This window comes from Bradyrhizobium sp. LTSPM299, from assembly GCF_000938235.1.
Taxonomy (GTDB): Bacteria; Pseudomonadota; Alphaproteobacteria; order Rhizobiales; family Xanthobacteraceae; genus Bradyrhizobium.
This window is the reverse complement of sequence record NZ_JYMU01000090.1, coordinates 1-57,671: the sequence shown is the minus strand read 5'-3', so window position 1 is coordinate 57,671 and position 57,671 is coordinate 1. Positions and strand designations below refer to the sequence as shown.

Here is a 57,671-nt window from a genome sequence, read left to right as displayed (position 1 = left end):
GCCGTGCACGACATCGACCTGATCCGCTGGTTCACCGAATCTGACATCATCGAAGTGCAACCGCAGCTCTCGAGTGCGATCGCCGAGCGCGAAGACATCGCGCTGCTGCAGTTCCGCACCGCCTCCGGCGTGCTCGCCCACATCAACACCAACTGGCTGACGCCGTTCAAGGCGCGCAACGTCACGGTGGCGACGCGCGGCAAATATGTGATGGGCGATTTGCTCACGCGCCAGGTCACCGAATGCTTCGGCTTCAAGCCCGACGGCAGCTATTCGATGCGTCATCTGCCGGTCGGCCATGACGAGCCGCTGCGCGCCGAGCTGATCGCCTTCCTCGATGCTGTCAGAACCGGCAACGTGCCGGCGGTGTCCGGCGACGAGGGCGTAGCCAGCCTCGAGATTGCAATCCGTTGCCTGGAATCGCCGATCACGCCTGCCGCCTCGACGGCGCGCAAGGGACCGCGCCGCGTTGTCGGCTGATATCATCTCCAAATCACGCGCGAAGAGCTCATGAACCAGCATATGCGTCCAGAACCCGTTCCCTTCATCGATATCGCTGCGCAGCGTCAACGGCTCGGCAAGTCGATCGATGACGCGGTCGCCCGCGTGCTCAATCATTGCCAGTTCATCAATGGCCCGGAAGTGACCGCGCTGGAGACGGCGCTGGCGCAGTATTCCGGCGCCAAGCACGTGGTGACCTGCGCCAGTGGCACCGACGCGCTGCTGATGGTGCTGATGGCGAAGAATGTCGGGCCTGGCGATGCGGTGCTGTGCCCGTCCTTCACCTTCTGCGCGACCGGCGAGGCGGTCGCGCTGGCTGGTGCGACGCCCGTCTTTGTCGACGTCGACGAAGCGACCTTCAACATCGACGCCGGCTCGCTCAAGCGCGGCATCGCGACCGCGCGGGCGCGTGGTTTGAAGCCGGTCGGAGTCATTCCGGTCGATCTGTTCGGCCAGAGTGCCGATCATGACGCGGTGGCCGCGGTCGCCGAGGCGGAGGGCCTGTTCGTGCTCGACGACGCTGCGCAAGGCTTTGGCGCCAGCTACAAGGGCCGCAAGCTCGGCACCTTCGGGCTTGCGACCGCGACGAGCTTCTTCCCCGCAAAACCGCTCGGCTGCTTCGGCGACGGCGGTGCGATCTTCACCGATGACGACGAACTCGCGAACACGCTGCGCAGCATCCGCGTGCACGGCCAGGGCTCGGACAAATACGACAATGTCCGCCTCGGCCTCACCGGCCGGCTCGACACCATGCAGGCCGCGATCCTGATCGAAAAGCTGAAGATCTTTGACGACGAGATCGCCGCGCGCAATGTGGTCGCCGACCGCTATGCCCGCGGGCTCGGCAACCTCGTGACCGTGCCGCACCTCGCCTCCGGCTGCACTTCGGTGTGGGCGCAGTACACCATCCGGCTGCCCAAGGGGACCGATCGCGACGCCTTCGCCGCAGCCTTGAAGGCGCAGGGCGTCCCGACCGCGATCTACTACACCAAGTCGATGCACCAGCAGACCGCGTATCGCAACTTCCCGGTCGCCGATGGCGGCCTGCCGGTCAGCGAGAGCCTGTCGGACGACGTCATCAGCCTGCCGATGCACGCCTATCTCGACGAGGCGACCCAGGAGCGCGTCATCCAGGCTGTGCGCGCCGCGCTGTCTTAGGGCCAATTTGTTCGTATGGTGATCATGCGCTAGAAGCACCCATGCTTGGGCGCATCTTCACCGTCGGCGGCTACACCCTGCTTTCGCGGCTCACCGGCCTCGCGCGCGACATCATGCTCGCGGCGATCCTCGGTGCGGGACCGATCGCCGATGCCTTCCTGGTCGCCTGGCGGCTGCCCAATAATTTTCGCGCGATCTTCGCCGAGGGCGCATTCAACACAGCGTTCATCCCGGCCTATGCCCATGTCCACGGCAAGGGTGGTGGCACGTCCGCGCGGCTGTTCGCCGACCGGATATTTACGCTTTTGTTCCTGACGCAGCTCGTGCTGCTCGCTCTCGCCTGGGTGTTCATGCCGCAGGCGCTGCGCCTGCTTGCGCCCGGGTTTACCGACGAACCCGAGCAGCGCGGGCTGGCGATCGAGCTGACGCGGATCACCTTTCCCTATCTGCTTCTGATCACGATGGTGACGCTCTATGGCGGCATCCTCAACGTGATGCAGCGCTTTGCGACCGCGTCGGCCGCATCGATCTTTCTCAATCTGTCGATGATGGCGACGCTGGCGCTGGCGGCATTCTTTCCGACCGCCGGTCACGCCGCCGCATGGGGCGTGCTGATCTCTGGCTTTCTGCAGTATTTCCTGCTCGCCGGCGATCTGGCGCGTCACGGCGGCTTGCCGCGGTTTGCGATGCCGCGCCTCGATGAGGACGTCCGCGCGTTCTTTCGTGCGATCGGCCCGGCCACGCTGGGCTCGATGGGCACGCAGGTCGCCGTCTTTGCCGATACGATCATCGCGACGTTCCTGCCGGCGGGCGCCCTGGCGGCCCTCTATTACGCCGAGCGACTCTATCAATTGCCGATCGGCGTGATCGGCATCGCAGTCGGGACCGTGTTGTTGCCGGAGATGGCGCGGCGGCTCGCGGCCGACGACGTCGCAGGCGCTGCGGCCTCGCAGCGGCGCGCCTTCGAGCTGACGCTGCTTGCGACCATCCCTTTCGTCGCGGCCTTTATCGCCGTGCCTGACGTCATCGTCCGCGCGGTTTTCGTGCGGGGCGCCTACACGACGGCCGACGCGGCGGCCGCCGCTGCCACCCTTGCGGCCTATGCGGTCGGCCTGATTCCGTTCGTAATGATCCGCAGCGCGATCGCCACCTTCTACGCCCGCAAGGACACCGCAACGCCGGTGAAGGCCTCGCTGACCGGGCTTGCCGTCAATGTCCTGCTTAAGGTGCTGCAGATGGGCACGCTGGCCCAGGTCGGCCTCGCGCTCGCGACCGCGGTCGGCGCCTGGATCAATCTGCTGCTGGTGCTGTTCTTTGCCGTGCGCCGCGGCTATCTCGATCTCGACCGGGCACTGCTGCGTTCCTTCGGCACGTTCGCGCTATCCGGCGTCGTGCTGGCCATAGCGCTCTGGGCGACCGCGCATTACGCGGCCGTCCTGTTCGCGCCGATGCAGCTGTTTCGCGATCAACTGAGCCTGCTGCTGCTGATCGCGGTCGGCGCGTTCGTCTACGGCTTCTGCATCCTCACGCTGTTTGGCCGTGGCTGGCTGTTCGCGCTCCGGCGGGGTTAGGGCGCGGACTCACAACGCGCGAGTTCGTTGGCGGTCTCGTTCATTTCGATGTTTGCGTTCGGCCCTTCACCGGCATGGCGACTGGCGTTCGCAATGTCGCCTGGGCCTGAAGCAGGCATACAATTTCAGTGAGTATTAACAGTTGCAGCGCACGTTCGTAGCCATGAATGCCTACCTCAGCGAGCATCCTATGGGTTTGCCGATCAATAAAGGGCCGGGCTGGAATACTTCGCAATATACGGCATCGGCCGTTGGATTCTTTGCCGGTGCCGGTGCAGCTCAAATGTTGTTGTACTACGACCTCATTCCACGAAACTTCGCGATAGTCGTGGTGGTGGCAGGCTCAGGCGTCCCGCCGTTTATTGTTGGATGGTGGCAAAAACGCAGATACGGCCCATTTTACAATGAACCGAGATAGCCGGCTCGTCGGGATAAACCGGGAAGTGAGTGACGAACGTTCCGAATGGCGATTTTGACCCGAAACGAGCATAGTAATGCTGTTGTTGGCTTGTGAAGCGTCGAAATCGGCGTGGCGCAGTCAAAGGACTAGCGTTGATGGTCACAACTCGTTTCCTGAAATGCGCGCTTATCCTTGAGCTTCTGCTGCTGCCGACCGGCATTCTAGCCGACCCCTTCCTTGAGAGCGGCGTGCGCTGCACTCATTTTTTTGGGTTGGACCAGATAGTTCAGGCGCGAGAGCCGGTTGCTGCAGCCCTAAACGCAATACAAGACACAAGAAAGATCTATATCGCCCGCTTAGGTAAGCCGACATTTGAAAAACAAGTGCTCGATGGCGTTACACTATCGTGGGTTACTACAGAGGGAAATTCGATCCCGATAGCGCGGAACGTTGTTCTTCAGATTGTCCAGGGCACTCTCCATGTTACGTGTGGGACAGCGTTCTAGGTACCGAATGGAGAAGCGCGCGTAGCGATCGACTTCCGCCTCTCACCCATCGCGACATACTGCGCTGCCCACGAACTTGGTCGCTATAGGAGCAAAGCGGACGTAGTCACCAGTCACATGACTCCGCTAGGCGCGGCGGATACCTCTCCTTAATTTCGGAATAATGGAAATTCCCCCCTGATTTGCCCAACAAGTTGCCTTAATCGAATGCCGGCGCCTGGCTTGCTACTTTGCATGGGTTGTTTTCGATGTTTTGGCAGCGCGCACCGTGGAAGGGGAGTTCTGAATAGCCCCTGAAAGGTGTTTGCGCTTCGGGAACAACCGCGCCAATATGCGACGAACAAACCAAGGCAATTGGAGACGAGATGGCTGCTCCCATCAAATTCGGCGTCGGTCAAAGTGTACGGCGTAAAGAGGATGACGCGCTGATTCGCGGCAAGGGCCGCTATACCGACGACGTCGCACCGTCTCCCGCATTGCACGCACTGGTGCTTCGCTCGCCGCATGCGCATGCGACATTCACGATCGATGCCGGCAAGGCCCGCGCCATGCCCGGGGTGTCGCTGATCCTGACCGGTGCCGATGTCGCCGACCTCGGCGGGTTGCCGTGCCTGTTCAACCTCGAAACCGATCCGTTCACTGCGCCGCCTTATGCGATCCTCGCCAGCGATGTGGTGCGCCATGTCGGCGATGCCGTCGCCTTTGTGGTCGCCGATACGCTCGATCATGCCCGCGATGCGCTCGAGGCTGTCGACGTCAAATGGACGCCGTTGCCTGCCGTGGTCGGCCTCGTCAATGCGGTGAAGAAGGGCGCGCCGCAGGTCTGGCCCGACAAATCGGGCAATGTGCTGTTTGACGTCTCGATCGGCGACAAGAAGGCCGCGGAAGCCGCTTTCGCCAAGGCGCATTCAGTCGCCGAGATCACCATCGTCAATCCGCGCGTCATCACCAATTTCATGGAGACGCGCGCCGCGGTTGCCGAATACGACGCCAAGAAGGATCATCTGACGCTGACGATCGGCAGCCAGGGCAGCCACCGCCTGCGCGAGATCCTCTGCGACATGATCCTGAAGATGCCAAAGGAGAAGATGCGGGTGATCTGCCCCGACGTCGGCGGCGGCTTCGGCACCAAGCTGTTTCCCTATCGCGAATATGCGCTGATCGCGGTGGCCGCGCGCAAGCTGAAGAAGACGATCAAGTGGACCGCCGAGCGCTCCGACCATTTCATGGGCGACGCGCAGGGCCGCGACAACCTCACGACCGCGAAGATGGCGCTCGCCGAGGACGGCAAGTTCCTCGGCATGGATGTCGACCTGATGGGCGACATGGGCGCCTATCTCTCGACCTTCGCGCCCTATATCCCGCATGGCGGCGCCGGCATGCTGCCGGGCCTCTATGACATCCAAGCCTTCCACTGCCGCGTCCGCACTGTGTTCACCAACACCGTGCCGGTCGATGCCTATCGCGGCGCCGGCCGCCCGGAAGCCGCCTATGTGATCGAACGGTTGGTCGACGCTGCCGCGCGAAAACTCGGCATGACGCCCGATGCCGTCAGGCGGAAGAATTTCATTCCGCCGAAATCGCTGCCCTACACGACCGCGACCGGCAAGGTCTACGATTCCGGCGACTTCGTCGCGCATATGAAGCGCGCGATGGAGATCGGCAACTGGAAGGAGTTTGCCAAGCGCGCCAAGGCTGCCAAGAGGGACGGCCTGGTGCGTGGCATCGGCATTGCGAGCTATGTCGAGGTCTGCGGCACCATGGGCGAGGAGACCGCCAATGTGGCGCTCGATCCCAACGGCGACATCTCGATCCTGATCGGCACGCAGTCGAGCGGGCAGGGCCACCAGACGGCATATGCGCAGCTCGTCGCCGAGCAGTTCGGCGTGGCGCCGGAACGCGTCCACGTGCTGCAGGGCGACACCGACAAGATCGCGACCGGGCTCGGCACCGGCGGCTCGGCGTCGATTCCCTCCGGCGGTGTTAGTGTCCAGCGCGCCACGCACGAACTCGGCAATAAGCTGAAGGAGCTTGCGGCGCAGGCGCTGGAAGCCGGCGCCGGGGACCTCGAAATCGCGGACGGCCGCGTCCGCATCGCCGGCACCGACCGTTCCGTCAGCTTTGCCGATCTTGCCAAGCGCCCGGGCGGCGATTCCGCAAAGATGAATGCCAGCGCGACGTTCTCGAGCGCCGATGGCACCTATCCGAACGGCACCCATCTCGCCGAAGTCGAGATCGACCCCGCCACGGGCATCATCAAGATCGTCAGCTATGTCATCGTCGACGATTTCGGTGTCACGCTAAACCCGCTGATGCTGGCGGGCCAGGTCCATGGCGGCGCGATGCAGGGCATCGGCCAGGCGCTGATGGAGCAGGCGGTCTACAGCACGAGCGACGGCCAGCTCGTCACCGGCACGTTCATGGACTATGCGCTGCCGCGCGCTGCCGATGGGCCGTCCTTCGTGTTCGAGACCCACAACGTGCCCTGCACGACCAATCCGCTTGGCGTGAAGGGGGCGGGCGAGGCCGGCGCGATCGGCTCCTGCCCGGCGGTGGTCAATGCCATCGTCGAGGGGCTGCATCGCGAATACGGGATCGACCACATCGACATGCCGGCCACCCCCGAGCGGGTCTGGATCGCGATCCGCGAGGCGCAACGCCGGCATAATCTCTGATAAGTTGTCGCAGGCGGAATGAACTGTCCGCCTGCGGTGTTTGCAAACAGGCCGGCCGCGTACCTGCGGACCCGGACAACCGGAATTGAGGGGATTTGCCGATGAAGCGGATAGTCGTCGTCGCAGCGGTGCTAGCGTTCAGTGCCGGTGCCGTCGTTGCGCAGCAGGATCAGGTCAAGCAGACCCAAGCTGTGATGAAAGGCAATGGCAAGAATGCGGGCGCGCTGGCGGCGATGGTCAAGGGCGAGAAGCCCTACGATCAGTCGACCGTAGATGCCGCGCTGGCCCAGTTCGAGGAAACCGCCAAGAAGCTTCCGATGCTGTTCCCCGAGAGCACCAAGGGCCTCAATCCCGAGGGCGACTACTCTCCCTCGCCAAAGATCTGGGAGGACAAGGCCGGCTTCGAATCCCATATTGCGAGCTTCGCCAAGGCCGTCGTCGATGCAAAGGGCAAGATCAAGGATCTGGATGCGCTGAAGGCGGAGCTGCCGGTGATAGGCAAGCAGTGCGGCGGCTGTCACGAGACATACCGCATCAAAAAAACCTGATCCGGTTTCGCGCAATGAAAAGGGCGGACGTTATGAAGCGTCCGCCCTTTTTGCTGTGTCGGCCTTTTCTTGTTGGAATTTACTTCGTGACCTGGCCGCGGATTTCGCCGCCCGGGTTGGCCGCGGTGTGGACGTTGACATAGTACTTGCCGGCCAGGAGATCGGCGGCCTGCGCGTCGGTCAGCGTCGCGCTGCCTTCGACCGGGCTCGACGTCGCATTCGGGATCGCGACCGCGACGCCGGCATTCTTGCCAGCTTCGACGGGGCCATGGAAATGCGCGGCGGTGGCCGGGCCGCTGAGGCCGGAATAGGTCAGCTTCCAGGTCAGCTTCTTGCTGGCGGCGTCGTAGTCGATGTCGGCGGTGCCGGTGCCCGCGCTGGTGTTCGCCGGCACTTCGGACTTGCCGTCCAGCGTTGCCTTCAGCTTCTCGGCGAAGGCCGGGCCAGCGAACGCGATCGCGGCACCCAGCATCAGCGTGGCAAGCATGGTCTTGTTCGGCATAGGTCTCTCCCTGTTGACGTCACACGATGGTGTCAGTCTCGAAACATCGGTTGTGCGGGTTTATTCCCGGAATGGCGGTTGGTGCGCGAAATTTCATGGAAGCTTCCCCGCCCCGTTGCGGTCATACTGGCTGCACCCTTGGAAGCGCCAATGACGGATCAGTGAATGCTGCGACGAATTTTCCTCCTCGCCGTGGTGGCCGGCATCGCCGGCCTCAGCGTGTTCTGGTGGCTGACGATCCCCGCGACCGTTGCCGCGAGCGCGCTGCCCGCCTACCAGCCCAACCTTGCCAACGGGCTCACAACGTTCAATGCCGGGGGATGTTCCTCCTGCCATGCCGTGCCGAAGCAGGACGATCGTATGAGGCTTGGCGGCGGCCTTGCGATACCGTCGCCATTCGGCACCTTCTACGCGCCGAACATCTCGCCCGACCCGAATGACGGCATCGGCCGCTGGAGCGAGGCCGATTTCGTCACTGCTGTCATGAAAGGCACCTCGCCATCAGGCACGCATTACTTCCCGGCGTTTCCCTATACCTCCTATCAGCACGCAGGGATCAATGACGTCCGGGACCTCTTCGCCTATCTGAAGACACTGCCGCCGGTCGCAGGTCGGGTGCGCGACCATGATTTGCCGTTCCCCTTCAACATCCGTCGCAATGTCGGCATCTGGAAATTGCTGTTCATGGACGGCAAGCCGTTCGTCGCCGACGCAGGCCGTTCCGCGCAGTGGAATCGCGGCGCCTATCTCGTCAACAGTTTTGGCCATTGCGCCGAGTGCCACAGCCCGCGGAATTTCCTCGGCGGCATCATCGGCGCGCAGCGCTTCGCCGGCGGCCCGAATCCGGAAGGCGAGGGCTGGGTGCCGAACATCACGCCGAAGGGACTGTCGGACTGGAGCGCGAAGGATATCGCCTATTTCCTCGAAAGTGGCCAGACGCCGGATGGAGACAGCGCTGGCGGATCGATGGTGCGCGTGATCCGCAACACCTCGCAGCTCTCGGGAGAGGACCGCGATGCGATTGCCGACTACATCAAGTCGCTACCGCCGGTCGAGGGTCCGCCGAAGCCGCCGAAGAAGGCGGACAAGGAATGATCTTTCCTGATTGCGCCTTGTGATCCTCGGCCCGCTATCCGCGCCACGCGCTGGCGGCAACGACCATCAAGCCGCCGGCAATCGCGAGGTCCTTCACGAATAGCGTTCGTTCCGCCTTGTCGGCGAGGTCGAGGTGAAACCCGAACGCGGTGGCAAGGCAAAACAGTGCAAGCGCGCCGGCGGCCAATGACGGCTGCCAGCCGATCAGCAACGCCAGGCCCGCACCAAGCTCCAGCGCGATGACCAGCGGCAGCAGTTGGCCCGGAATATGGTGTGCCGCCATGTGGTCGAGGAAGGGTTTCGGGCCGGCGATCTTGGCTGCGCCAGCAAGGATGAACAGCAACGCGAGCAGGCTTCGTCCGGCAATCGTGATGATCGTGATCGGCATGAGGGAGCCCTCCTGGTTTGTTATTTGCTGTTTTGGGCGTGGGGTCTGGCCTGTGATGAGAACAGGACGGCGGACAGGATGAAGGCAAAGACGAAGAAGATCGTCCGTCCCAGCACCAGCGGCTTGGCCTGCTCCACCGGCGTCACCGAGATCAGGACCCCGAACGGGATGTAACACCACAGTACCACCGCGATGGTCCTGCCGAGCCTGCCGAACTGCAGGAAGCCGAACGAGAACAGCAGGACCGCGAGATAGCTGGCGTGAAACTTGACCTGGGAGGCGATCATCTGAAGCTCGCCGTCGGCCGGCGACAGCGGCAATCGGTTCTGGATCGCATGCACCATGGTCATGATGTGGTGGTTCTCGACGCAATCGAGGACAACCGTGAGCATCATGGAGGCGAGCGCGGCGCCCAGCAGATAGGGGTCCAGCATCGTGCGCAGCCGGGCGGCCAGCACGATGAAGAATGCGCCGTAGAAGATCATGAAGAGATTATCGAGCCCGAGATTGAGCCGCAGACCGAACGGCACCAGGGGGGTCTCCAGATACGCGCCATAGGCATCAGTGGAGCGGGCGGTCTGGAAGAAGTCCTGCGAACCCCTGGTGGTGATGATACCGATCACCATGGCGGCGACGGTCAACGCCGCCAGCGTCGCCAGGATGGCGAGCGTACGGTCCAATGGTCTGGTCTGCATGATATAGCTACTCCCTGCGCGTCCAGCCGACTCGCGATTTACAAATATCAATTGCTATCTGAAATTAGATAGCAGATGATATTTGAAAATCAAATGGTATTTCAGGGATTCAGGAGTCCGATCCGTTGCCCAGGTTAAATCGCGAGGAAAGTCAGGCGCGTACCAGGAATCTCCTGATCGAGGCGGCGCGCGAGGAGATCATCAAGAAGGGATTTGCGCAGGCCTCGGTGCGCGACATCGCCGACGCAGCCGGATTTTCGCAGGGCGCGTTCTATTCGAATTTTCCCGACAAGGAGGCGATCCTGCTGGAACTGGTGCAACGGCACCAATCCGAGGAGCGCGCAAAAATCGAAGGCGTGCTGGGGCAGGCGTCGGGTGAGCCCGCGAAGGTGATGGCGGGCCTTGAAAAATGGGCCGCCACCGCCAATTCGGATCCCGGCTTCGCCGTGCTGGCGATCGAGTTGCAATTGCAGGCGCTGCGCAGTCCGACGTTCGCGCAAGGCTATAACGACCTCAACCGCAAGCACCGCCGTGCACTGGGCGTGCTGGTGACGCGCCTGTTCGAATTGCTCGGCAAGCAGGTGCCCGCCGATGCCATGGAAATCGCCACCGGCTTCATCGCCCTGGGCCGCGGCATGGCACTATTGTCGAGGGGCGGCGAAGTCAGCCGCAGCGGCCGGATCGTCGTCACGTTCCTGAAGGCGCTGATCGACTCGGCGCCGGACGCCTAGCGGCTTGTGGCGCGGGCCTGCCAAATCGGCAGGTGTTCTCAAGGCTTGTATGCCGTAATCCAGAGGAAACGGGCATCCTCGTTGTCTTGCTGAATGACCTCTGCCTTTGTGATCGCAAGGCCTGCATCCGATACAAGCCGCTTTGTCGTCTCCGCATCATGGTGGCTGAAGAACATGGTCGTTCCGAGCCAGTCGCCGGTCCAATCCTCGGCCGGCGTAGCACCAAAGCTGCCAACAAATCGTCCTCCCGGCGTCAGCCAGCGTGCGATACCCTCCAGCAGCATTGCATGCTCCTCTCGCGGAACGTGCGTGATCGAGTAGAACGCCGCGATCGCCTCAAATGACGCAGGTGGAAAGTTCACGCTCACCATGTCGGCATGGATGAACCGCGCATTCGGTACATTGCGCCGTGCGTGTTCGATCTGGCGCGCCGAGCCGTCAACGCCGGTGACCTCAAAACGGCGCGCTGTCAGGTCACGGGCAGCCGGCACTCCAGCGCCGCATCCGAGATCAAGCACCCGCGCGCCGACGCACAATCCATCCGCAATCTCAGCGAGCTTGCGGTCGCGCACCTCGGAGACGCCGAACCGTCCGAGATAGGCGTCGACGATCGCATCATATCCGGCGGCAACCAACCTCTTGCGATCGTCGCTGCCCAATCAGGTGCCTCTGGTCTACTTCGCGCCGAACGCCTTGAAGGTGATGATGGTGAGGGTGTCCTGGATACCAGGGAGCACCTGGACCTTCTCGTTGATGAAATGACCGATGTCGGTGTCGTGGTCGACGTAGAACTTGACCAAGAGATCGTAATTGCCCGCGGTGGAATAGATCTCCGACGCAATCTCGGCCTCCGCCAGCGCGTTGGCGACGGTGTAGGACTGGCCGAGCTTGCACTTGATCTGGACGAAGAAGGGAACCATCGCTGTGTCTCCGGGGATTTGGCGACAATAGGCCAAAAACGGAGGCCCAAGGCAAGCCAACTTGATGCTGATGGGCGGGCGCGCTAGGACAGGCCATGAACCCTTTGATATCAGCCCCTTACGTCATCAGATGACGCCGATCGCGCTCACCATCGCGGGCTCGGACTCCTCCGGCGGCGCGGGCATCCAGGCCGACCTGAAGAGCTTTGCGGCGTTCGGTGTTTACGGCGCCTCCGTGATCACGGCGCTGACGGCGCAGAACACCACAGGCGTCAGCGGAATTCACCTGGTGCCCGCGGCGTTCGTCACCGCGCAGATCGACGCGGTGTTTTCCGACCTTGCCGTCGGCGCGGTCAAGATCGGCATGGTGGCGCAGGCCGAGACGATCGCGGCGATCGCCGATGGGCTGAAACGCTGGTCGCCGCGCCACATCGTGCTCGACCCCGTGATGGTCGCAACTTCGGGCGACCGCCTCCTTGCGGCTGAGGCGGTCGACGCGCTCAAGGCGAGGTTATTTCCGCTGGCGTCGCTGATCACGCCGAACCTGCCCGAGGCCGCGGCCCTGCTGGACGAACCGGTCGCCGAGAGCGAGGCCGCCGTTGAGAGCCAGGCCCGCCGCTTGCTGGCTGCGGGATGCCGCGCGGTGCTGGTCAAGGGCGGCCACGGGCACGGCGCTGACAGCATCGACTATCTAATCGACGGTGAGCGCACCATTGCGCTTACCGCGCCGCGCATCGCCACACCAAACACCCACGGCACCGGTTGTTCATTGTCGTCAGCGATCACGGCAGGGCTCGCGAAGGGCGAAGACCTGGAAACCGCGGTGCGCAACGCCAAGGCGTGGATCACGGAAGCGATCGCAGCGGCGGACCGTTTTGCTGTCGGGCACGGCCACGGACCCGTGCATCATTTCCACAAGTTTTATTGAGGTCCGGTAGCCCGGATCGTCATTGCGAGCGAAGCGAAGCAATCCATATCTCCAAGCGCTGAGAGATGGCTTGCTTCGTCGCTGTCGCTCCTCGCAATGACGGGGATGGATGTTCCCGCGCAATGTTCCATTTGCTCACGCACCTCATGTCGCCAGATTGTCGCATCGCGCTGTTATCCGCTGTGGAGGGGCGTGCAACTGATTCTCGTTAAGGTTTATGGGGCCTTCGGTCACGGGGATCGTCATCGCCTTGTCACAGGAATCTGTTAGGTGCACAGGCATGGGAAGTGACTCCTCGAGTGAAGAAAGCCCCGAGCGGCGCTTTCGCACTTTGTTCATCTCCGACGTTCATCTCGGAGCCCGCGGTTCGCAAGCCGACCGTCTGCTGGACTTCCTCCGGACCCACGACGCCGACACGATCTATCTGGTTGGCGATATCGTCGATGGCTGGGCGCTGAAGTCGAACTGGTACTGGCCGCAGACCCACAACGACTTCGTGCAGAAGATGCTGCGCAAGGCGCGCAAAGGCGCCAAGGTGATCTACGTCCCGGGCAACCACGACGAGTTCCTGCGCAATTTCTACGGCACGCATTTCGGCGGCATCGACGTGGTGGAAAACGCCGTCCACACCGGCGCCGACGGCAAGCGCTATCTGGTGATCCACGGCGACATCTTCGATCTCGTGGTGCAGAACGCGCGCTGGCTCGCCCATCTCGGCGACAAGGCCTATGACTTCGCGATCCAGATGAATCGCTTCGTCAATTTCTTCCGCCGCATGTTCGGCGTACCGTACTGGTCGCTGTCGCAATGGGCCAAGCTGAAGGTCAAGAAGGCGGTGAACTATATCGGCGCGTTCGAGTCCACGCTGGCGGGCGAAGCGCGACGCCACGGCTGCGACGGCGTGATCTGCGGCCATATCCACTACGCGACGATTCATGACGAGCACGGCATCCGCTACATGAATTGCGGCGACTGGGTCGAGAGCTGCACGGCACTTGCCGAAAACGAAGACGGCAGCTTCGAGATCATCACCTGGACCGACCCGGAGCGCCGCGTTGCGCCGCTTCCGCGAGTCACGGCACGCGCTGCATGACGCATATCCTGGTCGCGACCGATGCGTGGCATCCCCAGGTTAACGGGGTGGTCCGCACGCTGACCATGATGGCGCAGGCGGCGAAATCGCTTGGCGTCGAGGTGAGTTTCCTGACGCCGGACTCGTTCCGCACCTTCGCGATGCCGAGCTATCGCGATCTCCGGCTCGCGCTGCCGAGCCCGGCGAAGATTGCCAGGCTGATCGAGGCGGCAAGGCCCGACAGCATTCACATCGCGACCGAAGGCCCGATCGGGCTTCTGGTCCGCCGTCATTGCCGCAAGCACGGCCTGCCGTTCACGACGAGTTTCCACACCCGTTTTCCCGAATACGTCTCCGCGCGCTCGCCGATCCCGGAATCCTGGATCTGGCGCGCGCTGCGCTGGTTCCACAAGCCGAGCCAGGCGGTGATGGCGGCGACGCCGGCGCTGGCCAGCGAGCTGCGCCAGCGCGGCTTCCGCAACGTGGTGCTGTGGTCGCGCGGTGTCGATACCGGGCTGTTCCATCCGCGCGATGTCGATCTCTGCCTGCCGCAACCGGTCTACCTCAGCGTCGGCCGCGTGGCGGTGGAGAAGAACCTCGAGGCGTTCCTCGATCTCGATTTGCCCGGCACCAAGATCGTGGTCGGCGACGGTCCGGCACGTGCGTCGCTGGAACGCAAATACCCGAAAGCCGTGTTCCTCGGCGCCCGCCATGGCGAGGAACTGGCCGAGATCTATTCCGCCGCCGATGTGTTCGTGTTCCCGAGCCGGACCGACACCTTTGGCCTCGTGCTGCTCGAGGCGCTGGCGAGCGGGCTGCCGGTTGCCGCTTTTCCGGTCACTGGCCCCCGCGACGTGATCGGTGCCGCCCCGGTTGGCGTGCTCGACGAGGATTTGCGCCATGCCTGCCTGGAAGCCTTGAGCATTCCGCGTCAGGCCTGTGTCGATTTTGCCGCGCTTCATACCTGGCAGGCCTCCGCCCGGGTGTTCATCGACCGTGCCACGAATGTCCGGCCCGCCCTGCCGGACGATGAGGGGGGAATCGTGGTAGAATTCGGTGCCGAAGAGCATCATTTTGCTATTCTGCCGGCCACCCAGCCGACCTCACGCTGAAGCGTCTTGCTCGGCGGTCCGCTGCCGCGATACAGTCCGCGGATGACCGAAACCGCCTCGACTCCCCTTGTCGCCGCCGCGGACATCGACGCCGCCGCAAAGGTGGTCGCACCGTTCGCGGTGCGCACGCCGCTCCTGACCTTTCCGGTCCTCGACGAACGCATCGGCACCAAGGTCTTCCTGAAGCCCGAAATGCTGCAGCGGACCGGATCGTTCAAGTTCCGTGGCGCCTTCAACAAACTGGCCTCGATCCCGCTAGCGCAGCGGAGCGGCGGCGTGGTCGCGTTCTCCTCGGGCAACCATGCCCAGGGCGTCGCGGCCGCAGCCAAGATCCTCAACATGCAGGCGACCATCGTGATGCCTGCGGATTCCCCGCTGACCAAGCGCGAGCGGACCAAATCCTATGGCGCCGAGGTCGTGCTCTACGACCGCGATCGCGACGACCGCGAGGCGATCTCCAACGACATCGCGCGCAAGCGCGGCGCGACGCTGGTGCGTCCCTATGACGATCCCTTCGTGATCGCGGGCCAGGGCACCGCCGGCCGCGAGATCGCCGAGGACATGGCCGCGCTCGGGCTGGTGCCCGACATCGTCGTCGCGCCGGCCTCCGGCGGCGGCTTGATCGCTGGCGTTGCCACCGCGGTGAAGGCAAGATTCCCGCAGGCCCAGATCGTCGTTGCTGAACCTGCGGGCTACGACGATCACGCGCTGTCGCTCAAGGCCGGGCATCGCGAGGCGCATCCGGTTGCGGCCCGCACCATCTGCGATGCGCTGATGGCGATGATGCCGGGCGAACTCACCTTTGCTATCAACAGCAAGCTCTTGGCAAACGGCGTCAGCGTCTCTGACGAAGAGGTTGGGGCTGCCGTTGCCTTTGCCTATCGCGAGCTGAAGCTCGTGGTCGAGCCCGGTGGCGCAGTCGGGCTTGCCGCACTGCTGGCCGGGCGAATCGACGCCAAGGGCAAGAACGTCGTCATCGTGCTCTCCGGCGGCAATGTCGATGCCGAGCTGTTCGCCAAGCTGGTCGCCTGAGGCAAAGTATTTGAAGAGGAACGGGGCAGAGCGCCGGCCGCTCTGTCCCGTTTTGTTGACAGGGATCAACGCCTGAAGCCGTGATGGCCCTGGTTCACTGCGCCGTAGCGCGGGCCGGCGTGGACGGCGGCGTTGCTGTCGAATCTCGATCGATTGACTTGCACGTTCTGTCGCTCGGCCCGGAAGCGGGGCCTGCCGTTGCCTTTCAGGACCGGATTGGATGCGCTCTTGCCGGCGTTCGTCACCGGCAGGCTTGCGATCTTGCCGCCGGTGATCCGAGCATTGTTCTGCAGGCCGCCATTGACTGGACGGTACACCGGATGATTTGAAAGCCGGGTGAACTGCATCAGCGGCACGATCTTCGGCTGGACCTGCAGATGCAGCGCCGACTGCGCATACGGGCTGTTGCGGAAATTGTCGTAGAAGGTCTTGTAGGCGAACGGCGTGTTGGCAAGCACCGCCTTGTGCCAGGCCACGGCTTGCCGCCAGTTGTCGAGCAGGAAGCGGATGCGGTCGCTCAGCGGATCGCGCGGATAGAGCGTGATGAACTCCTGATAATAATCGGGCGAGCCTTCCGACAGCACGAAATCATAGGCCTGGCGCACCGAGCGGCTCGGCAGGTCCGAGGCCATCTGCACAACAGGGGAATTTGCCGGCGCGCTCGCCGCCGCAACCGCCGTGTTGCCGAAGAAATAGAAATCGGAGGTCAGCGACGAGCTCTCCCACGGCGTCTGCCGCCCGTCGGTCGAATTGTTCACCTCGAGGCGGATGCGCTTGAAGAGCTGCTCGATCGGGAGATTGGGCTCGCGCGCCAGCCGCAGGAAGGCATTGGTGTAGGGGCTGTGGCCGTTGCTGCCATCCTGCGCCTCCATGCCGGGCGCCGTCGAATAGCCGACGATCGAGCCGTTTGGCGCATCGACGATCGCGAGGCCGCGGCCGGCGTCGTCAACGTTCGGAAACGGATTGTTGCGGCAGGCGTCGAGCACGACGATACGCATCCGGCTCGGGATGTTCTCGAGCGTGCCCATCACGTCGACCAGGCGCACCGAATTGCCGTCGAGATCGGCAGGCGTCGCGATATTGGCGTCGACCGGAATCAGATAATTCTCGCCGGCGAGCTGAACGCCATGGCCCGCGTAGTAGACCATCGCGACCGTGTTGGGGCCGCGCTCGGCGACCTTGCTGGAAAAATCCTGCAAGACCTTGACCATGTCGTTCTGCCTGAGGTCGGTCGCGGAGATCACCTCGAAGCCCGCCGAATTCAACAGCTCGGCGACCGATTGCGCGTCATGGCCGGGATTGGCCAGCTTCGGTGCGCTCTGATAGTTCGAATTGCCGATCACGAGCGCAACGCGCTGCTCGCTGCCGCGCGGGGCTGGAGGCGCGGCGCCGCCGGCGATCGCGCTGCTGGTTTCGGCGAACGCGGCACCGGCATGACCAAGGCTCAACAGGCCCAGCAGTGCCGCGGACAACAAGATGGATTTCAGGCGGACCATGGTGCGCTCCCACAGACTGATCTCGATCCGAGATCGCTCGCGGGCAGGCTATGCGCGGGCGCAGGCGCGGTACGTGAGTTGGGTCACGATGCGCGGGCGGTGAAAGTCCGCTTGGACTGGCTACGCGATCACGAAAAGAACGCGATCTTCTCGGCCTGGCTCATACGGCGGATCGGGGCCAGCGGATCGTTGGCGGCGACGCTCGGTTTCTTCACAAGGCCGCTCGCGATGATGGTGGAGCCAAGCGACATTTCCACCGCGGGCTCTGGCGCAGGCGCGATGTCGGCCTGTGGTGCTGGTTGGTTCGGAGCTGGTTCGGCGGCAGGAGCCTCGACCATCGGCGCGGCGGGCGCGGCAACGGGCTCGACTACGCGCGCCAACTCCTGAGCGGCTATTTCGGGCTCGACCGGCGGCGCCTCGGCGATGGGCGTCTCCGCGACCATCATCGCCTCGTCATCGTCGATCGGATCGGGTGCGCCCATCTCCATCGCGATGAGGTCGAGCATGGCCTCGTCATGCGCGTCGGCTTCTGCGTCGTCAGCGATAGGGGCAGGGGCCTCGGCTTCGGCCAATGCGGGCTCGGCTTCCGCGAATGCCGGCTGCGGCGTCGTGACCGCACGCACTTCGACGGTCGGTGCCGTGGCCGACGCCACCTCAGCGACCGCGACATCGTTGGCGACGCTCTCGGCCGCGGCAGGCGGCGAGTGCGCCGCCACGGGCGCTTCCGCGACCGGTGCTTCGGCGGCAGGCGCAATCGCCTCGTCTACACGGAACTCGGCGAGCCGGCGCGCCAGCGTCGCGAAGGCGGTATCCAGCACGACCTTGGCGTCGTCCATCGAGATTTGTGCGGCGCCGGCCTCGATGGCGCTGGCCTGCGAATCGATGATGTCGCAGATCCGGCCGTCATTACCGATCTCGCGCAGCCGCCAGGAGATTTCCCGGATCACCCGCACGCCCTTGCGCACCGGCACGAGCAACTGCTCGAAGCCGAGGTCATCGAGCGCCGCGATCGCCGCGGCCTGGGCGGCCTCGACAGCACCGCGCAGCGCAGTCAGCGCTTGTTCCAGTTGCTCGTCCCTGAAGGCATCAGCGGCCGCTTGCCGCTGCGCTGCAAGGCTTTGCTCGATCCGCGCCACGGCGTCGAGCACCATTCGCGTATCGGCGTTGCGGTTGCGCTTGGCGTACTCGCCGAGGAACCAGCGCCCCCGCGCGGTCTCCATGAAGGCCTCGCTGATCGCAGCATAGTCCTCCTCGCCCGGCTGGGCCGCGCGGGCGGAAATCGGCGACAGGGCGAATGCTTGCTCAGCCATCATATTCTCTGCGCGCAAATCACTGCGCGTTACGCTAACGATCATCACGATATCGCGCGAATCGCAATTGAATTGATGTCTATCGAATCACAAATCCCCATTGCTGCCGAGCAGGCATCGAGGCGATTCGCAGGCCGCCTGGCGGCATTCTACGCCACGCTGTTCGGTACCACCGGCGTCCATCTGCCGTTTTTCACGGTGTGGTTGAAGGCGATCGGCATCGATGCCGCCTGGATCGGAACCATCACGGCGGTGCCGCCGGTGACCCGTTTCACCGTGCTGCCGCTCATCATGGCGGCCGCTGAGCGGCGCCAGATGTTGCGTGGCGCGATCATGCTGACCGGCTTCGCTACCGCGTTCGGCTTTCTCGTTATCGGCACCCAGCGCCTGCCTTTGCTGGTGCTGCTGGCCTACGCGCTGACCTGCTCCGTCTGGACGCCGATGGTGCCGCTGACGGATGCCTATGCGCTGCGCGGCGTGCGGCGCTATGGGCTCAACTACGGACCGCTGCGGCTGTGGGGTTCGGCCGCCTTCGCGGTCGGCGCGCTCGGCTGCGGGCTGCTGCTCGGCACCCTCCCGCCGGCGCATCTGATCTGGATCATCGCTGCTGTCACCGTGCTCGGTGCGCTGGTTGGCTTGACGTTGCGTCCGCTGGACCAGGCCGTTGCGACCTCCGCGCCGCCGCAGGGCGCGCGCAAGCTGCTGCGCGATCCCGGCTTCCTCGCCATCATCGTCTCATCGGCGCTGATCCAGAGCAGCCACTCGGCCTATTACATCTTCGCCTCGATCGCCTGGCAGCAGGCGGGCCTTAGCGGGCTGACGATCGGAGCACTCTGGACGATTGGTGTCATCGCCGAAATCGTGCTGTTCGCGCTCTCGCCGCGCTTCACGCTGCCGTCGGCCGTGCTGGTGGTGATCGCCGCGGCGAGCGCAGTGGCGCGCTGGACCATCACCGCGCAGGATCCTCCGCTGCCGATCCTGGCCGTGGTCCAGCTCGCGCACGGCCTGACCTTCGGACTGACGCAGGTCGGCATCATGGGGCTGATGGTGCATCAGGTGCCCGCTCACATGATCGCGCGCGGGCAGGGCTATCTCACCGCTTGCGGTGGCATGTTCGCGAGCACGACGGCGATCCTGTGCGGCGTCGTCTATGCGCGCTACGGGCAGGGCGTCTACCACATGATGGCTGCGATGGCGGCCATCGGCGGGCTCGTGATGTGGCTGGCGCGGCACAGGTTCACACATCAGCCCCAGAGCGCGGCATCCGGCGGATCGACCAGGCTGCCGTCGTAGCGCAGGCCGTTGTCGCGGTCGCGCGCGAGCAACAGCGGGCCGTCGAGATCGACGAAGCGTGCGGCTTGCGCGATCAGCATCGCCGGCGCCATCGACAGCGAGGTCGCGACCATGCAGCCGATCATGATCTCGAAGCCGAGCCCGCGCGCGGCATCCGCCATTGCCAGCGCCTCGGTGAGTCCGCCGGTCTTGTCGAGCTTGATGTTGACGGCGTCATAGCGGCCGCGCAGGCCCGCGAGCGAGGCGCGGTCATGCACGCTCTCGTCGGCGCAGACCGCGACCGGCCGCTTGATCCGTGACAGCGCCTCGTCCTTGCCGGCCGGCAGCGGCTGCTCGATCAGGGTGACACCGGCATCGGCGCAGGCTTTGAAATTGGCCGCGAGGTTGTCCTCGGCCCAGGCCTCGTTGGCGTCGACGATCAGCTCCGATCGGGGTGCGGCCAAGCGAACCGCCCTGATGCGGTCGGCATCGCCATCGCCGCCCAGCTTGATCTTGAGCAGAGCGCGGTGGGCGGCCTTGGCGGTGGCCTCCGCCATTGCCTCGGGCGCTGCAAGCGAAATCGTATAGGCGGTCGTGCACGGCTTGGGCGCGGGCCGGCCGAGCAGGGTCCAGATCCGCTCGCCGGCAAGCTTGGCTTCGAGGTCCGATAGCGCGCAGTCCAGCGCGTTGCGGGCGGCGCCGGCTTGCATCCTGGCCTGCAAGGCGCCGCGGTCCATGCCTATGGTCAATGGCTCCTGCATCGCCAGGATCGCCTGCAGCGTCGCGTCCGGCGTCTCGCCATAGCGCGGATAGGGCACGCATTCGCCGCGGCCGGTCAGGCTGCCCTGACGGATCTCGGCGACCACGACCACCGCCTCGGTCTTGGCGCCGCGGCTGATCGTGAAGGAGCCTGCGATCGGCCAGCGCTCGATACCGGCAGAAAGCGTTCGGGAGGGGGTGGAAGTCATTTTAAAGTCTACTATTTTCTGAACCGTATGCTTGCGACGCGCAACCAACTATGGCTGGTTAGTAACAGATTCGACAAGGCGATCCGGGAGCGGCGGTGATCGGCTGTTCGAACGGCTAACCAGTCGAGGGGTGGCAAAGGTGAGCGGTAACCCGACACTGGAGCGAGTGGCTCAGGGCGAGGGACTGGCGTTGTGCGCGGCGGGCAACTGGACAGCCCGCTTTGCTCCTGTGCTCGAACGAATCGTTTCCGACGCCGAGAAGCTGCGCGGTAGCCGTCCGCACATCTTCATCGACGTCTCGCAGGTCGCCAAGCTCGACACGTTCGGCGCCTGGCTGATCGAGCGGCTGCGTCGCAGCCTCAGCGACGCCACCGCCGAAGCCAAGATCGCCGGGCTCTCGGCCAATTATTCCAGTCTGGTCGACGAGGTGCGCCGCGTCAGCGCCGCGCCCAAGGTCGACAGCGATCCGCTGTCGGTCACCGGCATGTTCGAGCAAATCGGCCGCACCGTGGTCGGCATCGGCGGCACCATCCTCAGCCTGATCGACATGCTTGGCGCGGTGTTGGCTGCCGCCGGCAACGTGTTGATCCACCCGCGCAGTTTTCGCCTGACCTCGACGGTGCATCACCTCGAGCAGGTGTGCTGGCGCGCGGTGCCGATCGTGGTGCTGATCACCTTCCTGATCGGCTGCATCATCTCGCAGCAGGGTATTTTCCATTTCCGGCAGTTCGGCGCCGACATCTTCGTGGTCGACATGCTGGGCGTGCTGGTGCTGCGCGAGATCGGCGTGCTGCTGGTCGCGATCATGGTCGCGGGCCGCTCCGGCTCGGCCTACACCGCCGAGCTCGGCTCGATGAAGATGCGCGAGGAGATCGACGCGCTCCGCACCATGGGCTTCGATCCGATCGAGGTCCTGATCCTGCCGCGCATGCTCGCGATCATGCTGGCGCTGCCGATCCTTGCCTTCCTCGGCGCGATGGCCGCGCTGTATGGCGGCGGCCTGGTCGCCTGGCTTTATGGCGGCGTCGATCCGGAAGCGTTCCTGCTGCGGCTGCGCGACGCGATTTCGATCGACCATTTCATCGTCGGCATGATCAAGGCGCCGGTGATGGCCGCGGTGATCGGCATCGTCGCCTGCGTCGAGGGGCTTGCGGTGCAGGGCTCGGCGGAGTCGCTCGGACAGCACACCACGTCGTCGGTGGTGAAGGGGATCTTCTTCGTGATCGTGATGGACGGCGTGTTCGCGATCTTCTTCGCCTCGATCGGGATGTGACGATGGCCGAACAGGAGTCCGACGCCATCATCCGGGTTCGCGACATCACCGTGCAGTTTGGCAAGACGCGCGTGCTCGACGGTCTCGACCTCGATGTGAAACGCGGCGAGATTTTGGGCTTCGTCGGCCCGTCCGGCGCCGGCAAGTCGGTGCTGACGCGCACCATCATCGGGCTGGTGCCGAAAGTCTCGGGGCGTATCGAGGTATTCGGCGTCGATCTCGATGCCGCCAATTTCGCCGAGCGGCGCGGCGTCGAGCGGCGCTGGGGCATCCTGTTTCAGCAGGGCGCGCTGTTCTCATCGCTCACGGTGCGGCAGAACATCCAGTTCCCGGTGCGCGAATATCTGCGCGTGTCGCAACGGCTGCTCGACGAGATCATGGTCGCCAAGCTCGGGATGGTCGGCTTGAAGCCGGAGGTCGCCGACCGTTATCCGTCTGAACTGTCCGGCGGCATGGTCAAGCGTGTCGCGCTGGCGCGCGCGCTCGCGCTCGATCCGGAGCTGGTGTTCCTCGACGAGCCGACGTCGGGCCTCGATCCGATCGGCGCGGGCGATTTCGACGAGCTGGTGCGCACCCTGCAGCGCACTTTGGGGCTGACCGTTTTCATGGTAACCCACGATCTCGACAGTCTTTATACCGCTTGCGACCGTATCGCCGTTTTAGGGAACGGTAAGATCATTGCAGCAGGATCGATCGCCGACATGAAGGCGTCGCAGCATCCATGGCTGCAGCAATATTTCAATGGCAAGCGCGCCCGCGCCGTAGTGGGCTAGCGCATGATCCCGAAAAATGGAGGCCGGTTTTCATGCGCCAACGAAGAATTCGACAGGCTCTGGTGCAGCGCAGTGGCGACAGAGCCCCAGGATTGATTGAGAGTAATTGAGAGCGATTGATGGAAACGCGGGCGAACTATGTGCTGATCGGAGTCTTCACGCTGGCGGTGATCGCCGCGGCGTTCGGCTTCGTGCTCTGGTTCCAGAGCCTGCACACCACCAAGGCGCGCAGCCCCTTCCGGGTGATCTTCGAGGGTCCGGCGTCGGGCCTGCGCAACGGCGGCAGTGTCAATTTTAACGGTATCCGGATAGGGGAAGTTGTCTCGGTCAAGCTCGACAATCCGCGGCGCGTGGTCGCGCTGGCGATGATCGAGAACAACGCCCCGATCCGCAAGGACACCCTCGTCGGCCTCGAATTCCAGGGTCTCACCGGCGTCGCCGCGATCTCGCTGAAGGGCGGCGCGGAGGCTGCGCCGCCGGTGCCGCTCGACGAAGACGGCATCCCGGTGCTCACCGCCGATCCGAACGCGCTCCAGGACGTCACCGAGGCGATCCGCGCTACCCTGCAGAACGTCAACCGCATCGTCGCCGACAATCAGGAATCGGTGAAGAATTCGCTGCACAATCTCGAGACCTTCACCTCGGCATTAGCGCGCAATTCCGAGAAGATCGACAACGTCATGCTCAAGGTCGACGGCGTGATGGGCAAGGCCGACAGCCTGATGCTCGGGCTGAACGCAATCGCGGGCGGCAACAATGGCGGCGAGCTCAGCTTGATGGTGAAGTCGATCCGCGACCTCGCCGAGGACCTCGACAAGCGCTCGGGCGCGCTGATGTCGGATGGCCGCAAGACGCTCGGCGACATCAGCCGCGCCGTGAACAATTTCGACCGCAACCCGAGCCGGGTGATCTTCGGCGGCAGCAACAACGCCGCGCCGGAGCCCGCGCCCGCACCGGCGCCGGCGGCAGCGCCGGCCGGGCCGAGGCGACGGCAGTAGGCCGTCACGCTTGCGCGCGATACAACTTCCGCGTGCCATGTTCCTGGTGTAAGTTGGGCCGGCACCTTGAGGCTTTGCGCCCGCCAACAAGTGCGCGGGCCAAGTCCTGAAATGACGTCCGGCGGCTGAACGTTGGGGATGCGTCGTATGGATACCTCGCACATCTCGATGCCATTTCTTGCCCTGATCCTGGCGGCGGATATTGCGATCACCTGCCGGCACTCCTGGCAGGAGTGGAAGGGTGAGGGTGGACCGCTCTGGCGCAATTTCGGCGCCATCGTTGGCTTCGAAATTCCCGACCGGTGGGGCTTTTTGATCTTCACCGTGGCGTTGACCTTGACGATGTCCGCGATCGGAATCGTCGGCATCTTCGGCGCGTTAGGGCCGGACTGCAGCACCTTTGCGCTCGGCATGCTGATCGGCGCGCGATTGTCCGACACGCTGGTGTCTCACGTGCTGCTGCACCAATTGGGTTACCGCCCCAACCCCGGGCTGTGCTCGACGCCGCTCTACGTGCTCGAGGCTCTGTTCATCGCGTGGGCCTTCCAGCACAGTCTCGCCGCCGACCCGGGTCTGGCGAAGGCAGGGCTGATCGCGGGCATCGCGCTATTTGTGGTCGTGCTGCCGGGTCTGTGGCTCTTGCGTTTGGTGTTTCCCGGGCAGGTGCGACCCGCCTGGACGCGTTGGCAACCGATGCCATCCTGGGCATCGAAGCCGTGACAGCAACACGGAGCGGTGAGGCCCCTGAGTTCGGCCCCAACGGTCGCGAGCCTCATCGAGGTTCTTGTGGAATTTCGGAATATTAGAATAATATCGCTGATTTGCCCGACCTGGCAAGTTGCCTGGTCGAACGCCGTCCGCTGCCGGTTACTTTGCATGGGGTTGTTTTCGATATTTTGGCAACGCGCCCCTGCGACGGCCCTTACGCTCGAATTCAGGTGGCGTATCCACGCATCGGCTAAAAGCAAAACGGAGGCATCGCTGCCTCCGTTTCTCGTCTGCAATTGACCTCGCCGTTACCCCAGTCGACCCGCCGAATGCGCGAGCAGCGTGTACACCAGGCCGGTTTCCGAGGTCAGGTGGTTGCGCAGCTCCTGCGGGCCGCGGCCGTCGCGGGCGACTTCGTCGAGCAGGCGCTCGAACTCGGCGATGTAGCGGTCGACCGTCTGCTTGAAGCCGCGGTCGGAGCGATACTTGCGGGCCACTTCATCGAACGCCTTCTGGCCGGCCGGCGTATAGAGGCGCTTGGAGAACGCCTTGTTCTCGCCGCGCTGGTAGCGGTCCCACATCTCGGCGGCGAGGTTGCGGTCCATCAGCCGGCCGATGTCGAGCGACAGCGACTCCAGCGGATTGGCGGCAGCCTGCGGCGCGGGGCGGGGACGCGGGGCCTCGCGGCCCGGCGCGGGTGGCGGCGGGGCATCGCTGCGGTTGAGCAGGTCGGAGAGCCAGCCGTCGCGGCCATTGTCAGAGCTTGCCGGGCTGACCGGCGGCGCTTCGGTGCGGCGCGAACTCGGCATACCGAGATCGGGCGGCGGCAGGGTCGACGCGCTGCCGCTGCCGCCGGAGTCGCGCATGCGCGCCTCGCTACGGCCCCCGCCGGCGGCCACCATCATCGGCTCCTCCTGGCGGACGCTGGCGCGATTGCCGCTGACGACGTCGAGGCCGCGGCCATGATGCGCGACGATGCGGTTCAGCTCAGCCAGCGCCTCGATCTGGTCGACGATCACCTTGCGCATCTGCGCAGTGTTCTCGGCAGCCTCCTGCGGCATTTCGAGCACGCCGCGGCGCAGCTCGTTGCGGGTGGCCTCGAGCTCGTTGTGCATCTCGGACGCCATCTGCTTCATCGCCAGGACCATCGCGGAGAACTTCTCCGTCGATTCCTTGAACATCGCATCGGTCTCGGCGTTGCTCTGCTGGTACAGGTCGTTCATGGATTCGATGGTCTGCTGGCGCTCATTTTCGGCCGCCAGGCGCACCGCTTCGAACTGCCGGCTGATCGTCGCCGAACCGGCGCCCGCGGTCTCCGCCACCACGCGTGCGATGTCGCGGGCGCGTTCTTCGGCCGCGGCCAGCGATTCATCGAGCAAGCCGGTGAAGCGTGACAGCCGCTGGTCGAGATCGGTGGTGCGCAGGTCGATGGTCGTGACCAGCGACTCCAGCGCCGTCTTGCGTTCGGCGACGGAAGCCGTCGTCGAGCGATTGGCCTGCTCGACCACGGCAGCCGCTTCGATCAGCGCCTTGCCATGGGTCTCGAACTGGCCCGACAGTGCGCCGAGATCCTCCAGCGCCTTGCCGGTCTTGCTGTTGAACACCGTCAGCTGGTCTTCCAGCGTCTGGGTCGCCACGCCGTTGCGCGAGGTGACGTCGTTCATGGCGGACACGAAGTCGGCCACGCGGGTCACCAGCGCGCGCTCCAGCGAGTTGAGGTTGTCGTGGGCGCCGGTCAGCACCTCCTGCAGCAGGATGTTGCCTTCGCGCAGCCGCTCGAACAGCGCCACCGTATCGGTGCGCAGGATCTTGCTGGTCTCCTGCATTTCGGTGACGGCCGAGATCGAGACCTGGCGGGACTGGTCGATCGCCGAGCGCGAGGCTTGCTCGAGCTCCTTGAGCGACTTCGACACCGCGCCGGTCGCCTGATCGCCGGCCGAGGTGATGTTGCGCGCGACATCGCTGCCATGCGCCGACATCGACTGCGAGAACGCCTGGCCGCGGGTTTCGATCGCCTTCAGCGCATCTGCGGTGGCACGGTCCATGTCGGTTGCAAGCTGCGTGGTCTTGGCGGTCAACGCTTCGACCAGCGAGCCGCGGCGGCTGTCGACCATCTGCGACAAGCGCTCGGTCTGCTGCTGCACATAGGTGACGACTTCGTCGGTCTTGCCGGTCATGGTCGAGCCGAACGCGCTGGAGGCAGACAGCACCGAACGTTCGATGTCGGCCGAGGTCGTCTTGACCTTGGTCGAGACCTCGTTGGACATGTTGATCAGTGCCGCCTGCGCGTTCTGCGCCGAGGTCTGGATATTGTCGGTGGTCTTGGCCGTGACCGCGCCGAGCGAGCGCTCGATATCGGTCGAGATCGCGCGGATCTGGCCGGCGGCATCGGCGGCGGTCGCTGCGAACGAACTCTGGGCGTCGCGGGCGCTACCGGCGATGATCTGCGCAGTTTCCGCACCCGACGCGGTCAGCGTGCGCTCGATCTCGACGGAGATCGCGCGGATCTGGCTGGCGGCCTCGGCGGAGGTTGCCGCGAACGAGCTCTGGGCGTCGCGGGCGCTGCCGACGATGGTCTGTGCGGTCTCCGCTCCGGCCGTGGTCAGCGAACGCTCGATCTCGGCGGAGATCGCGCGGATCTGGCTGGCGGCCTCGGTGGAGGTTGCCGCGAACGAGCTCTGGGCCTCGCGGGCGCTGCCGAGGATGGACTGGGCGGTGCTGGTGCCGACCGCGGTCAATGTGCGCTCGACATCGATCGTCAGCGACTTGACGTGGTTGGCGGCATCCGACGCCGCGGCAACCAGGGTGGTCTGCGCCTCGCGGGCGCCGGCCGTGATCGTCTCGGCGGTGCCGGTACCGGCCGTCGACAGCGAGCGCTGGATGTCGGCAGCGAGCGCCGTGACCTTGCTCGCGGCTTCGGCGGACGCGTTGACCAGCGTATTCTGGGCATCACGTGCACCTGACGTGATCGATTCCGCGGTCGCGGAGCCGGCCATCGACAGCGAGCGCTGGATGTCGGCAGCGAGCGCCGTGACCTTGCTCGCGGCTTCGGCGGACGCGTTGACCAGCGTATTCTGGGCATCACGTGCACCTGACGTGATCGATTCCGCGGTCGCGGAGCCGGCCATCGACAGCGAGCGCTGCACGTCGGCGGTCAGCGTACGGACCAGATTGGCGGCTTCGGTGGACGCACCAGCCAGCGTGCTCTGGGCTTCGCGGGCACTTGCGACAACCGATTCCGCGGTGGCCGTGCCGGCGCTCGAGAGCGAGTGCTGCATGTCCGCGGCAAGCGTGCGCACCAGGTTTGCGGCGTCGGTGGAGGCACCGGCCAGCGTGCTCTGGGCTTCGCGGGCGCTGGCGACGACGGCTTCCGCAGTGGCGGTGCCGGCGCTCGAGAGCGAGCGCTCGACGTCGCTTGCCAGCGACTTGACCTGGCTCGTGACGTCGGTCGAGGACGAGATCAGCAGGGTCTGGGCTTCGCGGGCGCCGGTCGTGATGGCTTCGGCGGTGGCGGAGCCGGCCATCGACAGCGAATGTTCGATGTCGGCGGCGAGCGATTTGACCTGGCTGGCGGCCTCGGCGGAGGCTGAGACCAGCGTGGTCTGCGCTTCGCGGGCACCTGAGACCACGGAGGCTGCGGTGGCGCCGCCGGCCGCCTGCAGCGTGCGCTCGACATCGGCCGACAGGGCCTTGATCTGCGTGGCGACGTCGCCGGAGGCTGAGACCAGCGAGGCCTGCGCGTCGCGGGCGCTGGTGAGGATCGAATTGGCGGTGCTGATGCCGACGGCCGTCAGCACGCCCTCGACCTCGGCTGAGGTGAACTTGAGCTGGGCGCCGACGTCGCTGGACACGCTGAGCAGCGCCTGCTGCGCGGTGCGCGCACCGGTCTGGATGGTCTCGCTGGTGTTGACCACGAGGTTGGTCAGCGAGCGCTCGGCGTCCTCGACATGGGACTTGATGCCGGACGACAGCAGTTCCGCGCGGGCCATGAGGTCTTCGCTCGCCTGGCGGCCGCTGCTCTCGATTCGACCGGCGACGGCCTCGACGCGCGAACCCAGGAGGTCCTCGAACTGCGCGACGCGGGTGTCGATATCGCCGGCGATGGCGCCGACGCGGCTCTCGATGCCTTGCTGGATGTCGATGAAGCGCGCCGAGATGGTGTCAGTCAGGTGCGCGCTGCGGCCGTTGATGGTCTCGGCGAGGCGCACGCTGTGACCGTCGATCGTCTCGGTGACGCTGTTGATGCGATGGTCGACCGCCGCGATCGCCTGCACGGTACCCTCGGTCAGCGTCGTGGTGAGCAGGCCGAGCCGAGAGTCGATCGACTGGATCGCCTGGGCGGCGCCTTCGGTGAGCTGCGTCGCAAGCGTGCCGAGATGGCCATCGATGGAATCGGTGACCGACTTCGCGCGGCTCTCGAAGGTGACCCCGAGTGTCTTCATGCGGCCGTCGATCACCTCATCCAGCGACTGGAGGCGGCCATCGAGCGAGCCGATCTGGGTTGCGAGCGAGCCGTCGAGCGTCGAAAGATGGCCGCTGAGCGTGCTGTCGAGCGAGCCGATCTTGTTGCCAAGCGAAGAGTCGAAGGTCGAGAGCTTGTTGTCGAGCGAGCTGTCGAGACTGGTGACGCGGCTGCCCAGCGTGGTCTCGAACTGCAGCAAGCGCTGGTCGAGCGTGGCGGTGATCTCGCCGCCGCTTGAGCTGACGCGGTGATCGAAGTTGTCGACATAGGTCTTCAGGCTGTCGGCGATGTCCTGGGTCCGCTGACCCATGCGCTCGACGATGTCGCCGCCGAAGGTCTTGACGGTGCGGTCGAACTCCGAGATGTGGCGGGTGATCAGCGCACCGAGCGTGCCGGAGTCGCGGGCGAATTTCTCGGCAAGCTCGCTGCCGTGGTTCTTCACCAGCTCGTCGAACGCGCTCATCTGCAGCGATAGCGAGTCGTGCGCGGTCTCGGTCTGGTTCAGGACCTTGGCGACCAGCGAATTGACGGTGACGTCGAGCGCTTCGCTCGCCTTGTCGCCGGAGGTCATGATCTGTCCGGCGAGGCGGTTGCCGGCGTCGTCGATCTTGCTGACCAGGTCGTTGCTGCGCAGCTCGAGCTCCAGCAGCAGCGAGTCCGAAGAGTTCTTGAGCGAGTCGTGGACCTGCTCGGTGCGGTCGGAGATGCCGTCGACGATGGTCGACGAACGCTGCTCGAATTCGCCGGTGATACGGTCGACGCGCTCGTTCAGCATCTCGTGGACGCGATCGGCCAGATCGGCAAACTCGTCGTGGACATGGCCGGTCTTGAAGTTGAGGCTGGTGGTCAGCCGCTCGGAGGCGTCGAGCACGGCGCGGGTGGTCTCGGCGCTGGCTTCCTCGAGGCGGTCGAGCAGGTCGCCGCCGCGCTCGCCGAGCGCGAGGATCATGTTGTCGCCGGCATGGCTCAGCGCGGTCGTGATGTGCTGGCCGCGCTCTTCCAGCGCGCCGGTGATGCTCTTGGCAACCTCGTCGACGCGCGAGGCGATCGCATCCGAGATCAGCGCGATGTCGTGGCGCAGGTCGATCTGCACGCCGGAGATCGCGCTGCGCACCTGCTCGGCCTGGCCGACCAGATTGTCGCGCTGATGGGCGATGTCCTGCAGAAGCGCGCGGATGCGCACTTCGTTGTCGGAATAGGCGCGTTCCAGCGCCGCGACCTCGTTGGCAACCAGCGATTCGAGTTCACCGGCGCGCGCGATCGCGCGCTCGACGCCGTCGCCCATCGCAGCGACCTCGCGGCGGATCGCCTGGCCGACGGTGACCATGGAATCGGCGGCGGCGTTTTCAGGCTCGGAGAAACGCATCGCGACCTGCGCCATCGATTGCGCGATCTTGTGCATGTCCTGGCTTTGGGTCGCGAGGGTCGAGACAAAAAAGAACAGCAGGACCGGCGCGACGAAAAGGGCGGCAAGGCCAGCAAGCACAAGGATACCGCTACCCTGCGCCATCGCGGACTGCAGCGACGACCAGAAGGCGAGGGTGAGGATGCCGCAGCCGACCAGCCAGACACCCGAGCAGACCGCGAACAGCGTAAAGGAGTTGCGGGCGGGGCCGGGGCGGCTCCTCTGCAGGTCTTGCAGTACCTGGCCGATGTTCGCGCGATCGTCATTAGCGGCGCGGCGCGAATTGCGCGGTTCCTCGATCGGCTCGAACACCGGGCGATCTGCGCTCGGGCGGGACTCGAACGAATTGGCGGAAAAATCAGGCATGGCCGGCGGAAGGTTCGGCGGCGCCATCTCCTCGTTGATGGGGCTGCGGTTCTCCGCGCCCGGTTCGCTGATATTGAGGGCTTCCTGAATGGCAGAAAGCGCGACTTCGGTGGGATCTTTGACCTTCTTGGGAGTGTTCGCCATGTTCAGTCTAAGCCCTCTTACTTTTTACGCGTCGGCGACCTTGCGAACGTCCCCCCGCAAGCTCGAAGCCGGTGCCCACAGCGGTGCAAGCGGCCCATCGGCGGCTTGTCCGCTACATCCGCAAACATCCTATGGGCAGAGCGACGCGAATGAAATGGTTCGGATTAAGACTTTCTTAATCATCGTTAACAGCTTTGCGCCATAACGCCTTCTGGGTGCTCGAAATTCCTTCCGCATGCGGCTGATTGTGTCGGGATCTTGTCTGAAATCGGGCGGTTTTGCCGTTAATCACGACAACAATCTGTTAACCAGTTTCGTGATTGGCTGGCCCCAAACACTCCGTCGGAACGCGCCGGCGGATATGACCGGGGCCGTCAATGTCACTTCATCTCGAACGGGTTGAATGGATGCCATCGCCGCCGCTCGCCCCCGATGACGGTCCGATCGATCTCAGCCACCTCCAGCGCATGACGCTTGGCGACGCTGGCCTCGAGCAGGAGGTGCTGGCGATGTTCTCGGCCCAATCCGCCAGAATCCTTAGCGAGATCCTGGGCGAGCTCACCGCCATGCCGGCGGGCCGGGCTGCCCATGCCCACACCCTGAAGGGATCGGCGCGCGCGATCGGTGCATTTGCCGTGGCCGACGCTGCCGCGCGACTGGAAACGGCGTTTTCCGCCGATTCCGATCCGTCCCAACCGCTCGCCGAACTCGGGGCCGCGATCGCCGAGGCGCGGGCGGCGATCGACCTGATCCTGCGCCGGTCCTAGCTTTAGCCCCTTCCAGCGGCCGGCCCGGGGCCCTCGCGCCCGATCGGAACCGGCCGTCCGGTTTTCGGCGCCCGGGGCGCTAGCGCAGTGCGGATCGACTCGTTATAGGACTGCCGGGGACCTTTCCATCCGAGATCCGGCGTATTCCGGCAGCACGAGCGATCATGGCCAAAATCCACTTTATCGACCATTCCGGCGAGAAACGCAGCATTGAGATCGAGAACGGCGCGACCGTGATGGAAGGGGCGATTCGCAACGCCATTCCCGGTATTGAAGCCGAATGCGGCGGAGCCTGCGCCTGCGCAACCTGCCATGTCTATGTCGATGAAGCCTGGCGCGAGAAGGTCGGCGCACCCTCGCCGATGGAAGAGGACATGCTGGATTTCGGCTTCGACGTGCGGCCGAACTCGCGGCTGTCGTGCCAGATCAAGGTGACCGACGAACTCGACGGTCTCACCGTGTCGACGCCGGAGCGGCAGGCCTAAATATAGAGCCGTTACGCGCCGTCCGGATTGACGCCGCGACGGACCCAGCGCCGGAAATTTTCTTTGACCTCGGCCGGCAGCGGTGACGGCCTGCGCGTGGCCTCGTCGATCATGACGGTGATTGCCTTCGCCGATGCCACGCATCGTCCTTCGGAAAACACCACCTGATCGAAGGTGGTCGACGTCCGCCCGAACTTGACCAGACCAAGTCCCAGCTCGATCGTGCCCGGCCAGTGCAACTCGGCGCGGAAATGGATGTCGAGCCGGACCATGATCCAGCTGAGGCCCGTTGGCATCAGTCCCATGCCGGGGTCCTTGACCAGCGTGACGCGGCCGGTTTCGAAGTAGCTCGCATAGACCGCGTTGTTGACGTGCCCGTTCGGGTCGAGATCGGCAAAGCGCACATTATCCGACAGGCGATAGGGGAAGTCGTCGAGGCGCGGCTCTTGGTCAGCGCTGATCGGGGCGTTCACGAGGGGGATCTCCGTCGGTTTCCTGCCATACAGCCGACTTGTCGAAGCTCGGCAAGGGGTTGCCGCGCCAGCCTCTGCCCCTATTATGCATGTCCCGATCCGGCCCCTCTGGCTGGACAGGCGAAAGCCGTCCAGCCGCATCCAACTGAAAAGAAGCGGATATGAGCGAAGCGATCAAAACCGATGTGCTGATTATTGGCGCGGGTCCGTGCGGACTGTTCGCCGTGTTCGAACTTGGCCTGCTGGATATGAAGACGCATCTGGTCGACATCCTCGACAAGATCGGCGGCCAGTGCGCCGAGCTCTATCCAGAGAAGCCGATCTACGACATTCCCGGCATCCCCTTCGTCACCGGCCAGGGCCTCACCGAGCAGCTGCTTGAGCAGATCAAGCCGTTCAACCCGACCTTCCATCTCAACGAGATGGTGGAGACGATCGAGAAAATCGGCGATCCCTTGTTTCGCGTCACGACCGACGCCGGCCAGGTCTTCGAGTGCAAGGTGGTCGTGATTTCCGCCGGCGGCGGCTCGTTCCAGCCGAAGCGGCCTCCGGTGCCGGGCATCGAGGCCTATGAGGGCAAGTCGGTGTTTTACGCGGTGCGCAAGATGGAGCAGTTCCGCGACAAGAGCATCCTGATCGTCGGCGGCGGCGATTCCGCGCTCGACTGGACGCTGAATCTTCACCCGATCGCCAAGCGCATCACGCTGCTGCACCGGCGCGACGATTTCCGCGCAGCTCCGCACAGCGTCGAGCAGATGCGCGCGCTGGTCGCTTCCGGCAAGATGGATCTGACGATCGGCCAGGTCACCGGGCTCGAAGGCGAGGGCGGCCAGGTCTCCGGTGCTCACGTCAAGGCCAACGACAATGCGATGTCGAAGGTCGATTGCGATACGATATTGCCGTTCTTCGGGCTGACCATGAAATTAGGTCCGGTCGCGAACTGGGGTGTGGCGTTGGAGAACAACCTGGTGCCGGTCGAGACCGCCTCATTCGAGACCAACGTGTCCGGCATCTTCGCGATCGGCGACATCAACACCTATCCGGGCAAGCTGAAGCTGATCCTCTCCGGCTTCCACGAGGGCGCGCTGATGGCGCAAAAGGCGCACCGCTACGTCTATCCGGACAAGCGGCTGGTGTTCCAGTACACGACCTCATCATCGAGCTTGCAGAAGAAATTGGGAGTCAACTAATTCCAACCGAATTATGACCGAGGGCTGCGTTGCAAGCCGTGTCCGGGCGTTATGCGGGTACTGGAACACTCCGCGAAATGGCCGTAGACTCCAGCATTCGGTTTGTCGATTGATCAGGTGATGACGATGCGGAACACGCTAGCCAAACTTCGGCTGATCTTTGCGGTCGCAGCAGTGCTTGTCGCTGCGGCCCCACTTGCTGCGTCGGCAGCTGATCTGTCGGCGGCAGGGCTCTGGCAGAAGATCGAGGACGGCAAGCCCAGCGGGTGGTTTCTGATCCTTGATCACACCGGCATTTTCGAAGGCGTGATCGCCAAGATGTTTCCCGACGCGGACGATCCGCCCAATCCCGTCTGCGCAAAATGCACCGATGATCGCAAGAACGTGCCCTGGCTTGGAATATCCTTCATCCGCGACATGAAGCGCGACGGCCTGAAATACGAGAACGGCAACGTGCTCGATCCGCGCGACGGCAAGATCTACAAGGCCAAGATGACGCTCAGCGCCGATGGGCAAACGCTGACCATGCGCGGCTATCTCGGCATCTCGCTGTTCGGCAAGGACGAAATCTGGACGCGGCTGCCCGATACCGCGATGGCGCAGCTCGATCCCTCAATCATCGCCAAATACCTGCCGGCGCAGGCCGCCGCCGTGAAACCACCGCCGCCACCGCCGCCGCTACCCGCAACGAAGCGGCACTAGAGCCACCGGGGTTGCCCGTTCAGCGCTGCGCTGGCGTGGCCGGCAGCGGCGTGACCGGTTGCGAAATGATCTCAGGCACGGCGGTGTCGAGCTGCAGCACGCTGGCTGCGGCCGGCACGGCGGCATCAGCCATTGCCGCGTGCCCTTCCGCGGTGGGATGCACCGCGCCGCCATAGACCGCCGAGAGGATGCCCCAGGTCGCGTCGTGGATGTCGGTCGGCTGCATCGAGGATGGCAGACCTTGCGGATAGGTCATTGCTGCGAAATAGCTGTCATTGGCATCGCGGATCCAGCGCGCGCGCGGCAGGTAGGCGCGATATTCGCCGGCGCTGTGTGCGCATTTCAGCGGCTGACTGGCTGCCGAGACAATGTCCGGATTGAAACTATCGCCATTGGCGGCGAAGCAGTCGCGGTCGAACTCCGGATCGGTCGACGCGCGCGCGCAGAAGCCGTGGCTTGCAAACGCGTCCTGGTGCTCATCGACGAAGGTCATGCGGTCGCTGCGCGGATTGCGGCAGATGGCGCCGGACTCGCACAGTGCGAGCGCCTTAATCTGCGGCAGGAACTCGTTCTGCACGAAGCTCGAGACCGCCGCCAGACGCTGCGGATCGGCGTTGAAGGAGGGGTGGATATCAAAGCCGGCGCGGCCGCCAGGGCAGGGCGTGCCGCCACTGGCCAATGTCGGGTTTGCGTAGGTCGTGTAGATGACGTGCGAGAGGTCGCCGCCGACCAGCGGCTTCAGCGCATCGCGCAATTTGGCGAAACCCGACGGCAGATCGCGCGCCAGCGCCGAGCGTGCGTCGTCGACTGACGCCATCGAGCCGCCGCGCTTGAACAGCGTGCGCTCGGTCGGCGTGTCGACGATGACGTCGGCGACGAGGCCCGAGAAATAGATGTCGTTGGCGCCGACCGACAGCAGCACGAGGTCGAGCGCGCGGTCCGGCTGACGGCGCTTTGCCGCCGCCAGCGCCGCGCGCAGTTCGGAAAGCTGGCCGTTGACGGTCCCCGCACAGGTATTGGCCGTCTTCGTCGGCAGGCATTCCCGCGCCTGCTGCGAACCGAACAGGCCGTCGGCGATGGTGGCGCCGGTGCAGGCCAGCGGCAGGTAGGTCACCGCGATGTGCGGATATTGCACGGCGAGCGCCAGCGCGGTGCGGGTCTGGTAGCTGTAGAGCGAACGGTGGCAGGCCGAATTGAGCCACAGCGCGCTCTGGCGCTGCCACACCGACAGGCTGTCGGGTGCTTCGCAGGCCCGTCCGCCCTTGTAGCCGGCTCGGCTCGGCCGGTAATATTGCGCGCCGCCGAGGTAGGAGCGGAAGCAGAAGCCGTCATCGGACAGCCCGACCGCACGGTCGGGATTGCCCTCGCCGGACGCGATGCTGTCGCCGATCCCGGCGATGAAGAAATCGCGGACCGCGATTGGGGTCGTGACGCGCTGGTTGGCGTCCGAGCCGCTCGCGACGTCAACGGTTGCAACCGTGGTGCGGCCGTAGCGGACGCGCAGATTGACCGGTTCGGCGCAATCGAAGGTCTGGGATTGCGGCCCGTCGCCGTCGTCGAACGACCATGCGCAGGTTGCACCGACCGGGACCGGGCCGGTGAGGCGGACGGCGATCGCGTGGTCGATCGGCGTCAGGTAGCTTTCCTTGACGTTGTCGCGGGTGCAGGGCTCGCTGACGCGGCCCTGAGTATCGATGCAGAGCCGGTTGACCATGTTGCGCGCCCAGCCGCGGCCGTCGCTCTGCACTTCCAGCGCCTGCTCCGAGGCCAGCACGCTGCGGCCGAGGCCGCTTTCGACATGGAGTCGGAAGTCGCGTTCCTCGCGGAACAGACGGAAGCGGTTGCGGACCTCCCATGAGATCTGCAGCGGGGCGTCCTGCGCATGTGCGGCGGATGCGCATACCGCTGACAGCGCAGCGCCGAGTAGCGCGCCGCAAACGGTCAAACGAAGTGGAAATCGAGCCAAAAAACCAACCATGGCGCGTTTGACGTTAGCGATAAGGCGAAAATAAGAGAATAGGAGCGGCAGCCGAAAAACGCAGCGAGGATCGATAATTTCGCTGTTACCGTTTCAGCCGCTTGATCCGCTGCTGCCGGCTTTCGATCGGCTGCCGCACGGTCGCCGAGGCCGTGCAGGCCTGGCTTAGTCTTTTCCGTTCCTGCCATGGCAGCACCACATTGAGCCACAGCTCGCGCGCACCCATGATCGAGACCGAAATCCCGAACGGGATGAGGAAATAGAGGATGCGGAACACGACCAGCGTCGCCACCAACTGCTCCCTGCCGAATTCCGGCAGCGCCACCAGCATCGCTGCGTCGAACACGCCGATCGAGCCGGGCGCGTGGCTGGCGAAGCCGAGCAGCGTCGCCAGGATGAACACGACCGCCAGCGAGACGAAGTCGATATGCGGGTCGGTCGGCATCAAGAGATACATCGCAAGCGCGCAGAAGCCGAGATCGACCACGCCGATGATGATCTGCAGCAGCGTCAGCCTGGCCGAGGGCAGCACCACCTTCCAGCCGTTCTGGCCGAGCTCGCGGCGCTTCTCGCCGGTCAGGAGCCAGACGAAATAGGCCGCGATGCCTGCAAGGCAACCGATCGCGATCAGCCGGTTCATCGCCGGCGGTAGCAGGTCCATCGCCGACGCCGCAGCCGGATGCCAGGCCATGCCGAAGCCGAGCACGAACAGATTGCCGAGCCAGAAGGTCAGTCCCGACAGGAAGCAAATCTTGGCAACGTCGATCGCGGTCAGGCCGTAATCGGAATAGATCCGGAAGCGGATCGCGCCGCCGGTGAAGACGGTGGCGCCGATATTGTGGCCGATCGTGTAGCTGGTGAAGCTGGAGAGGGCCGCGATGCGGTAGGGGATGTGGGTCTTGCCGATCGTGCGCAGCGCGAAGAAATCGTAGAAGGTCAGGGTGCAGAACGCCCCGACCACGCAGAGCGCGGCCAGCGCGATCCGGTGCGGCGCGATGTCGGTCAGCGCGGTCAGGATAATGCCGGTGTCGACGCCCTTCAGCGTGTGGACCAGAGTCGTGATCGCGAACGCAATGATAACCACGCTTGCAGCGATCCCGAGCCGTTTCCAGCCGATCTTTTCCTTGAAGCCACGCCCGAGCGTGGTCAGCAGCCGATGCATTCATCCTCCCGGCGGGGCGGCGATTTCAGTTAAGACCCGGTCACGAACGGCGACGGGCGACGGTCAAACGCACCGTGCGCGATGATCCATAAGGCAAAACTGTTGCCTTGTGCAGCCCTTGACAAGTCAAGCTTAGGCCCCCGTCCGTCGTCATTGTCACACGGGCTACATATGGGGTGCCCTTGGGGATAGTGAGTCGCAGCCCAGCCATTCCCAAATCGCGGATTTGCCTCACGTCCGCTGTTCCCAATCTGTTTTCCCGGATTTCACGGGTTTCACAGGAACGTCCGCCGTGCGCGCCGGTTAGCGCTGATATCGGCAATCGGACATGGAAGTGGTGCAGGGACGAGGAAGCCCGCGCCTGCCGTGCTTCCCAACTCGCTGGCTGAAGGCCAGGTCAGTGTGAGGGGCGCCGGCTAATCAATAAGTCTATCGACTCGTCAGTAGGTCTATTGAGGCAAAACGCCGCGCAGGGAAGCTGCCTCGCGTGGCGTTTCCGTTGATCGATGGCGCATAATCACATGCCCGGCAATGATCGAAACCGCTGATTGCGGAGCGTTGGGGCTGCATTTAAACTTGTTCCCATCGGCGGCAGCCGCCGACTGGAGCCGATCAAATGCGTGCGCCAATCGACCGTCGCCTCTTGCTGAGCCGCGCCGCCGCGCTTGGCGCATCGCTGCCGTTCATGAGCCTGCGCGGCGGCGCCCACGCGCAGACGCCCGATTTGGTCGCTCGCAGGGTGTTCTTCGACAATCCGGATTACATCAACGTCCGCCTCAGCCCGGACGGGACGCATCTCTCCTATCTCGCGCCGGTCGACGGCGTGAACAATCTGTGGGTCGCGCCGCTTGCTGATCTGAAAGCCGCGCGGCCGGTCACCCGCGCCACCGACCGCAACATCGCCACCTATCATAGCTGGGGTTACACCAACCGCCATTTGGTGTTCTTCCGCGATCGCGACGGCGACGAGAATCTGCGCGCCGCCAGCGTCGACATCGTCAGCGGCGCGATCGTGCCGTTGACGCCGGAGGCAGGCGTCAAGTCGTTCAAGCAGGAGGCCGACCGCAAGTTTCCCGAGCAGATGCTGCTGCGGCACAACGAGCGCGACAAGCGCTATTTCGATCTGTTCCGGGTCAACATCGTGACGGGCACGAGCGAACTCGTCTACGAGAATAGCCAGTATTTGGGACTGATCACCGACAGCGCGTTTCAGTTGCGCCTGGGGTCGCGCATCAACGCAGAGGGGACCGCCGAAATCTTCGAGCGCCGTCCGGACGGCGACTGGGCGCCGTTCATGACGGTGCCGATTGCCGACGTCGACACGACCGACTTGCTGGATTTCAGCGCCGACGGCAAGACGCTTTACCTGATCGATTCACGCGGCCGCGACAAGGCGGGGTTCTTCGCCCTCGACATGGCGACGCGCCAGACGACGCTGCTCGCCGCCGATGAGGATGCCGATATCGCGCTGGCCATCTTCGACGAAAACCGGCGGCCGCTGGCGGCGATGGCCAACACCGATCGCATGCGCTGGCATGCCGTCGATCCGGCCGTGGCACAGGATCTTGCCGATCTGACCCGTCACGGTACCGGCGACATCACCTTCGTCACCAACAGCGACGATAACCGGGTCGGCAGCGTCTACTACGAGCGCGACACCGAAAGCGGCGAATACGCGCTGCTTGATCGCGGGACGCGCGAGGTCCGCAAGCTGTTCACCCAGCGCAAGTCGCTGGCGGACGTGGCGCTGCGCAAGCTGCAGCCGGTGGTCATCCCGGCGCGCGACGGCCTGCGCCTGAACGGTTATTTGACGCTGCCCCGAGAGGCCGAAGCGGGTCGCGTGTCGCTGGTGCTGGTGATCCATGGCGGTCCCTACATGCGCGATACCTGGGGTTTCAGCTCGATCCATCAATGGCTCGCCAGCCGCGGCTATGCGGTGCTCAGCGTCAACTATCGCGGCTCGACCGGCTTCGGCAAAGCCTTCGTGACCGCCGCCGACCACGAATGGGGCGGCAAGATGCATGACGATCTGATCGACGCGGTCGATTGGGCGATCGCGCAAGGCATCACCGATCCCGGACGGGTCGGCTTCTTCGGCGGCAGCTACGGCGGTTATTCGGCGCTGATGGCGGCGACGAAGACGCCCGAGGTGTTTGCCTGCATCGTCGATCTGTTCGGCATTTCCAACCTCGTCACCTTCATGGCGACAATCCCACCCTATTGGGGGCCGTGGATGAGCGTCTGGAAGAACCGGCTCGGTGATCCCGATACCGAAGCCGGCCGCGCATTCCTGGTCGAACGTTCACCGCTGACGCATATCGATCGTGTGAAGCGGCCGATCCTGATCGCGCAGGGCATGCGCGACGTCAGGGTGGTTGCCGCCGAGTCCGAGCAAATGGTTGCGGCGCTGAAGCAGCGGGGTGTGCATGTGACCTACATCACCTTTGCCGACGAGGGCCACGGATTTGTCCGGCCGGAGAACCGGCTTGCCTGCTATGGCGTGACCGAAGCATTTCTCGCCAAGCATCTCGGCGGCCGTTGCCAGCCGATTGGGAATGATTTTGCCGGCTCGTCGCTGAAGATCGAGACCGGGGTGAACTGGTGCCGGGACTCCGCGGATGAGATGAAGTGTGTGACATCCAGCACACTGCCGTTGGAATGGTTTCCCGCGCGTTCAAAGCTTTCTTCACCATGCGTGGAACCAAGTCCCACCGCGGTTACCGTTCGTACACACATGGGGTCGTTTTTATAGGTCCATAACGGGGGCCTATATGTATCGCGTTCTGACCTGTCTCACCCTGGAGCATGATTGGCGGCTGGTCGTCCTTGGCGGGGCGATTTGCACGCTGGCCAGCGCGGTCACGATAAGCCTGTTTCACCGCGCCCGTGCCGCGAAGGGGCGCTCCCGGGAGATCTGGATCGCCCTTGACGCCGTGGTCGGGGGATGCGGTATCTGGGCCACCCACTTCATCGCCATGCTGGCCTATGAGCCCGGGATTGGCGCCGGCTACAGCATCCCCATCACCGTGCTCTCACTGGTCGTTGCGGTGACGATCCTGGCCGTTGGCCTTGCCGTTGCCTGCCTCGACCAGCGCTGGTCGACCATTGCAGTCGGCGGTGCAATCGTCGGCATCGGCGTCGCGGCGATGCATTACACCGGCATGTCTGGACTTCAATTGCCCGCGCGGATCGTTTGGTCGCCCGGCATTGTCGCGACCTCGATCGTGTTTGGCAGCCTGTTTGGCGCAATCGCGCTTCTGGTTGCCGTCAGCGGCGACAGCGTGGGCCGCACGGTGGCGGCCGCCGGCCTGCTGACGCTTGCGATCGTCTCCCATCATTTCACGGGGATGGGCGCGATCACGCTGGTGCCCGATCCGACGATCGTCTCAGACGCATTGACGATCTCGCCGCTGGTGCTGTCGTTCATGACGGCCGTTGCGGCGTTCGCCATTCTCGGCATTGCGCTGATCGCGACGATCCTGGACCGCCGCGCCAAGAGCGAGATTCACAAGCAGAAGGTGGTGCTGGATACCGCGCTTGAGAACATGTCGCAGGGGCTGTGCATGTTCGATGCCGACGGCCGCATCATGCTGTTCAACGAGCGCTACGGCGAGATGATGGGCCGCAGCCGCCTGCCGCTACACGGACGCCTGCTGATCGATGTCCTGCAGGACCTCCGCTCGATCGGCGAGTGGGACGGCGATCCGGACGAGTTCTGCGCCGGCCTGATTGCCGAGGCCAGGGCGGGCAACACCGCGACGAGGATCGTCGACCGCCAGGGACGCTCGATCCGTGTCGTCGACCAGCCGATGAAGGGCGGAGGATGGGTCGCGACCTTCGAGGACATCACCGAATGGCAGCAGGCCCAGCAGCAGATCTCGCACATGGCGCGCCACGATGCGCTGACCAATTTGCCGAACCGCACGCTGTTCCGTGAGCAGCTCGAGAAGTCGCTGAGGCGCGCCAAGCGCGCCGACCAGCTCGCGGTGCTCTGCCTCGATCTCGACCATTTCAAGGAAATCAACGATACGCTGGGACATCCGATCGGCGACGCGCTGCTCCGGGAAGTCGCGCGCCGGCTCGGCGAATGCTTGACCGAGCACGACACTGTGGCGCGGCTCGGTGGCGACGAATTCGCCATCGTACAGTTCTGCAGCAATTCCGAACCTTCGGTCGTGTCCATGCTTGCGGGCCGCGTCGTCGAGAAAATCGCCGCTCCCTACGACGTCGGCGGCCATCAGCTCGTGATCGGGGTGAGCATCGGAGTCTCGCTTGCGCCCGAGGACGGCACGGATCCCGACGAACTGCTGCAAAAGGCCGATCTCGCGCTGTACCGCGCCAAAGCCGACGGTCGCGGCACCTACCGGTTCTTCGAGACCGGCATGGACGCGCGCGCGCAGGCACGCCGCATGCTCGAGCGCGACTTGCGCCTTGCGCTGCCGCGCGACGAGATCGAGGTCTATTACCAGCCGATCCGCGACATCGCCGGCGACCGGGTGGTCGCATTCGAGGCACTGGCACGCTGGAATCATTCGCTGCGTGGCTTGATCGCCCCGAACAATTTCATCCCTGTCGCGGAGGAAACCGGGCTCATCGTTCCGCTCGGCGACATCGTGCTGCGCAAGGCCTGCGCGCATGCCGCAGGCTGGCCGGGGGATATCGCGGTCGCCGTCAATCTGTCCCCGGTGCAGTTCAAGAATCCGAACCTGGTGGCGTCGGTGAAGGCGGCACTGCAGGCGTCCGGCCTGTCGGCGGATCGCCTCGAACTCGAGATTACCGAATCGGTGCTGCTGCAGAACAGCGAGGCGACGCTTGCCGTGCTGCACGAGCTGCGCGGCTTCGGCGTCCGGATCTCGCTCGACGACTTCGGCACAGGCTATTCTTCGCTGAGCTATCTGCGCAGCTTCCCGTTCGACAAGATCAAGATCGACCGTTCCTTCGTCACCGATCTGGCGACGCGCGAGGAGTCGATGGCGATCGTGCGCGCGGTCACCGGTCTCGGCAAGAGCCTGGGAATCGTGATCACGGCGGAGGGCGTCGAGACCGACGCCCAGTTCGATCTGCTGCGCCGGGAGGGTTGCATCCAGGCGCAGGGCTTCCTGTTCAGCCGGCCCCGGCCGGCCGCCGACGTCGCCAGGATGCTGCAAAGGGCTCCCGAACGGTCGGTGGCCTGAGCGGCGGTTAACCCGCGCGCAGGGCGAAATAAGCGCCGCAGAACGCCATCACCGCGCCGAGGCACAGCGCAGCAAGGCCGGCGAGCACCGCGGAAACGGTCGAGATCGCGCTGGGCGCTGCCGCGGCCTGACCGGCACCGGCCAGGATCAGCACCCCGAGAACGACCAGGAAATATCGCATCCGCGGCGGAATCTGGCCGGACACCGCGCTGTGCATCAGATTGGCGGTAAAGTACCCGCCCGAAAACCCGACGGTGGCGATCAGCCACCACGCAATCGCAGCACCCGCGGGCATGAATTCGTGCGTATCGGATCGCCACAGGCCGCCGAGATCGAGCCCGTAACGCGCCCCGAGCATGTGCACGGCAAGCGCCAGCAGCACGCCTGAAATCATCGCGCCGCCGAGGATGAGGTAGCGTGGAAAATGGGTCGTCTCGGGCATGTGTCGCTTGTAGGATGAGCGCGACCTGCCGCGCAAGCGTGCGCATTTTTATCGGTGGAACGCGACATTGCCAACACCATTGCCGCATCAGCCGGACGCAGGCGAGGGCCCGCCGGTCCGCTATGCCTACAAGGCCTCCTTGATCGGGTCGGCGCATCAGTTCGAACTGAGCGATGCCGGGTTGTCATGGCGGATCGCGGGCCGATCGGGCGTCTGGGACTACGCCGGCATCTCGACCGTGAAACTGTCCTATCGCCCGGTGTCGATGCAGCAGCAGCGATTTCGTGCCGACATCGACAACGCGAGGGGCGGTCGCATCGCGGTCCTTTCGACCACCTGGCAGACCGCGACCTTGATGGCGCCGCAGGGGCAACTCTATCGCGACTTCATCATCGAGCTGCATCGCCGCATGCAGGCGGCTGACAGCACGGCCGTGCTGACCGGGGGCCTCGGGCCGAAGACCTATACCGCGGCGCTGGCGCTGCTGGCGGCCCTCGCTGTCTCAATGACGGGGCTGTTGCTGCGTGCGCTCCTGACGTCCGAATGGACGGGCGCGCTGTTCCTGGTCGGCTTTGCGTTGCTGTTTACCTGGCAGGTCGGCGGCTTCGTCACGCGCAATCGGCCGCGACGTTACAGCTTCGATCATCTGCCCGATGCGCTGCTGCCACAGGCCGCCGCAATCAAGCGCAATGAAACGTGACTTCGTGCGCGCGCCCCCACGCGGCATCGTCGGCACGCGATGCCGTGACCGGGGAGCAGTGGCGTGGAGGATCGAAGTCTGCGGATGCCGTCTGATGACGAGATTGCCGCGATCAACGCGCGGCACCTGATCCAGACCCCGTTGCGGCCTGCCGATCTGCTGTTCGTGTTCGGGACTCGCGTGGATGTCGCCGAGCGGGTCGACGCCGCGGTTCGGCTCTGGCGCGATGGTCTTGTGCATTGGGCGATCGTGAGCGGCGGCGTGACACCAGGTGATATCAGCTCCGAATGCGAGATCATCAAGGCTGCGATGGTCGCGCGCGGCATTCCGGCCGAACGGATCCTCGAAGAGTATCGCGCGCAAAATACCGGCGAGAACGTGATCTTCTCGCTGCCGGTGATCGACGCAGCGCTTGGTCGCAACGCGATCAGGAGCGTGATCTGCCTTGGCAATAGCTGGACCGCGCGGCGCTATCCGATGACGCTGCAACGGCACTGGCCGGAGGTCGAGAAGATGCTGGTGACGGTCGACAGTTTTGCGACGCCGCGCGCGCTCTGGCACACCGATCCCGAATTCCGCCGCCGCGTGCTGATCGAATGGGACAAGATCGAGCCGTACAAGGCGAAGGGCTTTATTGCGGAATGGCCGGTCGGCTGAGGAGGGCTACTCGGTCGAATCGAAATCTTCCTCGGTCGCGCTCAACATTCCAGCCAGCGTCCGCAAGCCGAGTTCAAGTTGCTCCATCGGGGGCGCGGCGAGCGCGAGCCGCACGGCATTGGGCGCGTGCCCGGGCGTGACCGCGAAGGTCGTCGACGGCGTCAGCGCGATGTCGCGGCGTGCCGCGGCTGCGACCAGAGTCTGAGAGCGCCAGTGCGGCGGCAAGGTCAGCCACAGATGGTAGGATTTGGCATTGGTCTGAATCTCGAAACCAGTCAGATGCTTCGCCGCTATCTGCTGGCGGCGACCGGCATCGATCCGCTTCAGCCGTGATAATTCGGCCGCCGTGCCATCGGACATCAACCTCTGACCCGCGGCGAAAGCGTAGCCCGACGCCGTCCAGCCGCCCGATCGTACCGCTGCCATGATGTTCTCGCGCAGCCGCGGTGGCGAGACGATGAAGCCGAGCGCGAGTCCAGGCGCCACTTTCTTCGAGAGGCTGTCGAGCACGATGCAGCTGTCGGGTGCCAGTGCGGCCAGTGGCACCTCGTCGTCGAGGAAGCCGTAGACGCCGTCCTCGATGATGACGAGGCCGAGCTTCTCCACCGTACGCAAGAGCTCGGCGCGGCGCTCGGCCGGCATGGTGATGCTGAGCGGGTTCTGGATCGTGGGCTGGATGTAGAGCGCGGACAGATGCGCCTCACGGTGCGCCTTCTGCACCGCGTCGGGTCGCACGCCGTGTTCATCCATCGCGAGGGGCACCAGTGCGATGCCGAGCCGTGCGGCAATGCCCTTCACGAAGGGATAGGTCAGCGCCTCCACGCCGCAGCGTCCGCCGGGCGGCACGACAGCGGCGAGTGCGGTGGCGATGCATTGCCGCCCGTTGGCGGTGAAGACGATCTGGTCGGGATTCGGCGCCCAGCTCCTGCGTGCGAGAAACTCCGCGGAAATCGTTCGCGCCGCCCGCGTGCCGTAGCTGGTGGCCGGTCGCAGCGCGACCTCGAGCACCTCGGGCCGTTCGAGCCCCGCGAGGCTCTTGGCGATCATGGTCGCCTGGTGCGGCAGCAGCGGATAGTTGAATTCGAGGTCGATGCGGGCGCCGCGCGGCTCGGGCGGGGCTGCGACGCCGCGCCGCGCCTCGCCGGATACGAAGGTGCCGCGGCCGACCTCGCCAACCACGAGTCCGCGCCGCAACAGCTCGGTATAGACCCGGCTCGCGGTCGAGACCGCGATCTTGCGCTCATAGGCGAAATGGCGCTGCGGCGGCAGGCGGTCCCCGGCCTTCAGCGCGCCGCTGGCGATCTCGGCGGCCACCACGTCCGCCAGCTTCAGATACTCGAACCTCGACATTATTGCACCGAGAGCAATGTTTTACTTGCTCCGAGTAATGTACCGGACCATTTAAGAGAGAACAAGCCCGAGATTGCACTGAGGAGTGCGCAAGCAATCCGAGGTCAGTGACGGCACAGGCGCGAGAAGCGCTTGCGTCAACGGCACAGCTTTGCCGCATGGGCACTGAAGGAGATGACTATGACGACGATATATTCAGACGCCACGCCGTCCACGCGGTCCAGTATGTTGGGTGGATTGATCCGATTGCTCCGAGATTCGGGCGATGCGCTGGCGACCTATTGGGTGCGCCGCGAGGCGATCAAGACCCTGCGCCAGCTCGATGACCGTGCGCTGCACGATATCGGGATCTCGCGCTGCCATATCGAGAGCGCCGTCGCCGGCACCATCGATCAGCTCGAGCTCGTGCGGCTTCGCTGAGCCAAGAAGGTGTGGCGCTGGAAACCCTAGTGCCGCACCACCAGCACCGAGCATTTGGCGTAGCGCACGACGTGGCCGGCATTCGAGCCGAGGAAATAGGTGCGCATCGCCGGGCGGTGCGAGGTCATCACGATCAGGTCGGCCTTCATCGCGGCCGCCTCTTCGAGAATCTCGTGATAGATGCCGCCCTGGCGGACCACGCCCGAGATGCGCGCCGCCTCGATGCCGGATTCGCGCGCCACGATCGTCAGCGCCTCTTCCGACGTTTCGCGCTGCTGGCTGTCGAAATCCGCCGGTACATATTCGGCGAGCATCACCGGCGTCATCGGCAGCACATTGAGCAGGCGGACCGAGCCGTGCCAGGTCTGCGACAGCGTCGCAGCGGTTGCGATCGCAGGCTTCGCCAGATCGGTATCGGCGAGGTCGATCGGCACGAGAATGGATTTGTACATCTGCGCCTCCTGTCCGCGTTTGGTCTGGAGCCGTGTCGCCCGGATTGCGCCGGACGTGTGCCCTCTTTTTTGTGATGACGCGAACGGGTCCCCTCTCGCGCAGAGGCAATATAGCACGGCGGAGCGGCGCTGTCCGCCGGCGTCAGTCGCTTGAGGATTGCTTCAACAGCTTAGGGCTGACGAACAGGACCAGTTTGCCGCGGCGGAACGACACCTCATTCCAGTCGTCGGTCGCGAAATCAAAGATTGCGAGCCCCGAGGTCGGCAGATTGTCGCTGAGCGCCCGCTTCGCGGTCTCGTCGCCGCTGCCGGTCAGCGTCAGCGCGAGTTCGTGCAGGCCCGGATTATGGCCGACCAGCATCAGCCGCTTCGGATCGGTGGCCGAGGCCATCCGGATCGTGGTCAGCAGCTGCGTCGGATCGGCGCCGTAGAGTTCCGGCAGGAATTCGACGTTCGGCTGCGGCGCGCCGTCTTTCATCGCCTCGTGCGCGATCTCCCAGGTCTGTGCCGCGCGGACGGCCGGCGACACCAGGACCAGGTCGGGAAGGGGCGAATGGCGGCGGATCCAGCCGCCGATCTCGGCGGCGTCGTGCCGGCCGCGCTCGTCGAGGCGGCGGTCCTGATCCTGCCCCGAAGGCGCGTCGGTCTCGGTCTTGGCATGACGCAGCAGCAGCAAACGGCGCATAGACTTCCATCTCGATTCGTTCAGGTCGAATTAATTCTACAGGCTCATGTCCTGGACAAGGTGACAAGCGCCGCAGCGGTTCGTAAGAAAACGCCATGACCGAGACTTCCACAAGTGCGGCGGACGGCCCTGGTGACGCGGCCTCGCCGTTCCGCAACCGGCTGGCGTTCGACCTCGACGTCGACATCTGCGTGGTCGGAGCGGGGGTGGCCGGGCTGACGGTGGCGCGCGAGGCGGCACGGCTTGGCGCGAGCGTTGCCGTACTCGAGGGCCGCCACGTCGGCTGGAACGCCTCCGGCCATAATCTCGGCACGGTGATGCCCGGCTTCGGCGTGCCGGTTTCGGACCTGATCGAGCGCGTCGGCCTCGACGATGCCCGCGAGCTCTGGGCGCTGGCCAAGGAGGGCGTCGACTATGTCCGCGCCACCGCGACCGAGGACCTGATCCCGGGCATCGCCACTAGCGAAGGCGCGCTGGAAGTATCCAATGTCGATGCCGGCGAGACATTGATCCGCCGGCTGCAGACGCTTGCCGAGGATTTCGCGACCGAGGTCGAAGGCTGGCAGGTCGACCGGGTGCGCAGCGTGCTCGGCACCGGCCGCTATTTCCACGGCATTCATTATCCGAAGGCGTTCCAGCTCGATGGCCGTAAATATGTCCATGGCCTTGCAGCGCTGGCGACGCGGATGGGCGCCCGGATATTCGAGGACACCCCGGTCGTCAGCATCGACTTTTCGGGCATCCGCAAACGCATCGTGACGCCGTCGGCGCGGCTGCGTGCCTCGCACATCGTGCTCGCGGGCAATGTCCATCTGGGGGCGCCGCTGAAGCGGTTGTCGGAGACGTTGCTGCCGGTGTGGCGCTACGCGGCACTGACTGAGCCGCTCGGGGAGCGGCTGGCGGAAATCATCTCCTTTCATGGCTCGGTGACCGACAGCGACGGCATCGACCATTTCCGCCTTGTCGACGGCGATCGCCTGTTATGGTCGAGCCCGGAGACCACCTGGGAAGCGCGACCGGGGCGCTTTGGCGCGGCGGTGCGGCGCCGGATCGCAACGGTGTTTCCGCAACTCGGCAAGGTGCCGATCGCGGACGTGTTCGGCGGGGCGGTCGGCGTGACCGTGCATGGCATGCCGCAGATCGGCCAGCTGCGCAGGGGCCTGTGGGTGGCGAGTGGCTTCGGCCGGCAGGGGCTCAACACCTCGGCGATGGCGGGGCAGTTGATCGCGCGCAGCATCCTCTGGGGCGACGACCGCTGGCGGCTGTTTTCGCCGTTTGAGCTGGTCTGGGCCGGCGGCACCACCGGCCGCGTCGCCGGCCATGTCATCGGCCTGTGGGCGAGGGGGGCCTCGTCCGCCGCAGGCATGCTGGCCCGCCACCGCGAGGGTGCGCGTGCGAAGGAGCGGGTCCGTGAGGCGCGGCTGGCCGAGGCCAATTTCAAGGCGGGAACCCGGGGCCCAGCGCCCCGTCACCCGCCGCCAGGTGCCGTGCGCCCTGCGCCGCCGCCCGCGGCGCAGGAGGGGGCCGAGCCAGATCCTGTGGCCTCGCAAGAAAGTGAGGGAATCCCCGGCGGGCCGATGTAACTTCTCCCGGGGGCGGCCGTATTTGATGGCGAACCATGGGTCGTCCGCATCGGAGAAGATTGATGATCGATCGCCGTATCCTGCTCGCTTCCGTCGCCAGCCTGCTCGGCCTGGCCGCCTTCCGCTGGCTGCGCGCCACACCGGCGCAGGCTGCCGAGAAATTCGAGGTCGAAAAGACCGACGCCGAATGGCGCGCGCAGCTGACGCCGCAGCAATATGAGATCCTGCGCAAGGAGGGCACCGAACGGCCGGGGTCGAGCCCGCTGCTCAAGGAACATCGCAAGGGCATCTTCGCCTGTGCCGGCTGCGACCTGCCGCTGTTCTCGTCCGAGACCAAATATGAGAGCGGCACCGGCTGGCCGAGCTTCTATCAGCCGCTGGAGAACGCGGTCGGCAAGACCGAAGACCGCACGTTCGGCATGGCGCGCACCGAAATTCATTGCCGCCGCTGCGGCGGTCATCTCGGTCATGTCTTCGACGATGGTCCGAAACCGACCGGATTGCGTTACTGCATGGACGGCTTCGCGCTGGTGTTTCGTCCGGCCGCAGCATCGGCCACCTGACGTCGTTTTCCCGGCAATTGTTGCCGGCTCGGCAATTGTGCCCTGGCCTCGCGGCCGGGGCTTTTTTTTCAAGCGCATGATGTTGTTACATTTTGTTTCCTGGCACGGCAATTGCGACATGCTCCGCCGGTGCGGCCAATTCTCTGATCGAGAGCGGCCGGGAATCGAAGTGGAGAACATGTCATGGGTATCTTCGGCGCTCTTACGACCTCTGTCGGCGGCTTGCGCGCAGAGTCGTATGCACTCGAAAACATCTCAGGCAACATCGCCAATTCGCAGACCACGGCGTTCAAACGCATCGACACCTCCTTCCTCGACCTCGTTCCGCAGACCGCGCTGACGGCGCAGGTCGCCGGCGGCGTCACCGCGCAGTCCCGCTCCACCAACTCGGTGCAGGGAGACGTGCAGTCCGCCTCGGTCGCGACGTTCATGGCGATCAACGGCAACGGCTTCTTCGCGGTGCAGAAGCCCGGCAGCTTCACCGACGGCTCGCCGGTGTTCGACGGCGTCGACCGCTACACCCGCCGCGGCGACTTCCAGCTCAACAAGGACGGCTATCTCGTCAACGGAGCCGGCTATTATCTGGAAGGCGTGCCGATCGACCCGACCACCGGCAACCCGGCGGGCTCTTCGCCGCAGGTGCTGAAATTTCAGAACGACTTCCTGCCGGCGCAGAAGACCACCAAGGTGGACTATCGTGCCAACCTCGCGTCCTACCCGCTGACGACCAAGCACGACACGTCGGTTCCGGGGTCCGAATTGATCCAGCCGGGTTCGTTCAGCTCCGGACATAATCCATTGGTGCTGGGTACGCCGGCTGCGCCCTACACGGATTCCTCGACATCCGGCACCACCCAGAGCAACAAGGCGTCTCCGTCGGTGGCGAACTCCGGGACCACGGCGTTGTCGGGCACTGCGGGCACCAACTCGATCAGCGCCAACTTCATCGCGGGCGACACGATCACGGTCGACGGCACGGTCCTCACCTTCGTGGCCTCGGGTGCGACCGGCAACCAACTCAACGTCACTGACAATATTTCGACCTTGCTGAGCAAGATCGATTCGATCACCGGCACGTCGATCCCGTCGACGATCGCGGGCGGCTCGATCACGCTGCACACGGGCACGACAGCCGACCTCTCGGTCACCAGCTCGAACTCGACCGCATTCGCAGCACTCGGCTTCACCGGCGGCACCGCGACTGCTGCCCGCGGCGGTGGCGGCACCGTCGGTACCGGCCAGGTGGTCGGTAACGACAACTCGACCTTCCTCGACGAGAGCCTCTCGGGCGGCGCGGTTACGGCCTATGACGTGTCGGGCGCGCCCGTGAACCTGCAGATGCGCTGGGCCAAGACTGACAGCACCTCGCTCGGCGCCGGACATACCGATACCTGGAACCTGTTCTACCAGGTCAATCCCAATGCCACCGGCACCCAGGTCGCCTGGCAGAACGCCAACGTGAACTTCACCTTCTCGGCGAGCGGCCAGATGTCGCCGACGATCGCCTCGGTGACGCTCAACAACGCCACCGTCAACGGCGTGTCGCTCGGCAGCCCGGCGATCAATTTCGGTACTGGCGGCGTGACCCAGTTCGCCGACGCAAACGGCAACGTCCAGGTCAACCAGATCCAGCAGGACGGCTTCCCCGCCGGTCAGCTCCAGTCGGTCAGCGTTTCGACTAACGGCCGCATCGTCGGCACCTACACCAACGGCCGCAACATCGATCTCGCCGAGATCTCGGTTGCGACCTTCAACGGCACCAACTTCCTGAAACGTATCGACGGCGGCGCGTTCGAGGCAACCGACGAGTCCGGCGGAGCGCTGTTCGGCAACGCCGGCACCATCGTCGGCTCCTCGCTCGAATCGTCCAACACCGACATCGCCGACGAGTTCACCAAGCTGATCGTCACGCAGCAGGCCTATTCGGCGAACACCAAGGTCATCACCACCACCAACTCGATGGTTCAGGATCTCCTGAACGTCATGCGCTGATCCGGACCGTCACGCATGCGGCACGAAAGTAGAGGCGAGTAGCAAGTCATGGGTTTGAGCCAAGCCCTTTCCACGGCGATGTCGGGCCTGCGCGCCACGCAGGCCTCGCTTTCGCTCGTGTCGTCGAACGTCGCCAACTCGGAGACGCCCGGCTACGTCAAGAAGACGCTGAACCAGGTCGCAGGCACGACCGGCGACTACGGGTCGAGCGTTCTCCTCAACGGCGTCAACCGCCAGCTTGACCAGTATCTGCAGTCCCAGCTTCGCACCGAGACGTCGGGTGCATCCTATGCCGACGTCCGCTCGACCTATCTGGCCAATTTGCAGGGTGTGTATGGCAATCCCGATTCCACCGGCACGATCGAGGATGCCTACAACAAGTTCCTGACCGCGGTCCAGGGCCTGTCGACCAGCCCCGACTCGCAGTCGGCGCGCATCGGCGTCGTCAACGCCGCGCAGTCCATGGCGCAGCAGCTCAACGCGACTTCGCAAGGCATCCAGAGCCTGCGTGCCAACGCCGAGGCCGGCATCAGCGATTCGGTCAGCAGCGCTAACAACGCGTTGACGCAGATCGCCACCATCAACAAGCAGCTGCAGTCCAGCGGCCAGACCGATGCGTCGACCGCGGCCTTGCTGGATCAGCGCGACCAGTACGTCACGCAGCTCTCGCAATTGATGGACATCCGCACCGTCACCAATGACCAGAACCAGGTGACCGTGTTCACCAATTCCGGCGTGCAACTGGTCGGCACCGAGGCGGCGCAGCTCAGCTTTAACGCGCAAGGCACGGTGACGCCGAACACGCTGTACAATTCCGACCCGACCAAGAGCAACGTCGGCACCATCACCATCAATTTCCCGCATGGCGGCAGCTACGACCTAGTGTCGACCAACTCGATCCGCTCCGGCAAGATCGCAGCCTATCTCGAGCTGCGCGACAATACCCTGGTCAAGGCGCAGACCCAGGTCGACCAGCTCGCCGCATCGATGGCGAGCGCGCTGTCGGACAAGACCACCGCAGGGACCGCAGCGCCGGCGTCGTTGGCGCCGCAATCCGGCTTCGATCTCGATCTCTCGGGGCTGCAGAGCGGAAACGTCGTCCATGTCAGCTACAAGGACAACACGACCGGCGTGACGCACAATCTGTCGCTCGTTCGTGTCGACGATCCGAGCGTGCTGCCGCTGAGCAACACCGCGACCGTCGATCCGAACGACGAAGTGCTCGGAATCGACTTCTCCGGTGGCATGAGCTCGGTGCTGTCGCAGCTCAACGGCGCGCTGGGCACGACCGCGGGGCTGCAATTCTCCAACCCGTCGGGATCGACGCTGCGTGTGCTCGACGACGGCGCCGCTAACCGTTCCGACGTGACGGCGGCGTCCGTCACATCAACGGTGTCATCGCTGACATCGGGCGATCCGCAGCTTCCGCTATTCACCGACAATGGCGGGCTCTACACCGGAGCGATCACCGCAAACGGCTCGCAGATGACCGGACTCGCCGCCCGCATCAGCGTCAACACCGCGCTGCTCGGGGATCCCTCGCGCACCGTCGTGTTCTCGACCAATCCGCAGACCCCGGCCGGCGATACCACGCGCGCCAACCTCATGCTGTCGCAGCTGTCGACCGGGACCTACAGCTATTCGCCGCAGACCGGCCTCGGCACCACCAGTGCGCCGTTCACCGGCACGCTCCTGAATTTCGCAAAGCAGGTCATCAGCCAGCAGGGCGAGGCGGCAACGGCCGCCAAGCAGCTGGCCGACGGACAGGACGTCGTGCTCAACACGTTGCAAAGCAAGGTGAGCGCGACCTCCGGCGTCAATATCGACGATGAGATGGCGCATCTCCTTGCGCTGCAGAATGCCTATTCTGCCAACGCGCGCGTCATGTCGTCGATCAAGCAGATGTACGACACGTTGCTGCAGGTTATGTGAGGGTTGAATGGCGATCAGCGGCGTTAGCGACAGGACCTCCTATATCGGCTCCACGATCCTGAACCTGCGGAGCCAGCTCAACGACCTGACGACGCAGCTTGCGTCCGGCAAGGTGTCGACGACCTATGCCGGGCAGGGGCTGGACCGCGGTTTCGCGCTCAGCCTGCGTGCCCAGCTCAGCAGCATCAGCGCCTTTTCCGACACCGCGACCAACGTCAACACGCGGCTGAGCGTCGCCAATCTGGCGCTGCAGGGATTGTCCGATAGTGGCGCCCAGGTGAAGAACGCATCGACGACGGCCACGCTGACGCTCAACAACAACGGCCAGACGTCGGGCCAGATCACGGCCCAGGCCGCGTTCGCCAACGCGGTTGCGATGCTGAACAGTCAGTCGGGTGACCGTTACCTGTTCTCCGGCCGCGCCACCGACACGCCGGCCACGGTTTCCGCCGACACCATGCTCAATGGCACCGCGACGCAGGCCGGTCTCACTCAGCTGATCAATGAGCGCAAGCAGGCCGACCAGGGTGTCAACAATATGGGCCACCTGACCGTCTCGTCGCCGCCGGCGACGACGACGGTGACGAGTGTTGCCGAGGATGGCTCGGCGTTCGGCCTGAAGCTCCTTTCGGTGCAGTCGTCGTTGACCGGCGCCACCGTGACGCAGCCGACCGGCACGCCGAAGGCCGCCTCGGTCGATCTTGGCTCCGTCAATCCTGATAATGGCGACAAGGTCAAGTTCAACTTCACGCTGCCCGACGGCACGACGGAAGCGATCGAACTGACCGCGACCACGACCAATCCGCCGCCATCGGCTTCGTTTCTGATCGGCGCCAACACCGCTGCCACGACGACGAACCTTCAGGCGACGCTGAAATCGTCGATCCAGACGTTGAGCGACACCTCGCTGGTCGCCGCATCCGCGATTGCGGCATCCAACAATTTCTTCAACCCGGTGGCGACGATTTCCGGCTCCGCGGTCAACAACCAGAACGCGCCGGCGGCGCCGATCTCCGGCGCGACGCAGCTGTCGGGCGCGGCGGGCACGAACTCGCTGGCGACGAGCTTCGCAGCCGGCGACACCATCACGGTGAACGGCACGCCGATCACCTTCGTGGCTTCGGGCGCGACGGGCAATCAGCTCAACATCACCGACAGCGTTCAGACGCTGATGGCGAAGATCGACCAGATCACCGGGACCAGTAATTCGTCGACCATCAGCAACGGCGCGGTCACGCTGCACGGCGCCGATAGCGGGAACCTGTCGATCTCGAGCTCCAATCAGGCGGCGCTCGCGTCGCTCGGCATCGCCAACAACACGACGGCGACGCCGGCGCCGCTGCGCGTCGGCGGTCCGCCGTTCAACACTGCGACGAGCCTGGTGGCCGGGACACCTGATAACACCGTATCCTGGTATACCGGCGAGAACGGCACGGATTCCGCGCGCGGCACCGCGGTCGCGCAGGTTGACCAGTCGATCTCGGTGCAGTACGGCGCGCGCGCCAACGAGCAGGCGTTCCGCCAGCTGCTGCAGAACGTCGCGGTGTATGCGGCGGTCACGACCAACGCCAGCAATCCGAACGCAGGCGCGCAGGTGACGGCGCTGGCGCAGCGGGTTTCGGCGAATCTCGCGCCGCAGAACGGCCAGCAACAGATCCAGGACGTGCAGGCGCAGTTCGCGGGAGCCCAGACGTCGATCAAGTCGGCGACGGACCGTCAGACCCAGCTCAAGGGGATGGCGCAGACGATGCTGGACTCGATCGAGGGCGTCAACCAGGACGAGGTTGCGACCAAGATCCTGGCGTTGCAGACCAGCCTGCAGGCGTCGTACCAGACCACGTCGATGCTGTACCAGACGACGCTGCTGAAATATTTGCCGATCAGCTGATCGCGCGAGCTCGAACATCCGAACAGCGAAAAGGCCTCCCTGCGGAGGCCTTTTTGTCGTTCGTGCAGGAATGCTTACGCGCTCCTGCGGGGTTCGTCCTGATCGGCGGCCTGCAGGCTCCGCGCGCTTTCGAGCAGCTTCTCTTCGTGACCGATCAGCTTCTTCGATTCCTTCAGGGCGTGATAGAGATCGCCGTTGAGGATGCAGTTGTTGATGCCTTCGATGAACGGCCAGGCGCTGGGCGTTGCGGTGAGAATGTCGCGCACCAGGCTGAAATAGGTCGGGTGGTGCGCCATCGGGTCCGGCGACAGATACATTAGCTGGACCGCGAGATAGACCAGCTTCGCCGGCGTGTCGGCGGTCTCGGGCGTCAGGATGTCCTTTTCGCGCAGAATCGGGATGCGATCACCGTCGATCAGGAGGCGGGCGCGCTGATCGGTGTTGGTGATCACGCAATTACCGACGATGATGCGCTCGTTGGGCTTGAGCTCGACCTTCAAGGCCATGACCGTTCTCCGTTGCTGCCGGCTGCGCAGGACGTCGTTGCAGCAAATCGAATTTGACGTCGGCTCTGATTAGCAGCCGCCATTGCGGCTGCGGGCCGATGTGGCAGTGATCCTTTCCCATGATGGTTAATGATTGGTAAATAAAGACTTCGATCGGATATCGAGGCGAGGCAGGAATTGGCAGTTGTCTCAGTGGCTTTCGGGGTGGACTTCGCCCGATCGCGCCAATTTTAATCTTCGGCATTTGTCTTAAATACCGCTGTAGAGATTCCTTTTTCTTTCGCGGCTTGTCCCGAGGATCGGCTTACCCGCCCGATCAGAAAGGATTGGAGCGGTTTGTTCTCTCAGTTTCACACCAGAAAGGTATGAAAATGTCCGATCTCGTTCTCTCCGCGTCCGTTCGTCAGAACCTGCTCTCCCTCCAGTCCACCGCCGATCTGCTCTCGACCACGCAGAACCGCCTTGCCACCGGCAAGAAGGTCAACTCGGCCCTCGATAATCCGACCAACTATTTCACCGCGCAATCGCTCGACAACCGCGCCAGCGACATCAACAATTTGCTTGATGGCATCGGCAACGGCGTGCAGATCCTGCAGGCCGCCAACACCGGCATCACCTCGCTGCAGAAGCTGGTCGATACCGCGAAGTCGATCGCCAGCCAGGTGCTGCAGAGCCCGGTCGGCTACTCGACCAAGGCCAATGTCGACGTCACCGGTACTGGCGCCGGCACCGGCACCACGGTGGCCACCGACCTCAATGCCGGCAAGCTCGGCGGTTCGGTCATCACCTTCAAGACCGCCACCGGCTCGCTCGCGGTCACGGTCGGTTCGAGCTTCTCGACCGGTGCGGGCACCGCGACCGTCCAGACGCTCGATCAGCTCAACAGCGTGCTGGCTTCGAACGGCGTTGCCGTCTCCGCGTCGCTCTCCGCGACCGCCGATACGCTGACCTTCACCTCGACCAACGATGCCGCCAGCCAGACCATCACCAAGACGGGCACCGCCCCGACCGGTGAAGGCGTCGACATTGCGGGCACCACCACTGCAACGGTCGGCACGGTCAATGCCGCCGTTTCCGATCCGACCTCGCAGGCGACCCGCGCCAACCTCGTCAGCCAGTACAACGTCATCATCCAGCAGATTACGACGACCGCCCAGGATTCGTCCTTCAACGGCGTCAACCTGTTGAACGGCGACAATCTGAAGCTGACGTTCAATGAAACCGGCAAGTCCACCCTCAACATCTCGGGTGTGACCTTTAACGCCGGCGGCCTTGGTCTCGGTTCGCTGACGGCTGGCACCGATTTCCTGGACAGCACCTCGGCAAACGCCATCGTTGCCAAGCTCGGCTCGGCCTCCGACACGCTCCGCTCGGAAGCGTCGTCGCTCGGTTCGAACCTCTCGGTCGTGCAGATCCGCCAGGACTTCAACAAGAACCTGATCAACGTGTTGCAGACCGGCTCGTCCAACCTGACGCTGGCCGACACCAACGAGGAAGCGGCCAACAGCCAGGCGCTGTCGACCCGCCAGTCGATCGCGGTGTCCGCGCTGGCTCTGGCCAA

At 64.6% G+C, this 57,671-nt stretch carries 49 protein-coding genes (1 of these 49 running past the window's edge); 32 read left to right on the top strand and 17 right to left on the bottom strand.

What is annotated here, in order from left to right; genetic code table 11:
- The 6 genes from UP10_RS38970 to UP10_RS38945 all read left to right on the top strand — a co-directional run.
- A protein-coding gene (locus UP10_RS38970) for a Gfo/Idh/MocA family protein (RefSeq protein ID WP_044592470.1) crosses the window boundary here: on the top strand, window positions 1-480 show its 3' end. 537 nt of this gene lie to the left of the window's left edge; only the last 480 of its 1,017 coding nucleotides appear in the window; its start codon lies off the left edge, out of view; it ends in the stop codon at window positions 478-480.
- 30 nt (window positions 481-510) lie between these two features.
- The gene (locus tag UP10_RS38965; protein ID WP_044592469.1) at window positions 511-1,659 is read left to right on the top strand and encodes a DegT/DnrJ/EryC1/StrS family aminotransferase; all 1,149 of its coding nucleotides are present in this window, start codon (window positions 511-513) and stop codon (window positions 1,657-1,659) included.
- A 41-nt stretch (window positions 1,660-1,700) separates the two neighbouring features.
- Window positions 1,701-3,230: a murein biosynthesis integral membrane protein MurJ gene (gene murJ / locus UP10_RS38960; RefSeq protein WP_044592468.1), complete on the top strand. Its 1,530-nt coding sequence runs from the start codon at window positions 1,701-1,703 to the stop codon at window positions 3,228-3,230.
- Window positions 3,231-3,393: 163 nt separating this feature from the next.
- Window positions 3,394-3,648, top strand: coding sequence for a hypothetical protein (locus UP10_RS44950; RefSeq protein WP_156180705.1), 255 nt, complete (start codon window positions 3,394-3,396; stop codon window positions 3,646-3,648).
- An 853-nt stretch (window positions 3,649-4,501) separates the two neighbouring features.
- On the top strand, window positions 4,502-6,811 hold the full coding sequence (locus UP10_RS38950) for a xanthine dehydrogenase family protein molybdopterin-binding subunit (protein ID WP_044592466.1): 2,310 nt from the start codon (window positions 4,502-4,504) through the stop codon (window positions 6,809-6,811).
- Window positions 6,812-6,912: 101 nt separating this feature from the next.
- Window positions 6,913-7,359 (top strand): c-type cytochrome, encoded by a 447-nt coding sequence (locus tag UP10_RS38945; RefSeq protein ID WP_044592465.1) that lies wholly within the window; start codon window positions 6,913-6,915, stop codon window positions 7,357-7,359.
- 79 nt (window positions 7,360-7,438) lie between these two features.
- Here UP10_RS38945 and UP10_RS38940 read toward each other — a convergent pair whose 3' ends face one another.
- Window positions 7,439-7,861 carry a CHRD domain-containing protein gene (locus UP10_RS38940; RefSeq protein WP_044592464.1) on the bottom strand — a complete coding sequence of 141 codons (423 nt, stop codon included), beginning with the start codon at window positions 7,859-7,861 and terminating at the stop codon, window positions 7,439-7,441.
- 165 nt (window positions 7,862-8,026) lie between these two features.
- On the opposite strand from UP10_RS38940, the gene UP10_RS38935 reads away from it, so the two are divergent.
- Window positions 8,027-8,956, top strand: coding sequence for a c-type cytochrome (locus tag UP10_RS38935; RefSeq protein WP_044592463.1), 930 nt, complete (start codon window positions 8,027-8,029; stop codon window positions 8,954-8,956).
- 34 nt (window positions 8,957-8,990) lie between these two features.
- Here UP10_RS38935 and UP10_RS38930 read toward each other — a convergent pair whose 3' ends face one another.
- Window positions 8,991-9,344: a DoxX family membrane protein gene (locus tag UP10_RS38930; RefSeq protein ID WP_044592462.1), complete on the bottom strand. Its 354-nt coding sequence runs from the start codon at window positions 9,342-9,344 to the stop codon at window positions 8,991-8,993.
- 20 nt (window positions 9,345-9,364) lie between these two features.
- The gene (locus tag UP10_RS38925; protein WP_044592461.1) at window positions 9,365-10,039 is read right to left on the bottom strand and encodes a hypothetical protein; all 675 of its coding nucleotides are present in this window, start codon (window positions 10,037-10,039) and stop codon (window positions 9,365-9,367) included.
- 125 nt (window positions 10,040-10,164) lie between these two features.
- Between UP10_RS38925 and UP10_RS38920 the strand changes: the two genes are divergently transcribed.
- Window positions 10,165-10,770: a TetR/AcrR family transcriptional regulator gene (locus UP10_RS38920; protein WP_063775435.1), complete on the top strand. Its 606-nt coding sequence runs from the start codon at window positions 10,165-10,167 to the stop codon at window positions 10,768-10,770.
- A gap of 38 nt (window positions 10,771-10,808) precedes the next feature.
- Here UP10_RS38920 and UP10_RS38915 read toward each other — a convergent pair whose 3' ends face one another.
- Both UP10_RS38915 and UP10_RS38910 read right to left on the bottom strand, forming a co-directional pair.
- The gene (locus UP10_RS38915; protein WP_044592459.1) at window positions 10,809-11,429 is read right to left on the bottom strand and encodes a class I SAM-dependent methyltransferase; all 621 of its coding nucleotides are present in this window, start codon (window positions 11,427-11,429) and stop codon (window positions 10,809-10,811) included.
- Between the two features lie 15 nt (window positions 11,430-11,444).
- Window positions 11,445-11,690 carry an Lrp/AsnC ligand binding domain-containing protein gene (locus tag UP10_RS38910; RefSeq protein ID WP_044539700.1) on the bottom strand — a complete coding sequence of 82 codons (246 nt, stop codon included), beginning with the start codon at window positions 11,688-11,690 and terminating at the stop codon, window positions 11,445-11,447.
- A 130-nt stretch (window positions 11,691-11,820) separates the two neighbouring features.
- Between UP10_RS38910 and thiD the strand changes: the two genes are divergently transcribed.
- From thiD to UP10_RS38890, 4 genes are all read left to right on the top strand, one after another.
- Window positions 11,821-12,618 carry a bifunctional hydroxymethylpyrimidine kinase/phosphomethylpyrimidine kinase gene (thiD, locus tag UP10_RS38905; RefSeq protein ID WP_044592458.1) on the top strand — a complete coding sequence of 266 codons (798 nt, stop codon included), beginning with the start codon at window positions 11,821-11,823 and terminating at the stop codon, window positions 12,616-12,618.
- A 280-nt stretch (window positions 12,619-12,898) separates the two neighbouring features.
- Window positions 12,899-13,711: a UDP-2,3-diacylglucosamine diphosphatase gene (locus tag UP10_RS38900; RefSeq protein WP_044592457.1), complete on the top strand. Its 813-nt coding sequence runs from the start codon at window positions 12,899-12,901 to the stop codon at window positions 13,709-13,711.
- On the top strand, window positions 13,708-14,802 hold the full coding sequence (locus UP10_RS38895) for a glycosyltransferase family 4 protein (RefSeq protein ID WP_044592456.1): 1,095 nt from the start codon (window positions 13,708-13,710) through the stop codon (window positions 14,800-14,802). Before UP10_RS38900 ends, UP10_RS38895 begins: the two co-directional genes overlap by 4 nt.
- Before the next feature lie 42 nt (window positions 14,803-14,844).
- Entirely contained in the window at window positions 14,845-15,834 is a 990-nt protein-coding gene (locus tag UP10_RS38890) for a threonine/serine dehydratase family protein (protein WP_044592478.1), read from the top strand.
- 65 nt (window positions 15,835-15,899) lie between these two features.
- On the opposite strand, the gene UP10_RS38885 is transcribed toward UP10_RS38890, so the two are convergent.
- Together UP10_RS38885 and UP10_RS38880 are read right to left on the bottom strand one after the other, a co-directional pair.
- Window positions 15,900-17,330 carry a caspase family protein gene (locus UP10_RS38885; protein WP_082077524.1) on the bottom strand — a complete coding sequence of 477 codons (1,431 nt, stop codon included), beginning with the start codon at window positions 17,328-17,330 and terminating at the stop codon, window positions 15,900-15,902.
- A gap of 128 nt (window positions 17,331-17,458) precedes the next feature.
- Entirely contained in the window at window positions 17,459-18,640 is a 1,182-nt protein-coding gene (locus UP10_RS38880; RefSeq protein ID WP_044592476.1) for a hypothetical protein, read from the bottom strand.
- 75 nt (window positions 18,641-18,715) lie between these two features.
- Here UP10_RS38880 and UP10_RS38875 point away from each other — a divergent pair, with 75 nt between their 5' ends.
- On the top strand, window positions 18,716-19,933 hold the full coding sequence (locus UP10_RS38875; RefSeq protein WP_044592455.1) for an MFS transporter: 1,218 nt from the start codon (window positions 18,716-18,718) through the stop codon (window positions 19,931-19,933).
- Here the strand turns inward: UP10_RS38875 and dgcA are convergent.
- Window positions 19,885-20,880, bottom strand: a complete 996-nt coding sequence (gene dgcA, locus UP10_RS38870) for an N-acetyl-D-Glu racemase DgcA (protein ID WP_044592454.1) — start codon at window positions 20,878-20,880, stop codon at window positions 19,885-19,887. The genes UP10_RS38875 and dgcA overlap by 49 nt on opposite strands.
- A 139-nt stretch (window positions 20,881-21,019) precedes the next feature.
- Here dgcA and UP10_RS38865 point away from each other — a divergent pair, with 139 nt between their 5' ends.
- From UP10_RS38865 to UP10_RS38850, 4 genes are all read left to right on the top strand, one after another.
- On the top strand, window positions 21,020-22,153 hold the full coding sequence (locus tag UP10_RS38865; protein ID WP_044592475.1) for an MlaE family ABC transporter permease: 1,134 nt from the start codon (window positions 21,020-21,022) through the stop codon (window positions 22,151-22,153).
- 2 nt (window positions 22,154-22,155) lie between these two features.
- Window positions 22,156-22,926 (top strand): ABC transporter ATP-binding protein, encoded by a 771-nt coding sequence (locus UP10_RS38860; RefSeq protein ID WP_044539692.1) that lies wholly within the window; start codon window positions 22,156-22,158, stop codon window positions 22,924-22,926.
- A 119-nt stretch (window positions 22,927-23,045) separates the two neighbouring features.
- Window positions 23,046-23,924: an MlaD family protein gene (locus UP10_RS38855; RefSeq protein WP_044592453.1), complete on the top strand. Its 879-nt coding sequence runs from the start codon at window positions 23,046-23,048 to the stop codon at window positions 23,922-23,924.
- A gap of 147 nt (window positions 23,925-24,071) precedes the next feature.
- Window positions 24,072-24,644, top strand: coding sequence for a hypothetical protein (locus tag UP10_RS38850; RefSeq protein ID WP_044592452.1), 573 nt, complete (start codon window positions 24,072-24,074; stop codon window positions 24,642-24,644).
- Between the two features lie 296 nt (window positions 24,645-24,940).
- Here UP10_RS38850 and UP10_RS38845 read toward each other — a convergent pair whose 3' ends face one another.
- Window positions 24,941-31,009, bottom strand: coding sequence for an apolipoprotein A-IV repeat region-like domain-containing protein (locus UP10_RS38845; RefSeq protein ID WP_044592451.1), 6,069 nt, complete (start codon window positions 31,007-31,009; stop codon window positions 24,941-24,943).
- Window positions 31,010-31,386: 377 nt separating this feature from the next.
- Between UP10_RS38845 and UP10_RS38840 the strand changes: the two genes are divergently transcribed.
- Window positions 31,387-31,776: an Hpt domain-containing protein gene (locus tag UP10_RS38840; RefSeq protein WP_044592450.1), complete on the top strand. Its 390-nt coding sequence runs from the start codon at window positions 31,387-31,389 to the stop codon at window positions 31,774-31,776.
- 164 nt (window positions 31,777-31,940) lie between these two features.
- Window positions 31,941-32,261 carry a 2Fe-2S iron-sulfur cluster-binding protein gene (locus tag UP10_RS38835; protein ID WP_044539687.1) on the top strand — a complete coding sequence of 107 codons (321 nt, stop codon included), beginning with the start codon at window positions 31,941-31,943 and terminating at the stop codon, window positions 32,259-32,261.
- Window positions 32,262-32,272: 11 nt separating this feature from the next.
- Here the strand turns inward: UP10_RS38835 and UP10_RS38830 are convergent, their stop codons facing one another.
- A complete protein-coding gene (locus UP10_RS38830) occupies window positions 32,273-32,734 on the bottom strand; it encodes an acyl-CoA thioesterase (RefSeq protein ID WP_044592449.1) in 462 nt (153 codons plus the stop codon).
- Window positions 32,735-32,895: 161 nt separating this feature from the next.
- On the opposite strand from UP10_RS38830, the gene UP10_RS38825 reads away from it, so the two are divergent.
- Together UP10_RS38825 and UP10_RS38820 are read left to right on the top strand one after the other, a co-directional pair.
- Entirely contained in the window at window positions 32,896-33,924 is a 1,029-nt protein-coding gene (locus UP10_RS38825; protein ID WP_044539686.1) for an NAD(P)/FAD-dependent oxidoreductase, read from the top strand.
- 126 nt (window positions 33,925-34,050) lie between these two features.
- The gene (locus UP10_RS38820; RefSeq protein ID WP_044592474.1) at window positions 34,051-34,626 is read left to right on the top strand and encodes a DUF2147 domain-containing protein; all 576 of its coding nucleotides are present in this window, start codon (window positions 34,051-34,053) and stop codon (window positions 34,624-34,626) included.
- 19 nt (window positions 34,627-34,645) lie between these two features.
- On the opposite strand, the gene UP10_RS38815 is transcribed toward UP10_RS38820, so the two are convergent.
- Window positions 34,646-36,604, bottom strand: coding sequence for an SGNH/GDSL hydrolase family protein (locus UP10_RS38815; protein WP_044592448.1), 1,959 nt, complete (start codon window positions 36,602-36,604; stop codon window positions 34,646-34,648).
- An 85-nt stretch (window positions 36,605-36,689) separates the two neighbouring features.
- Window positions 36,690-37,766 carry a lysylphosphatidylglycerol synthase transmembrane domain-containing protein gene (locus UP10_RS38810; RefSeq protein WP_044592447.1) on the bottom strand — a complete coding sequence of 359 codons (1,077 nt, stop codon included), beginning with the start codon at window positions 37,764-37,766 and terminating at the stop codon, window positions 36,690-36,692.
- A gap of 616 nt (window positions 37,767-38,382) precedes the next feature.
- On the opposite strand from UP10_RS38810, the gene UP10_RS38805 reads away from it, so the two are divergent.
- Entirely contained in the window at window positions 38,383-40,518 is a 2,136-nt protein-coding gene (locus UP10_RS38805; protein ID WP_050044037.1) for a S9 family peptidase, read from the top strand.
- A gap of 19 nt (window positions 40,519-40,537) precedes the next feature.
- Entirely contained in the window at window positions 40,538-42,940 is a 2,403-nt protein-coding gene (locus UP10_RS38800) for a bifunctional diguanylate cyclase/phosphodiesterase (protein WP_044592446.1), read from the top strand.
- 7 nt (window positions 42,941-42,947) lie between these two features.
- Here UP10_RS38800 and UP10_RS38795 read toward each other — a convergent pair whose 3' ends face one another.
- The gene (locus tag UP10_RS38795; RefSeq protein ID WP_044592445.1) at window positions 42,948-43,382 is read right to left on the bottom strand and encodes a hypothetical protein; all 435 of its coding nucleotides are present in this window, start codon (window positions 43,380-43,382) and stop codon (window positions 42,948-42,950) included.
- A 67-nt stretch (window positions 43,383-43,449) separates the two neighbouring features.
- Here UP10_RS38795 and UP10_RS38790 point away from each other — a divergent pair, with 67 nt between their 5' ends.
- Together UP10_RS38790 and UP10_RS38785 are read left to right on the top strand one after the other, a co-directional pair.
- The gene (locus UP10_RS38790) at window positions 43,450-44,082 is read left to right on the top strand and encodes a hypothetical protein (protein WP_245322177.1); all 633 of its coding nucleotides are present in this window, start codon (window positions 43,450-43,452) and stop codon (window positions 44,080-44,082) included.
- Window positions 44,083-44,145: 63 nt separating this feature from the next.
- Window positions 44,146-44,739 carry a YdcF family protein gene (locus UP10_RS38785; protein WP_044592443.1) on the top strand — a complete coding sequence of 198 codons (594 nt, stop codon included), beginning with the start codon at window positions 44,146-44,148 and terminating at the stop codon, window positions 44,737-44,739.
- A 6-nt stretch (window positions 44,740-44,745) separates the two neighbouring features.
- On the opposite strand, the gene UP10_RS38780 is transcribed toward UP10_RS38785, so the two are convergent.
- The gene (locus UP10_RS38780) at window positions 44,746-46,089 is read right to left on the bottom strand and encodes an aminotransferase-like domain-containing protein (RefSeq protein ID WP_044592442.1); all 1,344 of its coding nucleotides are present in this window, start codon (window positions 46,087-46,089) and stop codon (window positions 44,746-44,748) included.
- A 246-nt stretch (window positions 46,090-46,335) separates the two neighbouring features.
- Between UP10_RS38780 and UP10_RS38775 the strand changes: the two genes are divergently transcribed.
- Window positions 46,336-46,509 (top strand): DUF1127 domain-containing protein, encoded by a 174-nt coding sequence (locus UP10_RS38775; RefSeq protein ID WP_245322176.1) that lies wholly within the window; start codon window positions 46,336-46,338, stop codon window positions 46,507-46,509.
- A gap of 26 nt (window positions 46,510-46,535) precedes the next feature.
- On the opposite strand, the gene UP10_RS38770 is transcribed toward UP10_RS38775, so the two are convergent.
- Both UP10_RS38770 and UP10_RS38765 read right to left on the bottom strand, forming a co-directional pair.
- Entirely contained in the window at window positions 46,536-46,961 is a 426-nt protein-coding gene (locus tag UP10_RS38770) for a universal stress protein (RefSeq protein WP_044539676.1), read from the bottom strand.
- A gap of 142 nt (window positions 46,962-47,103) precedes the next feature.
- Entirely contained in the window at window positions 47,104-47,646 is a 543-nt protein-coding gene (locus tag UP10_RS38765; RefSeq protein ID WP_044592440.1) for a SixA phosphatase family protein, read from the bottom strand.
- 95 nt (window positions 47,647-47,741) lie between these two features.
- Here UP10_RS38765 and UP10_RS38760 point away from each other — a divergent pair, with 95 nt between their 5' ends.
- The 5 genes from UP10_RS38760 (at window position 47,742) to UP10_RS38740 (ending at window position 55,604) form a co-directional block, all read left to right on the top strand.
- The gene (locus tag UP10_RS38760) at window positions 47,742-49,229 is read left to right on the top strand and encodes an NAD(P)/FAD-dependent oxidoreductase (RefSeq protein WP_044592439.1); all 1,488 of its coding nucleotides are present in this window, start codon (window positions 47,742-47,744) and stop codon (window positions 49,227-49,229) included.
- A gap of 62 nt (window positions 49,230-49,291) precedes the next feature.
- Window positions 49,292-49,792, top strand: coding sequence for a peptide-methionine (R)-S-oxide reductase MsrB (gene msrB / locus UP10_RS38755; RefSeq protein ID WP_044592438.1), 501 nt, complete (start codon window positions 49,292-49,294; stop codon window positions 49,790-49,792).
- A gap of 183 nt (window positions 49,793-49,975) precedes the next feature.
- Window positions 49,976-51,784 (top strand): flagellar hook-basal body complex protein, encoded by a 1,809-nt coding sequence (locus tag UP10_RS38750; RefSeq protein WP_044592437.1) that lies wholly within the window; start codon window positions 49,976-49,978, stop codon window positions 51,782-51,784.
- A 48-nt stretch (window positions 51,785-51,832) separates the two neighbouring features.
- A complete protein-coding gene (flgK, locus tag UP10_RS38745) occupies window positions 51,833-53,716 on the top strand; it encodes a flagellar hook-associated protein FlgK (protein WP_044592436.1) in 1,884 nt (627 codons plus the stop codon).
- 7 nt (window positions 53,717-53,723) lie between these two features.
- On the top strand, window positions 53,724-55,604 hold the full coding sequence (locus UP10_RS38740; RefSeq protein ID WP_044592435.1) for a flagellin family protein: 1,881 nt from the start codon (window positions 53,724-53,726) through the stop codon (window positions 55,602-55,604).
- 74 nt (window positions 55,605-55,678) lie between these two features.
- Here the strand turns inward: UP10_RS38740 and flbT are convergent, their stop codons facing one another.
- The gene (gene flbT / locus UP10_RS38735; RefSeq protein ID WP_044539669.1) at window positions 55,679-56,110 is read right to left on the bottom strand and encodes a flagellar biosynthesis repressor FlbT; all 432 of its coding nucleotides are present in this window, start codon (window positions 56,108-56,110) and stop codon (window positions 55,679-55,681) included.
- A 365-nt stretch (window positions 56,111-56,475) separates the two neighbouring features.
- Here flbT and UP10_RS38730 point away from each other — a divergent pair.
- Window positions 56,476-57,671 (top strand): flagellin N-terminal helical domain-containing protein (locus UP10_RS38730; protein ID WP_050044035.1); only part of this gene is annotated, 1,196 nt, incomplete at its 3' end.

Bases quoted from the DNA above. Each gene is read 5' to 3' on its own strand.
- UP10_RS38965 (WP_044592469.1), top strand. From the start codon at position 511: ATGAACCAGCATATGCGTCCAGAACCCGTTCCCTTCATCGATATCGCT.
- murJ (WP_044592468.1), top strand. From the start codon at position 1,701: ATGCTTGGGCGCATCTTCACCGTCGGCGGCTACACCCTGCTTTCGCGG.
- UP10_RS44950 (WP_156180705.1), top strand. From the start codon at position 3,394: ATGAATGCCTACCTCAGCGAGCATCCTATGGGTTTGCCGATCAATAAA.
- UP10_RS38950 (WP_044592466.1), top strand. From the start codon at position 4,502: ATGGCTGCTCCCATCAAATTCGGCGTCGGTCAAAGTGTACGGCGTAAA.
- UP10_RS38945 (WP_044592465.1), top strand. From the start codon at position 6,913: ATGAAGCGGATAGTCGTCGTCGCAGCGGTGCTAGCGTTCAGTGCCGGT.
- UP10_RS38940 (WP_044592464.1), bottom strand. From the start codon at position 7,861: ATGCCGAACAAGACCATGCTTGCCACGCTGATGCTGGGTGCCGCGATC.
- UP10_RS38935 (WP_044592463.1), top strand. From the start codon at position 8,027: ATGCTGCGACGAATTTTCCTCCTCGCCGTGGTGGCCGGCATCGCCGGC.
- UP10_RS38930 (WP_044592462.1), bottom strand. From the start codon at position 9,344: ATGCCGATCACGATCATCACGATTGCCGGACGAAGCCTGCTCGCGTTG.
- UP10_RS38925 (WP_044592461.1), bottom strand. From the start codon at position 10,039: ATGCAGACCAGACCATTGGACCGTACGCTCGCCATCCTGGCGACGCTG.
- UP10_RS38910 (WP_044539700.1), bottom strand. From the start codon at position 11,690: ATGGTTCCCTTCTTCGTCCAGATCAAGTGCAAGCTCGGCCAGTCCTAC.
- thiD (WP_044592458.1), top strand. From the start codon at position 11,821: ATGACGCCGATCGCGCTCACCATCGCGGGCTCGGACTCCTCCGGCGGC.
- UP10_RS38900 (WP_044592457.1), top strand. From the start codon at position 12,899: ATGGGAAGTGACTCCTCGAGTGAAGAAAGCCCCGAGCGGCGCTTTCGC.
- UP10_RS38895 (WP_044592456.1), top strand. From the start codon at position 13,708: ATGACGCATATCCTGGTCGCGACCGATGCGTGGCATCCCCAGGTTAAC.
- UP10_RS38890 (WP_044592478.1), top strand. From the start codon at position 14,845: ATGACCGAAACCGCCTCGACTCCCCTTGTCGCCGCCGCGGACATCGAC.
- UP10_RS38885 (WP_082077524.1), bottom strand. From the start codon at position 17,330: ATGGTCCGCCTGAAATCCATCTTGTTGTCCGCGGCACTGCTGGGCCTG.
- UP10_RS38880 (WP_044592476.1), bottom strand. From the start codon at position 18,640: ATGGCTGAGCAAGCATTCGCCCTGTCGCCGATTTCCGCCCGCGCGGCC.
- UP10_RS38875 (WP_044592455.1), top strand. From the start codon at position 18,716: ATGTCTATCGAATCACAAATCCCCATTGCTGCCGAGCAGGCATCGAGG.
- dgcA (WP_044592454.1), bottom strand. From the start codon at position 20,880: ATGACTTCCACCCCCTCCCGAACGCTTTCTGCCGGTATCGAGCGCTGG.
- UP10_RS38860 (WP_044539692.1), top strand. From the start codon at position 22,156: ATGGCCGAACAGGAGTCCGACGCCATCATCCGGGTTCGCGACATCACC.
- UP10_RS38855 (WP_044592453.1), top strand. From the start codon at position 23,046: ATGGAAACGCGGGCGAACTATGTGCTGATCGGAGTCTTCACGCTGGCG.
- UP10_RS38850 (WP_044592452.1), top strand. From the start codon at position 24,072: ATGGATACCTCGCACATCTCGATGCCATTTCTTGCCCTGATCCTGGCG.
- UP10_RS38845 (WP_044592451.1), bottom strand. From the start codon at position 31,009: ATGGCGAACACTCCCAAGAAGGTCAAAGATCCCACCGAAGTCGCGCTT.
- UP10_RS38840 (WP_044592450.1), top strand. From the start codon at position 31,387: ATGTCACTTCATCTCGAACGGGTTGAATGGATGCCATCGCCGCCGCTC.
- UP10_RS38835 (WP_044539687.1), top strand. From the start codon at position 31,941: ATGGCCAAAATCCACTTTATCGACCATTCCGGCGAGAAACGCAGCATT.
- UP10_RS38825 (WP_044539686.1), top strand. From the start codon at position 32,896: ATGAGCGAAGCGATCAAAACCGATGTGCTGATTATTGGCGCGGGTCCG.
- UP10_RS38820 (WP_044592474.1), top strand. From the start codon at position 34,051: ATGCGGAACACGCTAGCCAAACTTCGGCTGATCTTTGCGGTCGCAGCA.
- UP10_RS38815 (WP_044592448.1), bottom strand. From the start codon at position 36,604: ATGGTTGGTTTTTTGGCTCGATTTCCACTTCGTTTGACCGTTTGCGGC.
- UP10_RS38810 (WP_044592447.1), bottom strand. From the start codon at position 37,766: ATGCATCGGCTGCTGACCACGCTCGGGCGTGGCTTCAAGGAAAAGATC.
- UP10_RS38805 (WP_050044037.1), top strand. From the start codon at position 38,383: ATGCGTGCGCCAATCGACCGTCGCCTCTTGCTGAGCCGCGCCGCCGCG.
- UP10_RS38800 (WP_044592446.1), top strand. From the start codon at position 40,538: ATGTATCGCGTTCTGACCTGTCTCACCCTGGAGCATGATTGGCGGCTG.
- UP10_RS38795 (WP_044592445.1), bottom strand. From the start codon at position 43,382: ATGCCCGAGACGACCCATTTTCCACGCTACCTCATCCTCGGCGGCGCG.
- UP10_RS38780 (WP_044592442.1), bottom strand. From the start codon at position 46,089: ATGTCGAGGTTCGAGTATCTGAAGCTGGCGGACGTGGTGGCCGCCGAG.
- UP10_RS38770 (WP_044539676.1), bottom strand. From the start codon at position 46,961: ATGTACAAATCCATTCTCGTGCCGATCGACCTCGCCGATACCGATCTG.
- UP10_RS38765 (WP_044592440.1), bottom strand. From the start codon at position 47,646: ATGCGCCGTTTGCTGCTGCTGCGTCATGCCAAGACCGAGACCGACGCG.
- UP10_RS38760 (WP_044592439.1), top strand. From the start codon at position 47,742: ATGACCGAGACTTCCACAAGTGCGGCGGACGGCCCTGGTGACGCGGCC.
- msrB (WP_044592438.1), top strand. From the start codon at position 49,292: ATGATCGATCGCCGTATCCTGCTCGCTTCCGTCGCCAGCCTGCTCGGC.
- UP10_RS38750 (WP_044592437.1), top strand. From the start codon at position 49,976: ATGGGTATCTTCGGCGCTCTTACGACCTCTGTCGGCGGCTTGCGCGCA.
- flgK (WP_044592436.1), top strand. From the start codon at position 51,833: ATGGGTTTGAGCCAAGCCCTTTCCACGGCGATGTCGGGCCTGCGCGCC.
- UP10_RS38740 (WP_044592435.1), top strand. From the start codon at position 53,724: ATGGCGATCAGCGGCGTTAGCGACAGGACCTCCTATATCGGCTCCACG.
- flbT (WP_044539669.1), bottom strand. From the start codon at position 56,110: ATGGCCTTGAAGGTCGAGCTCAAGCCCAACGAGCGCATCATCGTCGGT.